Here is a 57,671-nt window from a genome sequence, read left to right as displayed (position 1 = left end):
TGGGTGGCCGCTCCGCGGGCTGCGGAGTTCTCACTGGTCAGCGTCGTGAAGTAGTTGTAGACGTTGAATGAGGCAGCCGTGATGGTGCCGCCAACCTCCGGCGGAGCCTCAGTGCGCGGGTTCGATGCCTCAAAGGTGGGCTTGTAGTCCGCCGGGCTCGTGTTGTCGATCGGCACGGTCGGCTGGAGCCGCCAGTCATCGAAACCATAGGAGAGCACGTATGGCTGAGCAGGCCAGGTGACCTTGTCACCCAGGCGCACCACTGAATCCGTGGTGAAGTACGGCTGCTCACCGAGGTGATCCTTGTTGCTGACCTGGATACTGTAACCGTCGTCGAGGAACAGGCGGTTGGCCCTGTTTTCAGCGGCGATGGCGTTGGCCGCCTCTCCCGGCCGAACCTGCTCGGTGCTCTTGACGAGCGGGGCGTCCCCGGCCGAGAGCCAGAGCGTGCCGAAGTTGTACAGCTGGTGGCTTGAACCGAGGCGGTAGGTGCCCGTCGGCTCGACCAGCATGCTCTCGAGTCGCTCGCGGTCTGCCCCGACAGCAGTATCAGCCAGCGGCGTCACGGCGGGAACACCGACGCCCGCTGTCACGAGCTCGACGGCGCCGGCAGCGGATGCCGTGATCTGGGTGAGGCCGAAGTATTCGCTGACTGAACCGGTGACCCGCACCAGGTCACCAATGGCGACGCCCGGATTCGAGTTGTTCAGGAAGACGAAGACGGCGTTCGATGCATCGCCGGCGGGGGCGTCTCCGCCTGAACCGGCCGACTGGATGTAGATGCCCTTGTAGCCACCGACCCGGTGGTCTGCTGTGACGATTCCCTCAACAGTGACGACTGAGCCGACCAGTGGACTGGCTGCGCCCGGCCCCTGCACCTCTTCGATCGTGTGGTTGACCTCGGCAGCCCATGCTGGGGCTGCAATGAGAGATGACAGACCGACTGCCGCAGCGGTGACGAGGGCGAAGACGGTACGTTGTCTCCCCCACAGATTGTGGATTGCAGGTCGGTCGGCCTGGTGGGCCGATCCGAGGGGGACGTGATTCACGTAAAGACTCCTCGCCTCAATAAACAGGAATGCGGTGCTGCCGACCGATCTGTCCACCCTCATCGAGGGCGCACCTATTCGGGGGTAGCGCCGAGTCTAGGGATTTCCTGAGAGCCCGACCAGATATACGAGCGAAATGTCACATGCTCTTAAGTTGCGCGACACATAATGCTGCGCAAATGCAGGTGAGCAGGCAGATTCCAGACGCCATGTTCCGCCGATGAGACCACTCGCTAAACTGACAGCCTCATGCTCACCGCTGTCCTTGGCCTCACCGGCGCACTCATCTTCGGCTCAGCCGATTTCTTCGGCGGACTCGCCGCCAAGCGGATCAGCGCGCTGCTGGCGACTGCCGTGGCCGCGTTCGCTGGCCTGGTCGTACTTCTCCTTGCGCTTCCAGTGATCGGCGGCACTTGGTCGGAGAGCGCAATCTTCTGGGGCGGACTCTCCGGCGTGACCGGCGCACTGGCCATCTCGCTTCTCTACGCGTGTCTGGCTGTCGGACCGATGAGCATCCTCTCGCCCCTGACCGCTGTGGTTTCTGCGGTAGTCCCGATGACGTTCGGCCTACTGCAGGGCGACCGCTTCGCGCCCGTCGGCTACTGGGCGCTTGGGCTCGCACTCGTCGCCGTCGTACTGGTGGGATTCGTGCCGGAGAAGGGCGCAGTCCGACCGAGCATCACCGCACTGTCAATGGCCGTCGGCTCTGGCGCCATGATCGGCGCTTTCATGATCCTGATCGCGCAGACCCCGGATGACAGCGGACTGGTCCCCCTGGTCATGAACCGGGCGGTCAATGGCACGATCATGTTTGTCGTCGTAGCCCTGCTCGCGCTGGTTGCACGCGCACGACGCACCCAGAAAAGCGTCTCCCCTGCCCTGACACACGGCTCACATCGGTCGGCGACGGTGCGCACCGGCATCCTCCTCGCCCTGCTCTGCGGCGCAGTTGACGTGGTCGCCAACTTCTTGCTGCTGCTCGGCATCCGGGCAGGTGACCTCAGCGTCATGAGCGTGCTGACCGCGATGTATCCGGCGGGCACAATCCTGCTGGCAGCGGTTGTGCTGAAGGAACGCATCGCTCCGGTGCAGTGGGCCGGCCTGATACTCGCACTTGCGGCAGCGGGGATGCTGGCGATCGCGTAAACCGCATCGCGCACGCACCAGATGGCGGTGCGCCACCTGCGGGGCGCCAACAGGGGTGCCCCGCAGGTGCTTATCGCACAATCTGGCGGCTTCGAACCCGAATCGAAGCCACAGGACATACGTGTGCCACCGAGGTAAGACACGCGCGATATCTCTGAGCGTAGAGGTGGACGTGAAGTCTACTCAACAACAACACGCGGACGAATGTGATCGTGTCGCACCCATTTTTCTTCGAATAAACGATGCCGCGGCCGTCGATACCGCCGAAATCCGAAGTAGCCGCGCTGCCTTGAACGCCGAAGGGGCACCCACCTTTCGGTGGATGCCCCTTCGGGTATTGCGAGTGTTAAAGGTTCGCGAGTTCCTTGACGGATGAGTCGCCCGGGGTAGCGGAGACGAAGCTGGCTTCGATCTCTGCGCGGCCGAGGAGCTCGTCCATACGGTGACGGCGCTGCTTCGGGATGAGCGTGACGACGGTGCCCGCCTTGCCTGCGCGACCGGTGCGGCCGGCGCGGTGCAGGTACGTCTTGTACTCATCGGGAGCATCGGCCTGGATGACCAGGTCGATGTCATCGACGTGGATACCACGCGCAGCGACGTCGGTCGCGACCAGTACGTTGACCCGACCGCTGGTGAGCAGTGCGAGGTTGCGCGTACGGCGTGACTGGTTGAGGTCACCGTGCAGGCTGGTGGCGCGGATGCCCGCATCCTCCAGCTGGTCTGCCAGCTGCTCGGCGAACGCACGGGTACGGCTGAAGATCAGCGTCTTGCCGTTGCGGTCTGCGAGCTGCTCGATGATGGCGCTCTTGTCGCGGTGCTCGATAACGAGAACGCGGTGGTCGATCGTCGAAGACGCCTGGTCTTCACCGGCGACCTCGTGTACCGACGGGTTGGTCAGGAACTGCTTGACCAGGGTGGCGACACCCTTGTCGAGAGTTGCCGAGAACAGCAGCTTCTGGCCGCCCTTCTTGGTCTGGTTCAGAATGCGCTGTACCGGCTCAAGGAAGCCCAGGTCGCACATGTGGTCGGCCTCGTCGAGAACGGTGATCTTGACCTCGCTGAGGTCAAGCTTGCCCTGGTCGATGAGGTCTTCGATGCGGCCCGGCGTACCGATGATGATGTCAACGCCGCGCTGCAAAGCGCTGACCTGACGGTACTGCGGGACTCCGCCGTAAATCTGAGTGGTGAAGAGGCCGACGCTGCGTGCGATGGGCTGTACGGTGCGGTCGATCTGCAGTGCGAGCTCACGGGTCGGAGCCAGGATCAGCGCACGGGGCTTGCGGCCCTGCTGACGGTTCTTGCCACCGTCGTTCTCCATGAGCTTCTCAACGAGAGGAGCGCCGAAAGCGATGGTCTTGCCTGAACCGGTGCGGCCACGGCCGAGGACGTCGCGACCAGCGAGAACGTCTGGGATGGTTGCTGCCTGGATCGGGAACGGGCTCGGTGCACCGAGGATGCCGAGTTCGCGCACGATGTTGCCACCGAGGCCGAGCTCAGCGAAGGTCACGCCGACGACATCGGATGCCGTGGTTGCCTGCGCTTCGAGACGCTCGAGTACGACATCTTCTTCCTGAGTGAAGCGCGGCTTGTCGTCGCGGCTCGGGTAGAACTTGCTGTCGCTGCTGCTGCTCATGGAGCGGTCGCCGGTGAAGTCACGACGCGGTGCGCGCTCCGGACGGTCGCCGTATGAGGGACGCTCTGAACGCTCGGGACGCTCTGAACGCTGCGGGCGGTCGCCGTACGACGGACGCTCGGCGCGGGCCGGACGGTCACCGTATGAGGGACGCTCGCCACGAGCCGGGCGGTCGCCGTATGACGGACGCTCGGTGCGAGGCGCACGGTCGCCACGGTCTCCACGGTCGTTGTTGTATGCCGGACGGTCGGTGCGAGGCGCACGGTCGCCGTATGACGGACGCTCAGTGCGTGCCGGGCGGTCGTTGTTGTATGCCGGACGGTCAGTGCGGGGAGCACGGTCGCCGTAGGCGGGACGCTCTGAACGCTGTGCGCGGTCACCGTATGCCGGGCGCTCGCCACGGGCGGGACGGTCGCCGTATGTCGGGCGGTCGTTGCCGTGCGAGGGACGGTCGGTGCGCGGAGCACGGTCGCCGTATGACGGACGCTCTGAACGCTGGGGGCGGTCACCGTATGAGGGACGCTCGCCGCGCTGCGGACGGTCGTTGTTGTATGCGGGACGCTCTGAACGCTGCGCACGGTCACCGTATGAGGGACGCTCGTCGCGCTGCGGGCGGTCATTGTTGTATGCGGGACGCTCGGTGCGCTGCGCACGGTCACCGTATGCCGGGCGCTCTGAACGCTGCGGGCGGTCACCGTATGCGGGACGCTCGGTGCGCTGCGGACGGTCACCATATGAGGGACGTTCGCTGCGTTCGCCGGGACGCGAGGAGGTCGAACGAGCTGCACGCTCGTCGGCGTTCCAACGCTGCTTCTTGGGTGCGCCTTCGTCAGCGCGGAATCCGCGGTGTCCGGGGCTCTTGCTGCCGGACTTCGGGGCGCCCTTGCGGGGGCCGCCGGTCGCGTAGCTAGGGTCGAAATTAGGCTTTTTACTGCTCTTGGGCATAGATATATTCCTGGGTTGTATTGAGTACATGGCAGAACAACGCCGTAGAGCGACGCAACCTGAGAACCCGGGCAGTCTATGGCCGGGGCCGTTCACATACAGTGATTTTTCACCAGAAGGATTACTGGGAAACCGGCCCACCAGACTTACAAACCCATCCGCATTACGCATGCGGTGTCTAGAGCCGACTTGTCTACGTTACACGATTCAGCCTGTGAAGTCACTCTGAACGCGTAAGCGATTTGGGGTTTTTGCCTCGACAGTGGCGATCCGAAATACGTCTGAAATCTGGGCAACCTAGCCTGATCACATGCCCATACAGATCGCCATCGAGCCTCCACGACAGGCCGAGATTGAGTCGTTGCTCCGCCAAAGCACTGAGTACGCCACGTCCCTGCCATACCCTCCCGAGAGCAATTTTCTGCTCAGCATCGACGAACTCGAAGCCAGGGACGTCACCTTCTACGTCGCCAGGAACGAGCACGGTCGCGCATACGGGACGGCAGCGCTCGTCGACCTCTCTCCCGGTAAAGCAGAGCTGAAGCGGATGTTTGTGCACGAGGACGCCCGCGGCCACGGGGTGGCCTCAGCCCTCATCGAGCGAATCGAGACCGATGCGATGATCCGCGGCATCCGTGAAATTGTGCTCGAGACCGGGCCGCTTCACGCAGGCGCCCTCTCGCTGTACCGCCGCTGCGGCTACACCGAGATCCCTAATTTCGGGCAATACATCGGCGAAGAATTCAGTGTGTGTTTTGGAAAATCCCTGACCACCGTCTACTCGGCGAGCGCCTGACCGCACACCGTGACACCCGCGGCGCGCCCGGAAGGACTGCCGCGTTACCAGCCGGAAACGCGAATGAGTCAGGCTATGCAGATGGACAACAAAGCCATCACAGTCTCGATCATGCGCGAGGTCGATCCCGCGCGCATTTCAGAGGCAACAGCCTGGGTTCAGGCCGGCATCAATCTCGCAAACAAATACCCGGGTTTCCTCGGCTCCGGCTGGGTGAGAACAGGAGAGCATTCAAACTCCTGGCACATGCTCTACCGGTTCAGCAGTGAAGAGACACTCATCGCGTGGGAGAACTCCCCGGAACGCGACTGGTGGCTCTCCATCGGCAAACCATTTATGCAGCAATCACGAGTGGAAAAGCGCACAGGCATCGAAGGCTGGTTCGACGAACCGACAGATGTTGCCGTCGAAGTGAGCGGCAACCCCGCCGGACCTCCCCCGCGCTGGAAGCAGGCGACGAGCATCTGGCTGGGCTTCTTCCCCCTCAATTTGGTGTTCACACTGTTGGTCACGTGGCTCGTTCCGTTCTGGACCGAGATTGGCATCCTGCCGAGAGTGCTCATCACCACACTGATTCTCGCGCCGACCATGACGTACTGGGTGCTGCCGCTGGTCACACGGATCCTTCGTAACTGGCTGACCCCCGCCGTGCGCTGAACCGACGGGTGCTGATGTGGTGCTGACGTGGTGCTGACGTCAATCCGGGCCGTCTGGGATACCGGACGGATGCGCACCTAATCGCACACCTGCCCCCTTCCGAGTGGTGTCCAATCGATATATGACCACCGCAGTTGCTTCCGTAACCACCATCGATGAAACAGTGACAGTCGGCATCGGAGCGGTGAGCTTCAGCGACGTGATCGCCGTCGCGCGCCGTGGCGCCGGTATCGTCCTTGACGAATCCGCGCTGGACGCCGTGGCTGCCACGCGCACGATCATTGACGACCTTGCCAGCGACGTCGAACCGCACTACGGGATTTCGACCGGCTTCGGAGCCCTGGCCACCACCTTCATCACCGAAGACCGTCGAGCCCAGCTGCAGGCGAGCCTGGTGCGCTCGCACGCCGCGGGCAGCGGGCCGGAGGTCGAGCGCGAGGTAGTGCGCGCGCTCATGCTGCTGCGTCTGTCGACGCTGATGACGGGGCGCACCGGCATCCGCCCCACCACGGCGAGCGCATACGCCGCCGTACTGAACGCGGGGATCACCCCCGTTGTGCGTGAATATGGCTCGCTGGGTTGCTCGGGTGATCTCGCACCACTGGCGCACTGCGCGCTCACGATCATGGGTGAGGGCGAAGTGCGCGACGCCAACGGAACGCTGATGAGCTCAGCGGATGCACTCGCCGCCGCGGGCATCGAGCCCGTTGTTCTTGCAGAAAAAGAGGGACTCGCCCTCATTAACGGCACCGACGGCATGCTCGGGATGCTCACCCTCGCTCTCGAAGACTTGTCCCGCCTGCTCACAACCGCCGATGTCGCCGCGGCGATGAGCGTCGAGGCACTGCTCGGCTCAACCGCCGTTTTCGCCGACGACCTGCAGGCCCTGCGGCCCCAGCTCGGCCAGGCAGACAGTGCGGCCAACCTGCGCGCGCTGCTTGATGGATCTCCGCTCGTCGCCAGCCACGCAGGGCCCGAATGCACCAGCGTCCAGGATGCCTATTCTCTGCGTTGCTCTCCGCAGGTTCACGGCGCAGCCAGGGATACCGCCAACCATGCAGCGCTCATCGCCGCACGCGAGTTGGCGAGCGCGGTCGACAATCCGGTGGTCACCCCAGACGGTCGAGTCGAGTCGAACGGCAATTTCCACGGCGCTCCGATCGCCTACGTTCTCGACTTCCTGGCCATCGCTGCAGCGGATGTGGCAAGCATGAGCGAGCGGCGCACCGACCGTCACCTCGACGTATCTCGCAACAAGGGTCTCCCGCCGTTCCTCGCCCACGAGGTCGGCGTGGATTCCGGACTCATGATCGCGCAGTACACCGCCGCCGGGATCGTCTCAGAGATGAAGCGCCTCGCGATGCCGGCATCCGTCGACTCGATTCCGTCGTCCGCCATGCAGGAGGACCACGTGTCGATGGGCTGGGCTGCCGCTCGCAAACTGCGCAAGTCGATCGACGGACTCGGCCGTGTGCTTGCCATTGAGATCATGACAGCAGCGCGCTCGCTCGATCTGCGTGCCCCTCTGCAGCCTGGCGCCGCCACCGGCGCGGTTCGACACCTGGTGCGAACTCAGGTTGAGGGCCCCGGTCACGATCGATTCCTCTCGCCGGAGATCGAAAGTGTTGTGGAGCTCGTGGCCTCTGGTGAGATCCTCGACGCGGCTGCCGCACACACCGGCGCCTTGAACTAAGAGCGCAGACCGCGCACCCGCGCTGCGAGCGACTGTGCTCCCCTTGCCGCTCCAACAGCGGCGTGGCAGACTGACCAAACGCTGACTAGCTCAAGCCAGGCATCCTCACGTCGATGGATTGTAGAGCGTATGGAACCCAGTCCACGCACACGCAGACGCATGATTGTTCGAGTCGTTTCCCGCCTGGCGGTGTTCCCGTTGGCGGTTGCTTCGGTGCTTGGCGTTGCGGTTCCATTCTCGGCTTCGGCATCCTCTGTCGACGCGCTTCCCCCGACGTCGGCGGCAACTTCGCCTGCTGCAACACCGAGCCCCGAAAATCCGAAGACGGATGCCCCCGCCGAGCCGACAACGCCCCCGTCGCCCGAGCCCACACCGGCACCGACGCCAACACCTCCCGCAGGGACGCCCATCCCCACTCCGGCGCCGACGGCAACTCCTACAGACACACCGACCCCAACACCAACTGCCACACCGACACCGACGCCAACGCCAACGGCCACGCCGACACCGACACCGACCGCCACGCCTACTCCGGTTCCGACTCCGACTCCTACTCCGAACCCGACTGCCATTCCGACGCCGACTGCCACCCCGACCCCGTCACCCACCGCAGCTCCCACCGCAGCCCCTGCCCCGGTACCCACCAGCGACGGCGGGATCCCCGTAAGGGCGAGGCCCTCGTCGCCACGCGTGCCAGTCACCAGCCGCTCATCAGGTTCGCAGATCGCACGGTCAGCCACGCAGGCGAAGAGGCTCCTCGCGGTGCGAGCCGCACAGGCCGCCGTCGCCAAAGCATCCGCGGCCTACAACGCGGCAAAGGTCAATTACGCTTCGGCGAAAGCCGAGTACGACGCCGCAGGCGCCCAGTCCGGCGCGATTCACACGATGCTGGCCGCAGCTGAACTGAGGGCAGACACGTCGAAGCGACTCTTGGCTGGCGTGGTGCGGGCGTTGATGCAGCAGGACCCCGCCGCAGGAGCAGCGGCGATTCTGCTTGGTGGCGAAACCGGCGCTGACCTCTTATCGCAGCTCGGCACGCTCGATTCGCTCTCGCGCTTGGCGGCCAACCTCGACACGATCAAAGACAAGGTGGCTGCGGATGAAGCTGCCGCCGAGAGCCTGCGATCGCGCGAGACCAATACCGACGGACCCTTGAATGGAGTCGCACTCGAGAAGAGCAAGAACCAGCTCGACGCGGCCAAGGCGTCTTTTGAACTGTCGACAACCAGGCTGGCCAGCGTGCAGACAGCGATGAGCGCCGCGCTCGACGACGGGCCTCTCCCGCTCCTTCCAGCGGATGCCCCCTGGTTGAACGCGGATGCCGGCCAGCTCAGCGGACAAGGCTGGGCGAACCCGGCGGTCGGCAACGTCTCTGACGGTTTCGGGCCGCGCCCCGACCTCCCGCTGCCTGACGTCGGTGTGTTTCACTACGGCACCGACATCGGTGCAGCCTGCGGTGCCGGCATCTACGCCGCAACATCCGGTGTCGTCGTCGAAGTGAGCCCGCTCGGAACCTACGGCAATTGGATCCTGATCGACCACGGCAATGGGGTTGAAACCGGCTACGCGCACATCATGACCGGCTCGCAGCTGGTAACCGTCGGCGATTCGGTGATTGCCGGTCAGGTGATCGCCGGGGTTGGGAGCACTGGGGCTTCCACCGGCTGCCACCTGCATTTCGAGGTGCGGATCGATGGAACCCGGATTGATTCCGTCCCGTTCATGACATCGCGCGGGATCACGGTCGGCGGCTAGGAGCCACCCACACGGTCACCAGCCGAGCAGCAGCTTCAGCCCGAGCACGAACATGGTGAGTGCAATCGCGCCATCGAGGATCCGCCACGCGATCGGCCGGGCGAACAACGGGCCGAGCATCCTCGCTCCGTAGCCCAACACGGTAAACCAGACGATGCTGGCGATCACGGCCCCAACGCCGAAGTACCAGCGGCCGGGGTCACCGTGAGTGTTCGCCACTGAGCCGAGTAGCAGGATTGTGTCGAGATAGACGTGTGGGTTGAGCCAGGTCAGGGCGAGCACCGTCAGCACGGCGCTCCGTAGCGAGACCCTGGTCGCGCCCTCGTCGACGGTCAGCGCAGTGTTCGGTCGAATCGCGCGCCGTGCGGCGAGCACTCCATAACCGAGCAGGAACGCTGCACCGGCATACCGGATGACATCGAGCAGGACGGGAATACGTTCAATCACGAATCCGATGCCAGAGATACCGAGCAGGATCAGCACGGCGTCGGACAGGGCACAGATCGCGACGACCACGAAGACGTGCTCTCTGCGGATGCCCTGACGCAGCACAAACGCGTTCTGCGCCCCGATCGCAATGATCAGGGAGAAGCCGAGGCCGAGGCCGGCCAGGGCTGCGGAGAAGTCGTTTTCGGATACCAGCACAGGCATACGCTACGACGCGCGCACGAGGTAATCCAGCTCATCGATCAATCTGGCTCTTGTTCGGCGCGTGTTCGCGGCGCCGACGAAGCGCGACCAACACGATGAGACCGGCGACAACGAGCGCGAAGCCCACAGCCAGATACGGCGCCAACGTGAAGCCGGTGGCTACGAGGGTTGAATGCCCGCCGTTGCCGCTTCCTGCCTGTGGAGGATGTGGCGCAGCCGAAGGTGCCTGCGTGGGCGAGGCTGACTGCGTGGGAGTAGGCGTAGGCGTCGGCGTAGGCGTCGGCGCGATGACCCTGATCGTCGCTTGTGCCGGCGGCGACAGTACAGATCCGCCATTGCCGGATGCCTGTGCGATGTTCGTGACGGAGCCCGCGGAGGCGTCTTCGGTGGTCACAACATAGCTGCCTCGACAAACCGTGCTGCTCCCCGGGGTTTCGTATGGTTGCAGCGACGTGCTCTCGCAGACGATGCCACTGAGATGGTCGTCGTGAACGAGAACGTCGGTGACGACTGTTGTTCCGGCATTGGTGACCACGTACTCGTAGTCCACTGTCTGCCCGACTGCGTATTCGACACTGTCATCGACCGACTTTCCGAGGTCGATAGAGACCGGGCCGCCCAGGGGCGTCGTCACCTCGGATGGCGGAGAATCGATCGGGCCCCGTGGGCCTGTGCCGGTGGCGAAAGCCGAGTTGACAACGTAGCCGCGTGCAACGTCGGCTGCGGTGACGAGATAACTGCCCAGACACGTCGTTGATTCACCGACGCCAAGGGACTGCACAGGGCACGTAATGGGGCTAACCAGCGGGTCGATCACGGTGATTGCGCTGATGGTCGCTTCGCCGGTGTTGGTCACGACAAATTCGTAAGGGATGGTGTCGCCAGTCGTGTAGCTCGGCGCCGGGCCGCTCACTATCGCCACTTGTTTGACAAGGTCAAGTGCCGGCAGCGGGTCGATGGCCTGGACTTTGACGGTGCGGAGCAGGTGAACATCCGTGAATCCACCTGTGGACGCGGCGAATCCGAACTTGTAGGTGTCGGGCACCGGTTGTGGCGCATCGAACGACAGCACCTGTTGTGCACCGCTACCGAAGTCCACCCACACGGTGACCCTGGGGTCCGGGGCAGCCGTGATCTCAACGGTGACGACCCGCTTCGATGGTTCGAGCAAGAGTGCAGCATCGGATGCAGACGTTCCCGATGGGATAACACGCAATGGACCGTGCAATTGCCCTTGCAGGGTAGATGGCCACGGCCCGGTCGTGGTCAGGTTACTGGTCGTTGCGGTCACAAAGCAGTAGCCATCGGTGTTGTTGCCAGGGCCACGAACCGTGACCATATTGGTGCCAGGAGCTGGCACTCTGAACGCAGTGCCTGACGGCGATGCCGACGCAGGTGGGCAACCCTGGCCACGCTTCTCCCAGTCGCCGAAATAGTTGCCAAGCACGTCGAGGCCAATGCCCAGATAACCATTGTTGACGCCAGGGATGATGGCGTTCGCCGGGTTGTCATCGGGGAGCTTTTGCGCGTAACCCAGGCTGCCGCCGAACGCGCCAGGCGCGTCCAGACTGCTGGCGCCGTCGACGAGGAAAAACGAAATTCCGTCGGCTGGTGCTGGTGTCTGGGTTCCCCCGTACTGCCATTGCTCGAATGAGATCTCTACTCCGGCCGTTGAGGGCAGCGGCTCGGTGTACAGCACTGCACCGGTCTGGTCGTTGGACGCGTCTGTCAGTCGTAGGTATCCATCGGGAGCACCGCCTTGCGGGGGCACGGGGCCGACGGCACCGGCGGGACATCCGCCGAGTACATGACTGCCTGGCCCTGCGGCAGGCTCAGTGGGCGCGCCGGTGAGGCATGCAGAGCCGTAGCCTTGAAACTGCGCAATAGCTGAGGCACCACGGAAGTCCTCGTTCACCAGAGTCGGGCCGGTGGCCAAAGCGGTGGCCGATCGTGGCACAACGATTGCGGCGAGCACGACGATTGCGGCCAGTGCGGTTAGTCTCAGCGATCGGCGAAACCCAGATTTGCCCTTCCAGGTTGTCATGCGGTCAGAGTACCCGCCGGTTCCCCACACGGCGAGGGCTCGTGCCGACACCGCCCCGCCCCTGATGCAGTCGGCGCGTGCCATGCCCTAGCATCGGGCTATGAGCGCCGAAACCGTCTTCGCAGATCTCAGTTCAGAGTTGGCCGAAGCCGGCGCATCCGTTGGCGAGCTGTTCGGGGCCAGCGCCCTGGTGCTGGACGGTAAGGCCTTTGCCTGCCTGCACAATGACTCGATTGCCCTGAAACTCGGCGAGGGCAGCGACGCGCACCAGCTGGCGCTCGGTCTGCCGGGCGCCATATTGTGGGATCCGTCTGGACAGCAGCATCCGTTCAAGGACTGGGTGGCGGTACCGGTCGCCCTGAATGCCGAGTTCGAAGAGACCCAGATCGGCGATCTCGCCCCCGCTGCCATGGCGTTCCTGACAGCTTCGCCCGCCTAAAGTTTTAGGCCGGGTGGCCGCCTTCGAACACGGCATCCGTGCCAACGTTGGCTGCTACGGCCAGCGCGATGCGCTGGGCATGGCTACCTCCCAGCTCCGGCAGGGAATCAAGCCCGTACCAGGCAGCTTCGGTGTTCTCGCCGTCGGCCGGGAACGGAGTTCCGCTCACCCACTGGCAGCGGAACACCAAGTCGAGATACTGCGCCTGGTCGCCGTTCGAGTAGGTCAGCGGGTCGAGCACGTGCACCCAGACCAGACGCTCGACGGATGCAACGACATCGGCTTCCTCGAGGATCTCGCGCACCGCGGCATCCGCCGGTTCTTCACCCGGATCGATGATTCCGGTGACCGGCGTCCACGCGCCGTTGTCAGCCCGACGAACGAGCAACACCTCGGTCGCGCCGGTCGTCTCGTCGTCGCGGAGCACGACGGCGGTGACACCGGTGAGCCAGAGCGGTGCCGTGCCAATTGCCTGCCGGAGGTCGAGTACGAAGTCAGGAGTTGCCATCCGCCGAGCCTAGTTGGTTGTCGCCACGGGCCGCACCTGGCTGGACGCGGCTGTGCCCGGGAATTCACAGGGATGTACGGGGGTGAGGAGTGTCAGAGGTCGTCGATAAATTCTGACTATGGATATCAGTCTCGCAGCAGTCTTCATCGAGGGCTCCGTTCGCTTCGGAACGACCCTGCTGCACGCGGTCATTGATAACCCGGCATATCTACTGATTCCCGTCGGACTCGTCGTGTTGGCGATTCTCGAGAAGAGGGCCCCGCGCAAGCGCCGCTCGCGCCGAGGGCGCACTGGCACGTCGTGCTAGCCGGCTTCGGGAATGTGCGGCGCAGTCGAGCGCGTGGGTTTTCGCGTCATACCTTGAACGCACTCTTCACGAGGGCGGGGCAGTCTTCTAGGAGCTGGGCGGCGTCGAGGCAGCGGCCCCAGCCGCGACCGTGGCATCCTCAGCCTTGGCATCCGCACGTTCAATTCGGGCCTCTCGGCGACGCTCCCTGGTGCCTTCCACTGCCGAGTAGAGCACCGGCAGCACGATCAGTGTCAGCACTGTCGACGAAATCAATCCGCCGATCACCACGAGCGCGAGGGGCTGTGAGATGAATCCGCCGTGGCCGGTCAGCCCGACGGCCATCGGCAGCAGCGCGAAGATCGTCGCGAGAGCCGTCATCAGAATCGGACGGAGCCTGCGTGACGCACCGTAGATAAGGGCATCGTGCACACTCATCCCCCTGCGTCTGGACTGGTTCACCAGGTCGACGAGCACGATGGCGTTCGTGACAACGATGCCGATGAGCATCAGCACACCGATCAGCGACGCGACCCCGAGTGGGATGCCGGAGATCACCTGCAGTGCGATGGCGCCGGTGGCTGCAAACGGCACAGACACCAGCAGGAGTAGCGGCTGCAGCAACGAGCGGAACGTGGCGACCATGACGATGTAGACGATCAGGATGGCCACCAGAAGGGCGATGCCGAGCTGCTGGAACGCGTCACGCTGGTCGGCGCTGACGCCACCGATCGTCGCAGTCGCCCCGGCGGGCAGCGTGGTGCTGTCGAGCACACTCGCGATCTGGCTGTTCGCCGTTCCGAGATCATCGCTCGACGGCGTCGCCGAGATCGTGGCTGTGCGCAGCCCCTTCGTCGTGGTGATCGTCGACGGCCCATCAACCTGTGTAACCGTCGCCAGCGAGCTGAGCGGCACGACACCGGCAACTGTCGGGATCGGCAGGTTGGCGAGTTCATCGGTTGTCATCGGCGGGGTGGCCGATTGCAGGTAGACCGACAGCGTTGTGTTGTCGATCACGATAGTGCCGATGTTCGTCGGTTGCATGGCCTGCGAAACGAGCGCGCCCAGCGTCAGTTCACTGAGGCCCGCCTGCGCGGCAGCGTCCCTGTTCACCGTGACGGCGATGTACGGCCGGGAGGCAGCCAGGTTGCTGCTGCTCTCCTTGATGGCGCTGAGCGTCTTGACCTTGGCCAGGATGTCGTCGGTAGCCTTCTGCAGGTCCGCGTCTGTCGTTGCGGTGACGTTGATCTCGATGTCGGACGATCCGCCAAATCCGCCGGACGATGCGACGGACACGTCACCGACATCCGTAATCTTGGCCAGCTCGGTGCGAACGACGTCCTGCACGTCGTCGGGATTCGCGTCGCTCGCTGTGGTCACCGAGTAGGTGATGGTGCTTGAGCTCGTCGACCCGCCGGTGAACGCAGCCGCGAAGCTACTGCCACCGATGGTCAGCTGCACGATCTCGACTCCCTTGGTATCGCGGATCGCTTGCTCGACCGTCGCGGATGCCGCATCCAGAGCGGTCAAACTGGTGCCTACCGGCAGGGTCTGAGTGACCCGGAAGGTGTCTTGACCCGACGAACCGAGGAAGTTCACCTTCATCAGTGGCAGCAGCGCGACGGTGCCACCCAGCACCAGCACGGCCATCAGCAGCGTGGCCACCGAATGCTTCAGCGTCCAGCGGATGATCGGCAAATAGCCCTGTTGAAGTCGGCTCGGGTGTTCGAGTTCGTCGGCTACGACAACGGGTGACGCTGCGTGACGGCTGTGGTGGGAGGGGGCAGCCTCAATCGCATCAGTCGGCACAGTCGCATCCGTCGAGACAGTCTCTTCGACGACGGGCTTCGGTACTGGCACTTTCAGGAACCAGTATGCGAGCACCGGAACGATGGTCAGGGCCACCAACAGCGACGCGAGCAACGCAATTGTCACGGTGAGTGCGAATGGCCGGAACAGTTCGCCGGTCGAGCCGCCGACGAACGAGATCGGCAGGAACACCGTCACCGTCGTGATCGTTGAGGCGGTGATGGCACCGGCTACCTCACGCACGGCTTCTACGATGGTCCCCGATTTGTCGACACCGGCAACCAGATGCCGTTTGATGTTCTCAATCACCACGATCGAGTCATCGACGACACGACCGATAGCGATGGTGAGGGCACCGAGCGTGAGGATATTGAGCGAATAGCCGACAGCTTGCAGCCCGATGAAGGTGATGAGTACAGACGTCGGAATCGAGATCGCGGTCACCAAGGTGGCCCGGATCGAGAGCAGGAAGACCAGAATCACGAGCACGGCGAAGACGAGGCCGAGCAGACCTTCCTGAGTGAGCGAGTCGATCGACTGCTGGATGAAGGGGGCCTGGTCGAAGACCACGGTGAAAGTCGCACCGGGGATGTCTTTCTCGAAGTTCGGCAGGAGCGCCCGCACACCCTTGGATACGTCGACGGTGTTGGCCGCGGGCACCTTGGTGACCGAGATGGTCAGTGCCGGTTCGCCGTTCACGCGCGAGATGCTGGTGACCGGGTTCTCAACCAGGGCGACCGTCGAGACGTCCCCGATCGTCACGACTTGAGCGGCTGCCTGTGTCGGGGACCCGGAGCTGGATCCGGTAGCCGAGCCGGAGCTTGAACCGGCGCCCGAGCCCGCGGTGAGCGGCAAGGCAGCGATGTCATCCACCGAGGTGAGCTTGTCGCCGACCTGCACCGACAGAGTCTTGTCGCCCTCGGTAATGGAGCCGGCCGGGATGAGTGAGCCGTTCTGCTGCAGCGCATCTTTGATCGACTGTGTGCTGTAGCCGCTGGCCGCGAGGGCCTGCACATCCGGTGTGATGGTGACCCTCTGGCCGACATCGCCGACGAGAGCAGCGTCGCGCACACCGGCAACGTCACGGATGTCGCCGAGTACCGTACGCTTCAGCTCGTCGGCCAGGGTGGTCTCGTCGCCCCCAGAAACGGCGATCGACAGTACCGGGAAATCGTCGATAGAACCGCTGATCACCTGGGGATCAACATCGGCTGGCAGCGTCGACTTGATCCGGTTGATCGCCTGGTCGATCTTGGACTCGGCCTTGACCAGATCGGTGCCGTAGGTGAAGGTCGCCGTGATGAGTGACGCATTGGTGCTGCTCGTCGTCGAGGTGGTTTCCAGCCCCTCGATGCCCTGGATCGCCGTCTCGATGGGCGTCGACAGGTCATCATTGACGACCTCGGGCGAGGCACCGGGGTAACTCGTCGAGATCACGAGCTGGGGCAGCTGCAGCGAGGGAATCAATTCCTGCTTCAGGCTGGTCAATGCCAGTGTCCCGAAGATCGCCGCAACGATGGTGATCAGGGCGATCAGCGCCCTATTCTTCATACTCACAACCGCGAGAAGATGCACTCGCTCAGTATGTCAGTGCACCATCTGCACTTTTCGGGACTCTAAGCGTTTACCCTGCTTGGCCCGATCAGGTCAGGCCAGGGCCCGCTAGACGACATCCGCCAGATAATCGGTCTCGGGCACCGGATGCCGCAGCAGCGACTCCCACGCCCGGCCGAGAGCCGCGACGCCTCGGTCGATTTCGTCGAAGCCGTAACAGAACGGTATACGGAGGAATCGCTCGAAGGCTCCGTCGATGCCGAACCGGGGCCCGGCCGGGATCACGAGGCCCTGGCTGCGTGCGGCGAGCGAAAGCTGCGAGGAGACCGGGCTGCCCAGATTGACCCAGGTGGTGATACCGCCATGCACCTCTGGAACATGCCAATCGGGAAACTGGGTGGCCAGCGCCTGAGTCAGGTGATCACGCCCCGCCCGAAGCACCTCGGTGCGCTCAGCGAGGATCGCGGGCATGTCGCCGAGTAGCCGGGCGACGATGAGCTGGTCGATGATCGGGGTGCCGAGATCCCTGGCCGATCGGGCGGCGACAAGCTTGCGGATGAGTGGTCGCTCCGCCCGGATCCAGCCGACCCGCAGTCCGCCCCAGACCGTTTTGCCAACCGACCCGACCGATACCACCGAACCCGTCGATCCCGCTGGCGCGTATGCGGCAAAGGGTAGGAACGACTCAGGCCTGTCGATGTTGAGCTCGGCAATCGTCTCGTCGGCGATGAGCACGGTGCCCTGCCTGGTCGCAGCAGCCAGAACCCGCTCTCGCTGAGCGGCCGGCATCGAGAGCCCCGTCGGATTATGGAAGTCCGGCATCAGGTATCCCAGTGCCGGATTGCTGCGCTGGATGGCCTGAATCAGGCCATCCTCGTCCCAGCCGGCGACCGACTCATCCTCCCCGAGCATGGCCGGGGTCACGCTCACGGGCACGAGTCGGGCTCCGGCTTCACGAAGCGCTTCGTACGCATGCGGATACGTGGGCGACTCGATGAGCGCACGGTCCCCCCTGCCGACGAGCACATGAGCCAGCAGCGAGATGGCGTGCTGCGCACCGATCGTCACCATGATCTGCTGGGGGTCGGTCGGGAGCCCCCGCGCCGTGTAGCGGTCGGCGATGGCCAGCCGAAGTTCGGGGATCCCCACGGGATCGAAGCCTGAGCTCTCGAGGTGCCGAGGGAGGTCGGAGACGGCGAGCGCCGCGACATCCGCCAGCCCGGGCAGCGCCGACATGGTGGCCTTGCCGAAATCGAGGATGCCGGCCGATGCCACGGACACCAGCCCCGTCGGAGTGACAGGAAGCGTGATGAGACTGCCTGAGCCCCGCTGGCTGACCAGGAAGCCAGCCTCCCTGAGTTGCCGGTACGCGGCGCTCACGGTGGTGCGGCTGAGTCCGAGCCTGGCGCTCAATTCCCGTTCGGCTGGCAGCCGGCTGTCGGTCGGGATGCGGCCGTCGAGCGCAAGCACGCGGATGCGATCGAACAGGGCCACGTAGGCATTGCCGCCTCCTCGCCAGTCGCCGAGCAGGGATTCCAGAGCACGAGCACTCAATTGGCTATCAACCATGAGGCCACTATAAGCAGATTGGCATCTTGATAACAGGCCTCGCATGCAATTGGATTGGTTTTTATGACACGCCGCACGATTCAGATTCTCATTGGCCTCTTCCTCTACGGAATGGGTATCGCGCTGATCGTGCGCGGCGCGATCGGCGTGGCCCCATGGGACGTGCTCACCCAGGGAATCGACAATCACACCCACCTCGGCTTCGGCCTGATCACCGTGCTGATGAGTGGCGTGGTGTTGCTGCTGTGGATCCCGCTCAGGCAGAAGCCAGGAGTCGGCACCGTGATGAACGCGTTCCTGGTCGGGCCGTCGGCCGACGTCGGACTGTGGCTGATCCCGGCAGATCTCGACCTCTGGGTGCGCATCATCATGTTCGCCGTCGGACTGCTCGTGCTCGCAGTGGCGACCGGCCTGTACATCGGCGCTCACTTCGGGCCCGGCCCGCGCGACGGTTTGATGACCGGCCTGCACAACCGCACGGGCTGGCCGATCTGGGTCGTGCGCACCGGCATTGAGGTAATCGTGCTTGGGGTCGGCTGGGCGCTCGGCGGCAACGTCGGCATCGGTACAGTGCTGTTCGCCGTGCTGGTCGGGCCGCTCTGCAACTGGACCATCCCGTTCTTTGCGATCAAGCGGCCAGCTGTCGCGGCTTCTGCTGCGTCTATCGCTACCGCGGCTCCAGTGGCAGCGGACGCCCGGCACGAGGCCGAACTCGAAGGAACCGTCGTTCCCGGGGCCGCGACAATCGATTCACCTGCCAACTGACCTCGCCGACTAGCCGTACGGTGAAGGGATGAGTGACAAGCCCTCCATCGTCTGGCTGCGCGACGACCTGCGCCTGGCCGACAACCCGGCATTGACCGCCGCCGTGACCCGGGGCGCCCCCGTGATCGTCGTCTACGTGCTCGACGACGTGAGTGCCGGCATCCGCCCGATGGGCTCGGCAAGTCGCTGGTGGTTGCATCACAGCCTGACTGCCCTTGCCCACCGGCTGCAGGAACTCGGTGGGCGCCTGGTGCTGCGGCGCGGACCTGCACATGTCGAAATCGACCGACTGGTTGACGAAACGGATGCCGGCGCCGTGTTCTGGAACCGCCGGTACGGCGCAGCGCGTGCCGTGGATGCCGAGCTAAAGAGTTCGCTACGAAGCCGCGGAATCGAGGCGGCGAGTTTTCAGGCGAACCTATTGTTCGAACCGTGGAGCGTGACGACCGCCACCGGCACGCCGTTTCGCGTCTTCACGCCGTTCTGGAAGGCGGCCCTAGCCCTCCAGGCTCCGCGCGCGCCACTGCCCGCTCCGGATGTGCTGCCCATTGCCGGCGCCATTCTGGCCGATCTGCCCAGCGACGACCTGGATGCCTGGGCGCTGCTCCCCCACCACCCCGACTGGGCGGGCGGACTCCGCGAACGCTGGACGCCAGGCGAGGCCGCTGCTCTGGCATCCGTGTCACGCTTTGCCGTCGGCGCACTCGCCGAGTACCACCGCAGGGACGAGCCGGCTGTCGTCGCAACCTCGTTCCTCAGCCCGCACCTGCGGTTCGGTGAGATCAGCCCGTTTCAGGTCTGGCACGCCGTGCATGGCGAAGCGGCAGCGCTCGAACCTGAGGCGCGGGCGAACGTTGCCAAGTTTCTCAGTGAGATCGGCTGGCGTGAATTCAACTGGAACATCCTGTTTCACGCGCCAAATCTGGCCGAGCAGAACATACGAGGCGAGTTCGACGCTTTTCCCTGGGACGAGCCCAATCCGGCCGAGCTGGCAGCCTGGCAACAGGGCCAGACCGGCATCCCCCTCGTCGACGCCGGCATGCGAGAACTGTGGCAGACCGGCTACATGCACAACCGGGTGCGCATGGTGGCGGCGAGCTTTCTCATCAAGAATCTGCTCGTCGACTGGCGCATCGGCGAGCGCTGGTTCTGGGACACCCTCGTCGATGCTGACGAGGCGAGCAACCCGGGCAATTGGCAGTGGGTGGCCGGCAGCGGAGCGGATGCCGCCCCCTACTTTCGCGTCTTCAATCCCGTATTGCAGGCAGCTAAGTTCGACCCGCATGGCGTGTACATCGACACCTGGATCCCGGTCGACGAGCTCCGCCCTGCCCCGATCGTCGACCTCGGCGAATCCCGTCGCCATGCCCTGGCCGCCTACGACCAGATGCGGCATGGCGGGCACAGCGAGAACGTCGAAGACTAGGGAACGTCAACCCGAGAGATTACGGTCGGCGTACACCTTCATCGCGTCACGGACGAACTCGGCCCCGGTCTGGCCCCCATATTTCGCCGCGAAGCGATCATCGGCGACGTACAGGTCACCCAGCGCCACGAAATACTCCTTCGGCGGTCCGGTCGAGTCGGCACCTGGCACACCCGGGATGCCACGCAACCACTCAAACTGGCGTGCGGCCAGCGCCTGCGCCTCGTCGCTTGCCGGTTCGATGCCGGCTTCTGCGGCGTGCGCCCAATCGGAAGTGAGCGCACGCTGGCGCTGCCGCCAGGCTGTCTGTTCATCCGCCGTCATGCTGCTCCACCAGAAGTCGCCCCTGGAGTATGTGTCCTGCCCCCACCGCTCCTCGACCTCGTTGCGGTACTGCGTGTGGTCAAATCCTTCGAACGTGTACTCAGCCATCAGCCGCCCTCCCTCATCCAGTTTCTCTATGGTGCTCTCAACTGGCCTGAAGTGTTCGACCCGCGCGACGCCATCCGCGGCACATCCTGGCCAACCCTTGCGCAATCCCCAAACGCGATATATCTTGAAGTCAAAGAACGCGATATATCTCGATTTACGCAGTGCAAGCACGCAAGGAGAACAGCGCATGTCATTGGAAAAGTGGCTCGTCAGCCCCGGCCAAAGCAAGGTCATCGATGTCGACATCGTCCGCAGCATGAAGGTCAGCCTCATTGGCGGAAAAGTGGATGTGATCGGCCACGATGAACCCGGCGCTCGCATCGAAGTGCACAGCGTCAGTGGCAAAGACCTCAAGATCTCGATGGATGGCGACGTGCTCGAAATCGACCACCCCCAGCTCCGCTGGGACAACTTCATCGAGGTATTCGCCTCGTTCCGCGGCAGCGCCAAGGCCGACGTCAGCATCATGGTTCCGCGCGATGTCGCGATGAAGTTCGGCGTTGTCTCGGCGGAGGCCCTCGTCTCCGGTATCAGGAACGATGCGAAACTCAGCACGGTCTCGGGTGACATCGTCGTTGACGACGTCTCGGGCAACCTGGACCTCAATGGCGTCAACGGTGAATTCTCGGTGCGCAATCACACCGGATCGATCTCGGCGCACACCGTCTCCGGCGACGTGACAGCGAGCGGTTACATCCACCGGTTCAGCGTCGACGCCGTAGCAGGAAACATATTCCTCGATATCGTCGGCATTCCAGACACCATCAACACCAACACCGTCAGCGGCGACCTCACGGTGCGTCTCGGTGCTGATGTCGCGACCCGCTATCGCCTCAACACTGTGTCTGGCACCCTGCAGCTCGATAACACCACCATCAAGGGCACGCTCGGCAAGGGTTACGACTCCAGTACCGGCGACCTCAGTGGCTCATGGCTCGAACTGCACGCCAACTCGGTATCCGGCAACATCTCGGTGGTACGCAGGGCAGCGGATGCCGACGCGGCCACATTCACCGAGGTCGTCGACGAAACGGGGGCCCCGGAATGACTCCCCCGGTCTTCTCCCATGGCAGCCTGCGGCTCTACCTGCTCAGCCTGCTCGCCGAGCAGCCCCGGCACGGTTACGAGCTCATCCAGGCCCTGAGCGATCGCTTTGGCGGCACATACAGCCCAAGCGCTGGCACAATCTATCCCCGCCTCAGCAAGCTGGAGGAGGAGGGTCTCGTCACGAAATCGACCGACGGCCGCAAGACCGTCTACGAGATCACGGATGCCGGACGCGCCGAGCTGGCAGCACGGCAGGACGAACTGAACGCGATCGAGAACGACATGACTGACTCAGTGCGCCGCTTGGCCGACGAGGTTCGATCCGGCGTGAACGCAGCGATGAAGAGCCTGCGGGCCGACCTGGCTTCGTCCGCCAGACAGGCGAAAGCCGACTCTGCACCGTCCGAGGGAGCGCAGAACCTGCACACCGAGTCAAATATGGCACTCCGCGAGGCCGACATGGTTCTGAACGAATTTCGGCAGCAGCTTCGCACCGACCTGCGCACGCAGGCATCCAGGTCGCGAATCCCGGCGGAACTCGTACCAAAGCTGCGGGCCGATCTCGCCGGCGTGCGCGCTGACATCCTGCAGGCGCTCGGCCGCTAGTCCAGCGCGAACGCACGCTCGCTCGCACGCACAACACCGCGCCCGTTCTGGCGCAGCGCTACCGCTCTAGCGGGCGCGACAAGCCAGAGCGGGCGCGGTCACGCGTTGCGGGACGACGCGTTGCAACTAGACGCGTCGCAACTATTCGGCAGCGGATGCCGCTTCGATGGCAGCCAGACGTTCCCGCGCCTGTTCCGGCGTGGGGTGGTAGAGCTGGGTGCGCTCGCCTGAGCGGTCGATCTCATGCACGCTCATCAGCTCGCCACAGATCGGACAGACGGATGCCGCCTTGGCTGCACGCACGTCTTCCTCAGGCACGACGTTGTACGGCCCGAGGGGCGGCGGCCCGATCCACGGGAAGAGGGTGCGATTAACCCACGCGGTGAAACCGCCTGCCCCGCGGCGTCCGTTTTCCTGTTTATTAGATCGTGCCATAATCATTAGCGTACTAAACAAATGTGAGTGGCGAACCGGGTTCACCGGAAGCGGACAGGTGTGCAGATGACGACCGACGAGAAGAATCTCCTCGAGCTGCAAGAGCAGGTCTGCTTTGCGCTGGCCATCGCCTCCCGCAGCGTCAACGCGGTCTACCGGCCTATCCTCGAGCCACATGGTCTGACGCATCCCCAGTATCTGGTGATGCTTGCCCTGTGGGAGCAGAGCCCCCGGTCTGTTAAGAACCTGGGCACCGAGTTGCAACTCGAGCCAGCCACCCTCTCTCCCCTGCTGAAACGGCTTGAGCTTGCTGGTTTCATCCGCCGTGAGCGCAACGTCGCCGATGAGCGGATGCTCGATATCTCACTGACGGATGCCGGCGCAGCCCTGCGCGCCGAGGCCGAAAGTATCCCGCCACGCATCATCGACAAGCTCGGCATGAGCCCAGACGAACTCGAAGCGCTCCGCACGTCGCTGTGGCGCGTGATCGGTGCCGCGCAGACCGCTGGAAGCCCGGCGAAGAACTAGCACGAGCACCTGCACTGAGTTGCGGCAGCGCGCCGCCCTCTTGCTGATTTGACAGGCTCCAACAAGGGAGTAGTGTCGTCCCTCGTGATAAATGAGGGGATTACCCCCGTACCAGAATCTCGCAATCCGAAGCGGTGGATCATCGGTGACCCGCTTCCGAGCGAGCATCTGGAGGGTCAACTCCTGCCGAAGCGGCTTGCGCTCCCTATTTTTGCCAGCGATGCGCTGTCGAGTGTCGCGTACGCGCCCCAGGAACTCCTGATGATCCTGACCCTCGGCGGGCTCGCATTTCTGAGCTTCGCGCCCTGGGTCGCTGCTGCCGTCGTCGTGCTCATGCTCGTCGTCGTCGCGTCCTATCGCCAGCTGATCAAGGCGTACCCGTCTGGCGGTGGCGACTACGAGGTCGCCTCAAAAAACCTCGGCGAGAAGGCCGGCCTGGTGGTCGCATCCGCCCTGCTTGTCGACTACGTGATGACGGTCGTCGTGTCCGTCGCCAGCGGCGTCGACAACATCATCTCTGCCTTCCCCGCCCTCGCCTCGTTCCGCGTCGAAATTGCTGTGATGTTCGTCATCCTGCTCGCCGCGGTCAACCTGCGCGGAGTGCGGGAGTCGAGCACCGCATTCGCGATTCCTACCTACCTCTTCATTGCCAGCGCGTTCCTGCTGGTGGTCGTCGGGCTGTTCAGGGTGGCCATCGGCGATCCGCCCGTCGCTGAATCGGCGAGCTACACCGTCGAGGCGCAGAACCTCGCCCAGACCGCGTTCATCCTGCTGCTGTTCCGCTCGTTCGCCAGCGGATGCAGCGCGCTCACCGGCGTTGAGGCCATCGCGAATGGCGTGCCCGCCTTCAAGCGTCCGAAGATCAAGAATGCCCAGGCCACCCTGGTACTGATGGGCGGAATTGCCGTCGTCCTGTTCATCGGCCTCACCGCGCTCGCACTCATCTCTCAGGTGCATTACGCCGAGGATCCCTGCGACCTGATCGGTTGGGCCGAGTGCGCCACGTCACCGCAGCGCAGTCTGATCGCCCAGCTGGCCGCCGCAACCTTCGGCAACAATACGATTCTGTTCTTCGTGCTGCAGGCGGCGACAGCTGCCGTGCTGCTTTTGGCGGCGAACACTGCCTTCAACGGATTCCCGCTGCTCGGCTCTGTACTCGCTCGCGATTCTTACGCCCCGAAGTCGCTGAACACCCGCGGCGACCGCCTAATCTACTCCAACGGTGTGCTGATCCTGGCGCTGGCCGCATCCATCATCCTGATCGTCTATCAGGCAAATCTGACGGTGCTGATCCAGCTCTACATCATTGGCGTTTTCGTGTCATTCACCCTGGGCCAGACCGGCATGGTGAAGCACTGGATCGGACTACTGAAGACGGATCCACCCAACCGAGGATCGATCATCCGCAGCCTGTCGATCAATGGCTTCGGCGCTGCACTGACCGGCGTCGTGCTCATCGTCGTCACGATCACGAAGTTCACGCACGGTGCTTGGTTGGTCTTCATCCTGATGCCCGTCCTGTTCGTGCTGATGCTCGGCGTCAATCGTTACTACCGTGATGTCTCCAAGGAGATCGAGGTAGACCCGATCACGACGTTCGGCTCGCAGGGCGACCACGCCATCGTGCTCGTCGGCAAGATGCAGAAGCCGGTGCTCAAAGCACTCGACTACGCCATCGCCGCCCGTCACGAGAGCCTCGAAGCCGTCCACGTCTCCATCGACGACGACGAGACGAAGCAGCTCGAGAGGGATTGGGCGAAGCAGAACATCCAGGTGCCGTTGCGCATCGTGCAGTCGCCGTACCGCGACATCAGCTGGCCGCTCATCAGCTACATCAAGGGCCGCACGCTTGAGCACGGCTCAGAGGTCATCACCGTCTACACGCCGATCTTCATCGTGGGGCACTGGTGGGAAGGCATCCTGCACAACCACAAGGCCAGACGGATCCGCCAGAAGCTGATGCTCGTACATGGCGTCACGATTGCACTTGTTCCGTGGCTGCTCGACTCCTCCGAGCTCATCTACGGTCGCCGATCACGGCCCATCCCCGGCCAGGACCGCAGAGGCGAGCCTGTGCGCCCGCCGCGTCCTGTGCCGCGCAAGCCGCTCACGCCCGCCGCTCAGGCAGCAGAGACCGCCGCGGCCGAGCAAGCAGCGGCATCGCGGACAGCTGCGGCCACAACCGCAACCGCCCACAAGCCCGCGACGTCCGGAAACCCTCCGCCCCAATCGCGTCAGTCAGCATCCCGTCGCAAGAAGCGCAAGTAGAAAGCAGAACGGGGGTGCTGTCCGTCAGACGGCGGTACCCGTCCCCAGGGTGCCGCCGATCAGACGTTCAAGCACAGAGCCGGGAAGCACTGACTCCGGGTCGTACTTGTAGCTCAGCTTCTGCACGAACGCGGCCCGCAGCACGACAGCAAGCTCCTCCTCGTCGTACGGGCGAAACATCGTCAACTGCATGAAGTGGCTCGGGATGGTACTGATCTTCGGCATTGCCTTCCACTCTTCTTTGACGATGGCTTCTGAGGCATGCAGGGCCTCGAAGAAGCGGTGGTAGAGGAAGTAGTCGGGCAGAGTGCCGTTGTCTTCCCACCAGGCCTCGAGTGCGGCGCGCTGCAATGAGATCACTGCGTTGCCCCGTCTTGCCGCGATGAACCAGTTCGAGATTTGGGTGCCACCCCAGCGCAGATAGAGCAGCCCGGCCTCCAGGAGCTGTGGCACCGACTCCGTGAGGGGACGAGGCACGAAGCAGGTGGCATCCACCCATATTCCCCGTAGCTCTCCAGAAGCGATACCCGCAGATAGTCAGAGAAGTGGGCAGGCAGCTTCGCCAGGCGTTCGGCCACAATCGGCGGGATGTCAACCAATTCAGCCACCGACTCCCTATTGAGGATCCGAGACTCCGGGTGCACTGCCTGCAGCTGCGCCAGGCACGCTCGAACCAACGGCGGCGCTTCATCCAATGGTGAATCCCAGTAGCTGAAGATCGGAAGCTGATCCGTCAGCGCAGGGACCACGTCGAGCTGCGCTCTGCGATGCTCTGACTTCGCCCTGATTTCGTCACCGTGCTTCTCGACGAACTCGGTGACCTGGCGGTGGGCAGCCAGGGACGCCGCCGGGTCGATCGACGAGCGATACATGTCGTGAGCACGACGCGCCTGAACCAGGAGACGCTCGAGCAGGTCATCACTGCGAAGTTCCTCAGACACGATGGCTCCCTCACTTATGAAACTTAATGGCCTAGAGCAGCGCCATGACCTGTCTGGCGATCATCCGCCCAGCACGACTCGCCCCGACGGTACTGGCTTGAGGCCCATAGCCCGCCAGGAATATACGGGGGTCAGACCAGGATGCCCCGGCGCCCACCGTGATTCCACCAGCCTTCTCGCGCAGCTTCAACGCGGCCAGGTGGCGAAGCTCTGGCCGAAAACCGGATGCCCAGATGATGGCATCCGCTTCGGTGAAGCTGCCATCATCCCAGCGCACCCCACCCGGCTCAATGGCGGCGAACATTGGCCTGGCAACGAGCAGCCCTCGCTCGATTCCTGCCGAGATACGCCGACTCACCGGCACGCCTGTGCCGCTCACGATACTGGGCAGCGCACGGCCCGAACGGGCAGCTTCGTCCTGCATGGCTACGGCCGCAGAGGCGCCCTCGAGATCGAGTTCTTCGGTATGCACCCAGTCGATAGGACGCCGAGATGCCCACGTGAGCTCGGCGGCCACGTTCTCCAGTTCAAGCATGAATCCAATCGCCGAGGTGCCACCGCCGACGACAACAACTCGCTGGCCGGCGAATTCGTCAGCCGAAACGTAGTTCGCCGTGTGTAGATGACGCCCGGCGAATGTCTGAGCACCGGGGTAATACGGAATGAAGGGAGAGCCCCAGCTGCCTGTCGCATTCACCAGCAGCTTCGCCATGGTCTCCCGCTCACCGTGGGCAGGAGAGTGGGTGGCCACCACAAGATCGGTGCGCCGGTCGAACACCGACGTCACTGTCACCGGTCGAATGACGTTCAGCTCAAAGTGCTCTTCGTAGCGGCGGTAGTAGTCGGCGACGACATCCCTGGCTGCGAGGGTGCGGTCAGCGGTGTCAAAGCTCAGGCCCAGCTCACTCATACCGGGCAGGTCGTGCACCCTGTGCGCCGTACCGAGGCGCAATGCCTCCCAGCGATGCTGCCATGCCCCGCCGGCATCCGGCCCGCGATCGAAGATGACAAAGTCGCGCCCGGCAACGAGTTCAAACCTGCGCAGATAGTAGGCGACAGCAAGGCCGGCCTGCCCGGCGCCGATGAGAACGACAGGCACAGTCGAGTCGTTCGCCATCACACCTCGTTTCACAAATTGCGCCCGTTGAGCACGTCAGCATTTCACCAGTTGTGCCTGTGAGGCACGTCAGCGGGGTATCAGGCCCACCATGCTAAACTAGCGGCTAGTTTTCACTCTGTCTGTTCGGTAAATCCCGGGTGACTCATCGCTCACTCGGCCTGGCATCGTAAGGGGGTCTCGCATGGGGCGCGGCCGTCAAAAAGCAAAGCACACCAAGGTCGCTCGGGAGCTCAAGTATTTCAGTCCCGACACCAACTACAACGCGCTCGAGCGCGAACTCACGGGTCACTCGCATGATGACCCGCGCCTGGACGAAGATCTGGCCAAGTGGCCGGAGTACGACGGCGAACCCACGGACCAGTCCGATGAGTACGTCGATCACTATGCGACTGAAGACGAACAAAAGCGCGCGTAGGACTTTGTTCATGCTCCAACCGCGTGGCGTTCTCGTCGCGAGGTAGTTCAGCTACGGATGCTCCTGTGAGCCCGCGGCAGCCTTGAGCGACGCTGAAACACGCGGCTCCAACTGGAGCAACCGCAGGTTCAACGTTCATGAAAGAAGCCCCCGATTGCTCGGGGGCTTCTTTCGTGCTGCGCACAATCAGTTCGGGGTGACGGCTGTCGACTCAGTCGCAATTAGTTCGCGTACGAGCCAACGAGACGAACAGCGCCGCCGTTAACGCCCTTGGCACCCTGCTCAAAACCCGTCGCGTCGTGAGCGGATGTCGAGACGCGGCCGACGACCCAGGACGGGATGCCGTCTGAGCTGAGACGGGCGATGACCGATGACGCGGCATCCGGTGCGACGACGGCGAACATGCCAACGCCGAGGTTCCAGGTGCCTTCTGAGCTCTCCAAAGTAGACCCGGCCATGTCGCTGAGCACACGGAAGACGGGTGCGGGCGACCACGTCGACCGTTCGACCTCGACCCAGGAGCCGAGCGGAAGTACGCGAGCGAGGTTCGCCGCGATGCCGCCACCTGTGACGTGGCTGAGAGAATGTACAGCTCCGGCCAGTTCGGGGTCGGTGAGCACGCCGAGCAGCGGCGCGGTGTAGAGGCGGGTGGGCGTGAGCAGAACCTCGCCGACGACACCGCCGAGTTCGGCTGAGGTATCGGTGTACCCGATGCCGCGGCCGGCCAGGATGTGACGAACCAACGAGTATCCGTTGGAATGCAGACCGGACGATTCCATGGCGATAACGACGTCGCCGTGCCTGACACGTTCTGCACCGAGCACCTGATCGGCTTCGACAACACCCGTGGCCGCGCCGGCAACGTCATAGTCGTCAGGGCCCAGCAGACCGGGGTGTTCGGCCGTCTCGCCGCCGACAAGCGCGGTTCCGGTTGCCGCACACGCCTTGGCGATGCCTTCGACGATCGAGGCGATGCGCTCAGGCACAACCTTGCCGCAGGCGATGTAGTCGGTCATGAACAGTGGGCGCGCGCCGACAACGATGATGTCGTCGACCACCATGCCGACGAGATCCTGACCGATGGTGTCGTGCTTGTCGATGGCCTGCGCGATGGCGACCTTCGTGCCGACGCCGTCAGTGGATGTCGCCAGCAGCGGCTTCTTGAAGCTGGTGAGAAAAGACACGTCGTAGAGTCCGGCAAATCCACCGACGCCACCCTGCACCTCAGGGCCGTGGGTGCGTGAGACTGCAGCCTTCATCAATTCGACGGCCAGGTCACCTGCTGCGGTGTCGACTCCTGCTGCTGCGTAAGAAGCGTTGCTCATTCCTGTCTTCCCGGGTCTCCGAATGAAGGCTTACCCTGCTGGTTCACTGCGGGTTCGAGGGGCATATCCACCTCGAGGACACTTTCAAATTCTGCGTCGGGGCCTGGGTCGCATCCGTTGGACGCTGTCTCACGCTCGAGCAGGTTCTTGCCGAGGTGCTGGGCCTCTGGCAGTGGGATCGGGTACTTGCCCGTGAAACAGGCGGTGCACAGACGCTCACGCGGCTGTTCGGTCGACTCGATCATGCCGTCTTCTGACAGGTAGCCGAGCGAATCGGCGCCGATCGCCTGTCGCACTTCGTCGACGCCGAGGCCGGTTGCGATGAGTTCGGCGCGCGAGGCGAAGTCGATGCCGTAGAAGCAGGGCCAGGTAATGGGTGGGCTTGAGATACGCACGTGCACCTCGGCGGCTCCGGCCTCGCGCAACATGCTGACCAGCGCGCGCTGGGTGTTACCGCGCACGATCGAGTCGTCGACGACAATCAGGCGCTTGCCCTTGATGACCTCTTTGAGCGGGTTCAGCTTGAGCTTGATGCCCCGCTGACGGATGGTTTCAGACGGCTGGATGAAGGTACGTCCGACGTAGGAGTTCTTGACCAGTCCCTGACCGAACGGGATACCGGATGCCTGGGCGTAGCCGATGGCTGCCGGGGTACCAGATTCCGGCGTCGGGATCACGAGATCCGCTTCGACCGGATGTTCGGCCGCGAGCTTGCGACCCATCTCGACGCGAGCTTCGTGCACTCCACGACCGGCGATACTGGTGTCTGGACGTGCGAGGTAGACGTACTCGAAAACGCATCCGGCTGGCTTCGACTCGGCAAAACGCTGAGTGCGCAGGCCGTCTTCGTCGATGGTGATGAGTTCGCCAGGCTCGACCTCACGCACGAAGCTGGCACCGACGATGTCGAGTGCTGCGGTCTCGGATGCGACGACCCAACCACGTTCGAGACGACCGAGCACCAGCGGACGAACGCCCTGGGGGTCGCGTGCTGCGTACAACGTCGTCTCGTCCATGAACACGAGGCAGTACGCACCGCGCAGGCGCGGCAGTACCTCAAGTGCTGTGGCTTCGAGGGTGTGGTCAAGATCACCCGTGAGCAGGGCGGTGATGACGGCGGTGTCCGTGGTGTTGCCACGGGCAAGTTCGCCATCAGTTTCGGGATAGCGTTCGTGCACCAGCTGCATCAGCTCTGCGGTGTTGGTGAGGTTTCCGTTGTGGCCGAGGGCAACGGTGCCGCTGCTCGTGCGACCGAGTGTGGGTTGCGCGTTCTGCCAGCTCGATGAGCCTGTCGTCGAGTAGCGCGTGTGCCCGACAGCGATGTGTCCGACGAGAGTATTGAGTGCGCTCTCATTGAAGACCTGTGACACGAGGCCCATGTCTTTGTAAATGAGAATTTTGTTGCCATCGCTCGTAGCGATACCAGCCGACTCCTGACCGCGGTGCTGCAGCGCGTACAGCCCGAAGTAGCTGAGCTTGGCTACTTCCTCGCCGGGGGCCCAGACACCGAAGACGCCACATGCATCCTGTGGCCCCTTCTCACCTGGGAGTAGATCGTGGTTTAACAGTCCGTCGCCACTGGCCAAGGAGCTGCTCCTTTACTCTGATTTCTCGTTGAAAACGGGGGAATCTGAAGCAGCATCGTGGGTCGGGACGACTGGCGGCTGGGTGCCAACCCTGTCGATGACGACTGTTGCTGCTTTTTTGCTGAGGATGCGATCGAGTACGAGCGCAAAAACACAACCGAGGGCAACGCCGATGGCGATGCAGGCGAGAACAAGGAAGCCGAAGACCTGTCCGCGGTCGTAAACCGGGTTCTCCGGGAACGCGAAGGTGAGCACGAGAGCGCAGATGACACCGACGATTGCACCGAGCAGCATGAAGTTCGTGTACCGCGGCGCGCGGTGCACCTTCGTCGTTGCTTCCTCGAGAAGAATCTCGTCTGGTGCTTCGACGGGAATGACCGGCCGATCGCTCGGGTCGGGCAGTGCTGGCTGTTCTGTGGAACTCACGTCTCTATTGTCGCATGGGCCAACTCGCAAGCGACGCCGTCTCATCCGCTTCCCAGCGGATACAACACTGCCCCGGCCTCTCCCTCTGTTGAGGGAAAGATCGGGGCGGCGTGTTGGACCAGCAGCGGGCTAGCGCGAAGCGACAACCCGACGGCGAAGCATGACAAGCAGCACGATGACGGCGGCAAGCAGGATCGCGATGATCACCCAGAGAACCCAACTGATCGGGTTGGTCGACGACGTCTGGTCGACGGCAGTCGCGCCCGCCTGTGTTGCACTCTCTTCGACGGTCAGTACGGCGTCGGCGTCGGCGCAGGCCGCATCCAGCACGAAGCTGGCCGAGACGGCATCGAAGGTCTCGCCGGCCGGGTATGTACCGAATGCCGCCGACCCCGCGTCGGTGAGTGTTGCCGGAACAGCAGTTAGGGTGACCGTCTGCGCCGAGTCCGAGCCCTCGATGACCGGCGCGGATGCTGCCAGATCGAGCTGCACGAAGCGCACATCTTGTGCATTCACCGGTTCGCCCATTTGGGTGTTTCCGGCGACGTCGACGACCAGGTAGCCGGTCGACGCGTCAACGAACTCGATGCGCGGATTGGTGATCGTTGTGTCGAGGATTCCCTCGTGTCCCGTGAAGCGCACGCCGCCCGCGAACTCGATCAGACCGGTCTGCGCTGCGGAATCGAACCCGCCTGTTCCTCCTGTCCAGGAGAACTGACCGTTGGCGTATGTCGTTCCAGCGCCGAGTTCCCAGTCACCGTTCGCCGTCGCACTGGTCAGGTAGCTGCGGAAGCCTTCCTTGAAGCCCCAGTCGAGCGATGCGGCAGAAACGGTGCAGCCTGCGGCCGCCGTGACGGTGGCCTGTGTCTGGACGGGCACTGTTGTCACGAAGGATGCCGTCGAAACTGTACCCGTCGCGCCCGCAGGGGCTGCGCCGACAGCGCCGATCGTGAAGCTCACTGGAGCCAGAGTCTCTCCGGCCCCGTAGAAATTGTTGAACGCATTCGCGCCCGCCGAGGTCAGGGCGACAGGCGCATTGGTGACGGTGAACGCTCCGTCACGCATGGTGCCGCCGACACTCTGGAGGTTTACCGTCCCAAGGTCAACTCGACTGCCGTTGACCGTCACGACGAGCGTGCCCCGACCCGCGGACTCGATGCGCACCGACGGCGACGAGAAGGTGAGGTCGAGCACACCGGAGTGACCGATGAATCGCACAGCTCCGGCATAGTTTCCTTCGCCGGTTTGCGAGTCGGCGTCGTAGCTGCCACCTGACTGACCGAATCGGTACGTGCCGTCATTTGCCGTTGCCCCGCCGGAGACCGAGATACTGCCGTCAGGAAGCTTGCTGATGTAACTCCGGAATGACGGGCTCACGCCCCAGCTGAGCGATCCGGTCGCGACCTGGCTGCCCGTGCCTGCCGGTGCAGGAGCCGGTGTTGGCGCCGGAGTCGGCTTCGGCGTCGGGGTCGGGGTCGGGTCGACCGGGGTCGGCGTTGGGGTCGGGTCGGGCGTCACACTCGGGGTTCCCACAGCGAGGTCGATCGCATCCAGTGTTGTGCCAGCAGGGTAGAAGCCCTGGAATGCCACGGCTCCGGCAGCCGTGAGCACGACCTGTGCACCAGCAAGCGAGAATGCAACGGGTGCGGCAGCGCGGCCCACTGCGGCCAGGGTGAATGCGCTGGCGGTGCCGACGCGGCTCTGGCTGGTCGTGGTGAGCGAGATGGTGGCGAAATCAACCGTCTTGCCATTGATGAAGACCACAAGAGTTGCCGTGGTCGGCGAGTCGAAGCGAATCGACGGGTTGGCGAATGACAGGTCAAGTGCGCCGTCGTGACCGACAAAGCGCACAGTCCCCGAGTACTTCACCGTGCCCGTCATCGCGGAGGCATCGAAGTCGCCACCTGATTGGACGAAGCTGAATGTGCCGTCGACTCGCTGGGTCGCGCTGCCGGAAACCGTGATGGATCCGTGTGCGATCGGTCCGGTGATGTAGTCGCGGAACGCCTTGCTCACACCCCAGCCGAGTGACCCGACTGCTGCAGGAGGCTCAGGCGTTGTGGTCGGGGTCGGCTCCGGGGTCGGCTCCGGCGTTGGCTCCGGGGTGACAGATGCGAACGTGATCGGTGTCACCGTTTCGAACGGCGCATACTTCGCGCCACCACCCGGATACGTGTAAATGCCGTAGTTGCCCGTCGCCGGCTCCTTATCGAAACCAGTCTTCACGGTCAACGTCACCTCGAAGGTGCCATCAGCATTCAACAACGCAGCACCAGCAGAAGCACCACCGATTGTCGCCATGCTCTCGGCCGGAACAGCCCACTTCGTATCGCCCGTCACGCGCGTCGAAGACGCAGCGCCGGCTGAGGGCTGCCAGGAATCAGCGAACTTACCGAACACGACATACGTGCCCGTGAACGCACCAGCAAGCGGCGGACGCGCACCAGACGTCGCCGGAGCAGACGCCACAAAACCAGTGCCACGCACAGTCACCGTCTCACCCGCAGCATCCAAACCAGACGTCTTCGACACGGTCACCGTCGGAACAGCAGGCACCGGCTCCGTGGTGGGTTCCGGAGTCGGCTCCGTGGTGGGCTCCGGTGTGGGTTCCGGCGTCGGCTCCGGCGTCGGCTCGGGGGCAGCAGCAAACGTCACAGCAGTGATCGTGTCCATGCTGGGGTCGGTCAACCCGGCCCCGTGCGCCTTCGAGGTGTAGAACGCGAAACCGCTCTCGGTGGCCGCTGGAACGCTCATCGTCCGGGTGAATGTACCGTCCGTCTCCGGCGTGATCACGGCGGTTTCGCCGATCAGGCTCTGGGATCCAGCGTAGAAGCCAGCCAGGCCGGCAGCGCCAAGTGACAGGTAGATGCCGGGTGCCGCTACGAAGAAGCCAGATCCGGTGACAGTGACGTCACCGCCGCCAGCCGGCGCCTCTGACACGGTCACGGTCGGGGCCGTCGTGGTATCGGCGGCGAGCGCAGGAGTTGCGGTGACAGCCGAAGCTCCACCAACGAGAAGTCCGACAACAAGTGTCGCGACGAAGATGCGGAACCGGCCAGCCGGCGGGGAGGCATGACTCATTGAACGAGAACTCCAGACATGGTGAAGTTCGCGCACGCTGCATGGCGCACCACATGGAGTTTTTCCAGTCGGAGAGCAATAGCACGCTGCGAGAACCTGAACGAGGGCGGCCTGGCCAACTTAGGCGAGGCAAACCTAACCGTAGAGGCATCCCGAGATCACTGTCAAGCTCAGGATAGGCTAACCTAATTTCTTGTGTCCCTCACTCCCATTTTTCGCCGTCTGACCGGCGCCATGCTCAGTGTCATTGTTGTCGCATCCGTCGCCGGTTGCGCACCGTCGACCGTGTCAGCCGACGCCGCAGACGCTGTTGTTGCACCGTGCCCCGGTGCCGAAATCCCGTTGACGAAGCTCACCGTGACGGATACCCCCAAGGCGATAACCGGCGAATCAACGGCCTGCCTGACGACGCACACGATCAGGCCGGTATCGAACACCCCCATCCCGGCGCTTCCCGTCACGGTTACCGACAACGACGGCCTGAGCGTCACGGTGACCAGTGCCGACCGCATCATCGCTGTCGATCGATCAGGCACGCTGGCGGCCACGGTCTTTGCGCTCGGACTCGGCGACCGCGTCGTTGCGCGCGACGCAACGACCGATTTTCCCGAGGCAGCTGATTTGCCGCTCATTACTCAGAATGGCCACGAGCTAGCGGCAGAAGCAGTGATCGCGCTCGCCCCCACCGTCATCGTGACCGACCGCACCGTCGGATCCCGCGACGTACTCGCCCAGCTACGCGAGGCCGGGATTCCGATCGTCGTCGTCACCGACGACCGCAGCGTCGAAGACAACGGGGCGCTCATTGCCCAGGTAGCCACTGCGCTCGGGGTGCCAGAAGCCGGGCAGGAATTGACCGAGCAGCTCAGTGCCGAAACGGATGTCGTAATCGCCGACATCGCCGAGCTCGCGCCGTCCGATCCTGCAGCCCGTCCCCGCATCCTGTTTCTCTACCTGCGCGGGGCATCAAGCATCTATTACATTTTCGGTGCGGAATCCGGCGCGGACTCACTCATCAACAGCCTGGGCGGCGTCGACGTCGCCACCGAAATCGGGTGGCAGGGCATGAAGCCACTCACCGCCGAGGCACTCGTGGCTGCCTCGCCCGACGTGCTGCTTGTCATGACGAGCGGACTCGAATCCGTCGGTGGTGTCGACGGTCTCCTCGAGGCAGTTCCGGCGATCGCTGCAACCCCTGCCGGTGTCAACCGCCGCATCGTCGACATGGCCGCCGACGCCGTACTCGCGTTCGGACCGCGCACTCCCGAGGTGCTGGACTCCCTGGCTCGCGCCCTCTACGCGCCCAGCGCGCCATGACAGCCACCCAGACCGGGCGCTCTCACACTCCACTGCGGAGCGCATCCGCCAATCGGGATCCGTCTACTCGGGGTCGACTCACCCGCCGTCGCACTCTGCTGTTTGCCGGCCTCAGCATCGGTCTCGGCGCCGTCGTGGTGCTCGCCGCCGGCAGCGGACAGGTCGGCGTCTCTCCCAGCGGCGTGATCGCATCGATCGGTCGCGCACTCGGATTCGATACCGAACCAGGCGTCGACACAACGCTGACGGATGCCGCGCTGTGGACCATCCGCTTTCCCCGGATCGTCATGGCCCTGCTGATCGGTGCAGCGCTGGCCGCAGCAGGCACGCTCATGCAGGCGATCTTCGGCAACCCTCTCGCCGAACCAAGTGTTGTCGGAGTCTCGTCAGGGGCGGCGTTGGGCGCAGCCCTGACCATCGTGCTCGGCTGGTCGTTCCTCGGCGAGTGGACCATCGCTGTCACGGCTTTCGTCACCGGACTGGCCACCACGCTGGTGATCTATCTGACGAGTCGCTCGAACGGGCGTACCGAGATCGTCACGCTCGTGCTCACCGGAATCGCTGTCAACGCCGTCGCGGGTGCAGGCCTTGCCCTCCTCACCTTTCTTGGTGACACGGCAGCACGTGAACAGATCGTGTTCTGGCAGTTGGGCAGCCTGAACGGTGCACGCTGGCAGCAGGTCGGAGTGATTCTGCCGCTGGTCGTCATCGGACTCGTCGTCGCGTTCATGCTGGCTCGCACGCTCGACCTCTTTGCCCTCGGGGAGCGCAGCGCCCGCCACCTCGGCGTGAACGTCGAACTGGTGCGCATCATCGTGATCGTCGTCGTGGCCATACTCGTCTGTGCGGCGGTATCGTTCGCGGGAATCATCGGTTTTGTGGGCCTGGTGATTCCCCACCTCATGCGGATGATCATCGGGCCTGCCCATCTGCCGCTTCTGATCGCCAGCGTGCTCGGTGGCGCTTTGCTGCTTGTCACGGCCGACCTCGTTGCGCGTACTGCGGTTCCGATGGCTGATCTGCCGATCGGCATGCTGACGTCTCTGGTCGGGGGTCCCTTCTTCTTCTGGCTGCTTCGACGTACCCGGCGCCGCGAGGGAGGGTGGGCATGATGCGTATCGAGTCCCTGACCGAACCCAGCGCCACGAATGCAGCAGGACGCACACCCGCCATCGAGACGGATGCCGTGACCGTCGACATCGAGGGCCATCGCATCCTCTCCGACGTGGCATTCGCCGCGCACCCCGGTCAGCTCCATGCCCTGATCGGCCCCAATGGAGCAGGCAAGTCGACCCTGCTCGGTGTCATCGCCGGCGACCAGAACGTCACATCCGGCACCGTACGGATCTCCGGCAAGGAGCTCTCCGAGTGGTCCGTGCGCCAGCTTGCCCGTGAACGCGCAGTCCTCCTGCAGGACCACTCGGTCTTCTTCCCCTTCAGCGTGCGTCAGGTTGTAGAAATGGGGCGCACCCCGTGGGCACGCTCACCCAGGGAAGACGACGACGAGGACGTCGTGGCCGCGTCCCTCGCCGCGACCGATATCGAACACCTGGCCGACAGGCGCATCCCGTCGCTCTCTGGCGGAGAGAGCGCGCGAACCGCGTTCGCCCGAGTGCTTGCGCAGCAGACCGGCATTCTCCTGCTCGACGAACCGACAGCAGCGCTCGATCTCGGGCATCAGGAAGCCGTGCTCCAGCTGGCCCGTGAACGAGCCCAAGCCGGCGATGCGGTCGTCGTCGTCTTACACGACCTCACCCTCGCCGCCGCGTGGTCTGATCGAATCACCCTGCTTGAACGGGGTCAGGTCGTGGCGACGGGCACGCCGGTTGATGTGCTCACGGCTGAACGGATCAGCGCGGTGTACCGACACCCCGTCGAGGTACTCATGCATCCGACAACGGGAACGCCGATCATCCTGCCGGTGCGTACCGGCGAGTAGGTGCGAGCGGATGCCAGACTATGGGCGTGAATAAAATTGCGGTGCTCGGAAGCGCCAACATGGACCTCGTCGTGCGTCAGCCTCGACTCCCCAAGCCGGGCGAGACGATGTTCGGCACCGACTTCACCACAGTTCCCGGCGGCAAGGGCCTGAACCAGGCCGTCGCCGCTGCGCGGATCGGGGGCAACGTCGAGTTCCTTGGAGCTGTCGGCCACGATGGCTACGGTACCCAGTTGCGCGAGCTGCTCACCAGCGAAGGACTCGGCGTCGCAGGGCTGGCTACCGTGAGCGCTCCCACCGGAACAGCGCACATCTCAGTCGTCGACTCCGGTGAGAACTCGATCGTTGTCGTCTCGGGAGCGAACATGACGGTGACGGCGCTCACCGACGAGCAGCGGTCAACGATCGAGGCATCAGCGTTCCTGGTGATGCAGTGCGAGCTCCCGCTTTCTGTGCTTGTCGAGGCGATCGCCGTGGCCAAGGATGCCGGAGTCTTCACCGTGCTGACCCCCGCGCCGGTGATGCCACTCCCCGATGGATTCCTGGCATCCGTCGACCTGGTCGTGCCCAATCAGATCGAGGCGATCGAGCTCACCGGCGAAGCCGACCCGGTTCGCGCAGCAGAAGTACTGAGCGCCAGGCAGACCTGGGCCATCGTCACCCTGGGCTCCGAAGGCTCAGTCGTCGCACACGACGGCACCGTACTCGGACTCGCGCCGGCACGCCCCGTGAAGGCCGTCGACACGACAGCGGCAGGTGACACCTTTGTCGGCGCACTCGTCGCCCGCCTCGCGACGCTCGACACCGGCACACAGATCAGTGAGGCCGACATGATCGAGGCTGTGCGTTGGGCAACTGTTGCGTCATCCATCGCCGTCACTCGTGCGGGAGCGACGACGTCGATGCCGACGCTGGACGAGGTTCAGGCAATCATCGGCTGATCCGCACGGCGGTCAGACGATCGGAACCGGTCAGACGATCGGAACGTACCCCGTCAGGTCGGCGCGCTGGCCAGATGCATGGATGGCACCGGCGGCCAGGCCGTCAGCCCAACTCAACGTGCCCGTCGCGACGGCGAGCCAGGTGGCGGCATCCATTTCGACGACGTTCGGCGGGGTTCCGCGGGTGTGCCGGGGGCCTTCGATGCACTGCACGGCGCCAAACGGCGGCACCCGCACCTCAAGAGTGTTGCCCTCGGCCTGCTCGGCCAATAACTGCAGGGTGTATCGCACAGCCATCGCTCGGATGTCCCTGCTCGCTGCTGCGGGATCCGTCGCCCAGCTGCGCACCGCGGCCATGCCGGCTGCATCGTCGATTCGTGCCCTACCCATATCCCCTATCCTCCCACCCGCTTGCTCCCCTCGTTCTGCGCGCCTTGTGCGGGTTGGATGCAATCAGGTACTGCGCGGATCCTGCTGCAGGGCCCGTCCGCTAACCTGAAGCTGTGAAAATTCTGGTCCTCGGCTCCGGTGCTCGCGAGCACGCCATCATCACTGCTTTGCTCCGCGAGGAGCCCCGCCACGACATCGTCGCAGCACCCGGCAACGCCGGCATTGCCGCTGATGTGCCCGTGGTTGCGCTCGACGCCAACGATCCCGACGTCGTCACCAACTACGCCATCGCACACGGCATCGACCTCGTCGTCGTCGGCCCGGAGGCACCCCTCGTCGCGGGCGTCGCCGATGCGCTCCGCACCCGCGGTATCCCCGTCTTCGGGCCGGGCAAGGCCGCCGCTGCACTTGAAGGCAGCAAGACATTCGCCAAGCGCATCATGGACGATGCCGGCGTTCCCACCGGTCGCGCAGTCCGCGCGGGCACGCTCGCCGAAGCGGATGCCGCCCTCACCCAATTCGGCGCCCCATACGTGGTGAAGGCCGACGGTCTGGCCGCGGGCAAGGGTGTCCTCGTCACCGAGGACCACGCCGCAGCCCACGCGCACGCCGAGTTCTGGCTGCAGCACGGCAGTGTGCTGGTCGAAGAGTTCCTCGACGGCCAGGAAGTGTCACTGTTCTTCCTCGCCGACGGCCACAACGTGTTGCCGCTCTCCCCCGCCCAGGACTACAAGCGCCTCGGCGATGGCGACGCCGGTCCCAACACCGGCGGAATGGGTGCGTACTCCCCGCTGCCGTGGCTCGATGAGCAGTTTGGCAGCGAAGCAGACTTCGTCGACGAGGTCAGCGAGACCATTGCCCTGCCGACAGTGCGCCAGCTCGAGCGCGAAGGCACCCCGTTCATCGGGCTGCTCTACTGCGGACTCATCCTGACCAAGGCCGGCATACGCGTCATCGAGTTCAACGCCCGCTTCGGCGATCCAGAGACCCAGGTCGTGCTGCCCCGCCTGGTCACCCCGCTCTCGCAGCTGCTACTTGCGGCATCGCTCGGCGAGCTCGTCTCCGAGCCGCGCCCGGTCTTCTCAGCGGATGTCGCCGTCACCATCGTGCTCGCCAGCGAGAAGTATCCGGAGACCCCCGTCACCGGCCGCCCGATCTTCGGCCTCGATGCGGCAACCGCCGTTGATGGTGTCACCGTGGCGCACGCCGCGACGGCGCTTTCCGGCGACGAGCTGATCGCGACCGGCGGTCGCGTACTCAACGTCGTCGCCGTAGGCGAGGACTTCGGTCAGGCCAGGGCCCGTGCCTATGAGGCGCTGGCAAAGGTCACGCTTGAGGGTGCGCAGTTCCGCACCGACATCGCCGCACGGGTCGACGCATCCGCTGCCGACGCTGCCGACACCTTCGACCTCACCACCCTGCCCAGCTGGACGCGCGCCTACTCCGGCAAGGTCCGCGACCTCTATATACCCGAGGATGCCGCCGACCTGGCGACCACCGAGCGACTGCTCGTTGTGGCCAGCGACCGCGTGAGCGCATTCGACTTCGCACTCGAGCCTGGCATCCCCGGCAAGGGCGAGCTGCTCACCACCCTCAGCCTGTGGTGGTTCGACCAGCTGGACACCGTGCCCAACCACCTGCTGCCCGACCACACGCTTGAGCACGCAGAGACCAGCCTCATTCCAGCAGCCGTCGCCGGGCGCGCCATGCTCTGCAAGAACCTCGACATGTACCCGGTCGAGTGCGTGGTGCGCGGTTACCTCACCGGCTCCGGCTGGAAGGAATACCAGCAGAGCCAGACAGTGTGCGGCATCGCGCTGCCCGCCGGCCTGCAGAACGGCGACCGCTTGCCTGAGCCCATCTACACGCCGGCCTGGAAGGCACCGCAGGGCGAGCACGACGAAAACATCTCGTTCGAGCGCACCATTGAGCTGGTCGGGGCGGATGTCGCCACAGCCCTCCGTGATGCCTCCCTGTCAATCTTCCGTACGGCATCCGCTATCGCTGAGCGTTCTGGCGTGATCCTGGCCGACACCAAGTTCGAATTCGGTGCCGACCGTGAAAACGGCCAGCTCACCCTCGGCGACGAGGTGCTCACCAGCGATTCCAGCCGCTACTGGGATGCAGAAGCCTGGGCGGCAGGCACGACCCCAGAGCAGCGGATGGCCAGCTTCGACAAGCAGATCGTGCGCGACTGGCTGGCCGCGAACTGGGACCAGACCGGCACTCCGCCGCTGCTGCCCGCGGACATCGTCGAGCGCACCGCTGCCCGCTATCGCGAACTGCTCGAGCGTCTGACCTCCGCCTGACGCGCAGCCGAACCCTCCTCCCGCCTCAACTGGACGGCGCGTCTCGTGATCATGGGTCGCCCATTTTCGCTAGTCCGGACGCCCGGGCACTCGCAAAATCGGGCGACCCCAGATGAAATATCGCACCGCCGGAATAGTTGAGGCTTCAACTATGTTTCCCCCGATGTGACTCTTTCATCCTCAGACCTTCTTGCAGCCGACACCGGCATGGGAGCCGTGACCCTGCGTGTCGGAAATCTCGACGCCATGATCGCGTATTACCGCGACGCCGTAACTCTCACCGTGCTCAGCCACGATGGCCCCGTCGCCATTCTCGGCCGGGGCGCCACTCCCATCGTCATCCTGCAGCACGCCCCAGAGCTCGCAGCCGCAGAGCCGCGCGCCGCTGGCCTCTTCCACACGGCGATCCTCTTCGACACCCAGGCGCAGCTGGCCGCTGCCACATACTCGGTTGCGACGAAGTTCCCCGGCACCTTCACCGGCAGCGCCGACCACCTCGTCAGTCAGGCCTTCTACTTCACCGATCCAGAGGGCAACGGCATCGAGCTGTACTGGGACCGCGACCGCAGTAGCTGGAGCTGGACACACGGCGAAGTCGAGATGGCAACGCTCTACCTCGACCCGAACGGGTTCATCCAGGAGCACCTCACCGACCAGGGCCTCACCGATCCGAGCAACGGAAACGCGGTCGTCGGCCACGTGCACCTGTCGGTCGGTGACGTAGACAGCGCTCGCGAGTTCTATGTAAACCGACTGGGGTTCGAGGCCACCGCCAATTTCGGCAGCCAGGCCCTGTTCGTCTCAGCCGGCGGTTACCACCACCACATGGCGATGAACACCTGGAATAGTGCCGGCGCCGGCAAACGTCGCCTGGCACTCGGCCTGGGCAACGTCGACATCGTCGTTCCGACAGCAGACGACCTGGGGGCTCTCGACGAGCGGATGTCGCACTTCGGCGTGCAAACCCGCAACGATGGTGTCAACATCAGCTTCGACGACCCGTGGGCGAACCGCGTGTCCGTCCGCAGCGCCTAAGCGGCAGAAACAGGCATTCGCCGGCTACTTCTTGGAGTCGCCGGCCTTGCTTGAATCACCAGACTTCGCAGAGTCACCGGGCTTCCGCGACTCGCCTGGCTTGCCCGTATCGGCCGACTTGCCTGTGTCGGCCCGTTTGCCTGTGTCGGCCGGCTTGTCCGTAGCGGCCGACTTTGCGGAGTCGGCCGTCTTGGCCGCGGTTCCTGAGTCGTTTTCTGACCCGCGGCGCGCACGACGGGACAACCCGTGCGCCGAGGAGTCGTCGACCTTCCTCGGCCGCCCGGGAAGCTTCGGTCGCTTCGAATCGACAGCACGAAGCCCGTCGATGGCGATCGCCAACTGGCGGCGCCATTGCCCGGCAAAGTCCGAGCCGGCGCGACCGAGCGAGCCCACCATCGTCGTGAGGACAGCCAGGTCGACCCCGTCGATACCCGGGCGCAGATCGCCATCACTGATGGCCTGCTTGACCAGTGAGGCGATGGTGCCCTCTAAAGCGGCAGATGGGCGATAGGACGGATCGATGGCCGCCATCCGCTGCAGGATAGAGGGAAGTGACGGGTCGGCCACCAGCCACTCCGAGGTTCGCTCCATGAAAATCACGATGCCGTCCCACGCCGTAGGCGCAGCCAGGATCTCGTCTTTGGCCGTCAGGAGTTCGGCGAGCGCCAGGTCGTAGAGGGCGCGGATGAGGTCATCCCGTGTCGGAAAATTGCGGTACAGCGTCGCAACTCCAACACCTGATCGGCGGGCGACCTCTTCCAGCGACGCATCGACGCCATTCGTCGCGAAGAGCTCGCGGGCTTCGGCAAGCAGCCGCTCACGGTTCTGCCTGGCATCGCGTCGTCGGGGGTGCGAGGCCTCATTCTGAGGCTTATCTGACGAAGTCATGGACTCGATTGTACGTGTTCCACCTCCCAGACTTCGGAGGAATCCCTCCACTTACCTGAGAAGGTGTGAGTCACCTTGCACCGTTCGGTCCGACAGTCGACAATTCAGTGAGCGGATCAGGGCACCGCCTCACCTATTTGCCCTGATCAGAAGACGGAGCCCGATGTCAGTCGAGAACAACACCCGTGATTTCGAGCCTGAGATCGTCACTGATTTTCAGCAAAAGATGAGTTACGGCTCCTATCTCGACCTCGATACCCTGTTGTCAGCGCAACGTCCGGTGAGCACGCCAGAGCACCACGACGAGTTGCTGTTCATCGTGCAACACCAGACAACCGAACTGTGGCTCAAACTGGTGATCCACGAACTCCGGGCCGCCACCGCGTTCCTGCGCAATGACCAGCTGCCGCCCGCACTCAAGGCAATCGCCAGGGTCAAGCACATCCAGCGCACGCTCACCGAGCAGTGGTCGGTGCTCGCCACGCTTACGCCCACCGAGTATGCGCAGTTCCGCGGGTTCCTGGGTAACTCATCCGGATTCCAGTCCTACCAATATCGCGCGGTCGAATTTGCGCTCGGCAACAAGAACCGTCGAATGCTGAGCGTGTTCGAGAGCGACCCGGATGCCACGGCCCTGCTCACCGAAATGCTTGAGGCCCCCAGCCTCTACGATGAGTTCCTGCGATATCTGCACCGCGCTGGCCTCCCGATCCCCGCCGAGGTGCTCGACCGCGACGTCACCCTGGCCTGGACGATGCACCCCAATCTCGTTGCGGTATTCACCTCTATCTACGAGAACGCCGATCAGAACTGGGCAGTGTACGAAGCCTGCGAAGAGCTCGTCGACCTCGAGGACAACTTCCAGCTCTGGCGTTTTCGACACCTGAAGACGGTGCAGCGCATCATCGGCATGAAGCACGGCACCGGCGGCTCCAGCGGCGCCGCTTTTCTGCAGAAAGCGCTGGAACTCACCTTCTTCCCCGAGCTCTTTGCCGTTCGCACAGAGATAGGCAACGCGTAGCGTTGCCGGGGCAGCTGCCGAACCCATGACTCTCGTCGACCTCCCCGCCTTCCAGGACGCCCACGTGCACCTGGCCCTGATCGACCCCGCGACTCTGGTGGCCGGTGGCATCTCCCTGGTCATCGACCTCGGTGGCTGGCTACCGGCCACGGGAGCTGAGACGGGACCGGAGACATCGGGCAAACCAGCATCCGGCGAGCCGGCCGCCAACCATCCGCTCCCCCACATCAGCTACGCCGGGCAATTCCTCATTGCTCCCGGTGGCTATCCGAGCCAGCAGTCGTGGGCGCCAGCGGGCAGTAGCCGCGAGGTCGATTCGAGAGCGGATGCCGTCACCGCCGTCGACCTGCAGGCCGACGCAGGGGCCTCAGTCATCAAGGTCACGCTCAACTCGGTCGCCGGGCCGGTGTTGCAGCCTGACGTGCTCGCCGCCATCGTGACCCGCGCCCACGACCGCGGGCTGCCCGTTGTCGCCCACACCGAGGGAACCGGGCAGGCCATGGCCGCACACCTGGCCGGGGTTGATGCACTGGCACACACCCCGTTCACCGAGCGACTGTCCGACGACCTCATCGCAGTCATGGCACAGCGGATGACCTGGATCAGCACCCTCGACATCCACGGGTGGGGTGAATACGGTGACGACTTTGAGCGCGCAACCGACAACCTCCGCCGCTTCAACGCCCGAGGGGGCCGAGTGTTGTACGGCACTGACCTCGGCAATGGGCCCCTCCCCGTCGGCCTCAATCGACGCGAAATCGCGGCTTTGCAGGGTGCCGGCCTCTCGCCGGAGCAGATCATCGCCGCCCTCTGCGCAGAGGGCATCAGCCCCAGCATCAGAATCAGCGGAGCGACATCCGGCCCGCGTCCTGCCCTGAGTGCCGAGCCGCCGCGCACTACCGTGTTAGCAAGCGAGCAACCGGCCGATCCGGCCGCGTTCGCCACCTGGCTCTGCACTGCCCGCGCACTGACCGCGACCGAACGTGAGGAACTGAGATGACCACCACCGGGCACACCACACCCACATCCACCCCGGCATCCGGCAACCAGCAGCCTGCAACCGACGCCGGGCGGTCGCGTCTCGACGGCCACCTCGCCTTTGCCAGGCGGATGGACCGCATCGACCCGCTCGCCCATTTTCGCAGCCGCTTCATCGGCGTCGACCCTGCCCAGACAGATGCCAGCCAGACAAATGCCAGCCTGACGGATGCCGACCCGCGCGATGCAGCAACGCCCGCCGCCAGGGCAGGGTCGTCCGTCGTCTATCTCGACGGCAACTCGCTTGGCCGACCCACGAAAGCCAGCGCAGAGCGCATCGCCGAGTTCATCACCCATGAGTGGGGCGGCCGACTCATCCGCGGCTGGGACGAGAAGTGGATGGACCTGCCGCTGCAGATCGGCGACGCCCTCGGCACCGCTGCGCTCGGCGCAGTTCCGGGTCAGGTCGTCATCGGCGACTCCACCACCGTGATGCTCTACAAGCTGGCCAGGGCAGCCGTCGACGCCCGGCCCGGCCGTACCGAAATCGTGCTCGACACAGACAATTTCCCCACGGACCGCTACATCCTCGAGGGCATTGCAGCCGAACGCGGCCTCACCCTGCGCTGGATCGAGGTCGATCTCACGGCCGGGGTGACGCCGGAACAAGTACACGACGTCGTCGGCGAGAACACGGCACTCGTCGTGCTCAGCCATGTCGCATACCGCTCAGGGTTCCTGGCCGACATGTCAGCCATCACTCAAATCGCTCACGATGCCGGCGCGCTTGTCTTGTGGGACCTCTGCCACTCCGTCGGCTCAGTCCCGATCGATCTCGATGCGGCCGGCATCGACCTGGCCGTCGGCTGCACGTACAAGTATCTGAACGGCGGACCGGGGTCGCCGGCCTTCGGGTACGTGCGTGCCGACCTGCAGGACTCTCTCGCCCAGCCGATCCAGGGCTGGATGGGCACCCGCGACATCTTCCTGATGGGGCCGGGGTACTCGCCGGCCACCGGCATCCGTCGCTTCATGAGCGGCACCCCCGCCATCGTCGGGATGCTGGCCATGCAGGACACCATCGGCATGATCGGCGAGGCCGGCATCGACAAGTTGCGTGCCAAGTCCGTAGCGCTGACCGAGTTCACCATCACCCTCGTCGACGCGTGGCTTGCCCCGCTCGGCGTGACTGTCGCCTCCCCGCGTGATGCCGATAGGCGCGGCGGTCACGTGACGATCGACCACCCGGCGATGCGCGAGGTCACCGCCCGGCTCTGGCGGCAGGATGTCATCCCCGACTTCCGCGCGCCAGAGGGCCTGCGCATCGGCCTGTCGCCCCTCAGCACCAGTTTCGTCGAGACCTACGAGGGAGTCGCGGCGATTCGAGACGTGATGCAGGGACTGTAGAATCGAGGCATCCACCGTCGACGCCCTCTGGAGTGAACTGTGCCTACCATCGTCGTAGAAGTAATGCCCAAAGCCGAGCTGCTTGACCCCCAGGGCAAGGCCGTAGCCGGCGCCCTCGGACGTCTCGGCCAGACCACGTTCTCCGGCGTCCGCGTCGGAAAGCGCTTCGAGCTCACCGTTGACGGACACGTCGATGACGCAGTTCTCAACGAGGTTCAGAAGCTCGCGGACACCGTGCTCTCCAACTCCGTCATCGAAGATGTCGTCGGCATCCACGTTCTGGAGGCACCCGCCGGAGAGACGCACTAATGCGCATCGGCGTCGTCACCTTCCCCGGTTCGCTTGACGATCGCGACGCCCAGCGCGCGATTCGCCTGGCCGGTGCCGAGCCCGTTGCCCTCTGGCACGGCGACCACGACCTGCACGGCGTCGACGCACTCGTGTTGCCAGGCGGATTCAGCTATGGCGACTACCTGCGCTGCGGCGCAATCGCCAGCCTGTCCCCGATCATGACCGAGGTCATCGATGCGGCGAACAAGGGCATGCCCGTCCTCGGTATTTGCAACGGTTTCCAGATGCTCGCCGAGGCACACCTGGTCGATGGCGGATTGATCCGCAACGACCACGGCAAGTTCATCCGTCGTGACCAGAAGCTGCGCGTCGAGAACACCTCAACAGACTGGACGGGTGGATTCACCCAGGGCCAGGAGATCACCATCCCGTTGAAGAACGGTGAGGGCGGTTTCATCGCATCCGCCGAGACGCTGGCGCGCCTCGAAGGCGAAGGCCAGGTCGTCTTCCGCTACCTCGAGGTCAACCCCAACGGATCGCTCAATGACATCGCCGGCGTCTCGAACGCCCGCGGCAATGTCGTCGGCCTGATGCCGCATCCCGAGCACGCAGTCGAGGCCGGCTTCGGACCAGACACCGCAACGGCCATGCGCTCCGGTGTCGACGGCCTCGCGTTCTTCACCTCGGTGATCCAGCGCACGCTCGTCGGCGCCTAGCCCTCCGCCTCACGAATCCACTCGATTCGCCAAAACCGCTCTGAACCCTCGGGTTCAGGGCGGTTTTTCGCGCGTACAGAAGTTACTCAGGCGCGTTCCAACTTTCGGACGATGTCCCCAGAGAGCGCGTACGAGACCATGGAAGCATCCACCTTTTCGTTGATGTATCCCCTCTGGAGTGTTGCCCGTGTCTCCCCGCTTGTTCTATCGCACAGTCGCTATCGCCGAGGCTGTCACCTGGACCCTCCTCATCACCGGAATGATTCTGAAGTACGGCGCAGACCTCGGCGGTCTCCCCGTCGTGATCGCCGGTTCAATTCACGGTTTCGTCTTCATCACGTACGCGCTGACCGCAATCCTCGTCGGCGTCAACCAGCGTTGGAGCACCAAGCTGACCGTGCTCGCCGTGATCACCGCGATCGTGCCGTACGCCACGATCCCGTTCGACATCTGGCTGGACCGCAACCGCAGGCTCGTCGGAGGTTGGCACACCGAGCCGACGGATGACCCGCGCGACGCTACCTGGGTGCGCCGGCTTCTCCGCTGGATGCTCACCCACCCGGCAATCCTCGCGACGATCTTCGTCGTCGGCATCGTGGTGATCATGACCGCACTGCTGATCGCCGGCCCTCCCGGCAGCTGGGGCCAGGCCAACTAGGCCAGGCGCAGGCCACACGCAGGCCAAACCAGGACGGGCGCATCTGCTTATCGCACAATCTCGATAGGCGGATGCGCCCGTTCTCTTGCGCTCACGGCTACCCCGCGATCAAATTGGGGTGAACTGGTACACCTGCATGCGCTTCGGCGTCCCGTGCCCACCAGAAACACTCAATCAAAGGAGATCACAGTGTTTACAAGCCCCATCCCGGATGTCGAGATTCCCGACGTCAGCGTCTTTGATTACCTTTTCGGTGACATCAAAGACGACGAGTTGGCCCGCATCGCCCTCATCGACGGAACATCCGGCGCCGAAGTCAGCTACGCCCAGCTGATCGGCCAGATCAACTCATTCGCCGGAGCGCTGGCAGCTCGTGGAACCGCGGTCGGCGATGTCGTCGGCTTGCTCTGCCCGAACGTTCCGGCGTTCGCGACGGTGTTCCACGGCATCCTGCGCGCTGGAGCAACAGCGACGACGATCAACTCCCTCTATACGCCGACCGAGATTGCCGCGCAGCTCACCGGTTCAGGTGCCAGCTGGCTCTTCACTGTCTCTCCTCTGTTGCCGGGGGCCGAGGCTGCAGCGACGTTGGCCGGAATCGACGCCGACCACGTCGTTGTGCTTGATGGCGCAGACGGCCACCCGTCGCTGCGTGATTTCCTCATCCAGGGCGCACCGGCACCGCAGGTTTCGTTCGACCCCACCACCCATTTGGCTGTGCTTCCCTATTCCTCTGGCACCACAGGACGGCCCAAGGGAGTGATGCTCAGCCACCGCAATCTGGTCGCCAACATCGCCCAGGCCGACGCGAACATCGGCATGGTTCCCGACGACCGGGTGCTGGCCGTGCTGCCTTTCTTTCACATCTACGGGATGACTGCCCTGCTGAACTTCGCTCTGAAGAAGCGGGCAACCCTCGTCACGATGCCTCGCTTCGACCTCGCTGAATTCCTGCGGGTCATCAGCACACACCGGGCAACGTTCGTATTCATCGCGCCCCCAATCGCCGTCGCACTGGCTAAGAGCCCGCTCGTCGACGAGTTTGACCTGTCAAGCGTTCGGGTTGTCTTTTCGGGCGCTGCACCGCTTGACGGAGCTCTGGCGCTGGCCGTCGCCGCCCGGCTCGGCACGACTGTTGCACAGGGATACGGGTTGACCGAGAGCAGTCCGGTGAGCCACACGATTCCCCTCGACCGGCCGGATGTCGACCGCTCGACGATCGGCTTCCTGGTGCCGAACATGCAGGCCCGACTGATCCATCCAGACACTGGGGCCGATATCGAGCCGGTGACAGAGGGCGTGAGTGAGCCGGGCGAAATCCTGATGCGAGGCCCCAACATTATGCTCGGCTACCTCGGCAACGAGGAAGCGACCAGCGCGACCCTCGATTCCGATGGTTGGCTGCACACCGGCGACGTTGCGACAGTAGACGCAGATGGCACGTTCCGCATCGTCGATCGGCTCAAGGAGCTGATCAAGTACAAGGGCTATCAGGTGGCGCCAGCCGTGCTCGAGGCGGTGTTGTTGACGCATCCGCTGATCGCCGACGCCGCGGTCATTGGGGTGCAGGATGCTGACGCTCAGGAGGTTCCCAAGGCGTTCGTCGTGCTGATGGCTGGCGCAGACCTTGCCGAAGACGACGTGATCGCGTTCGTCTCGGAGCACGTCGCTCCCCATGAAAAAGTGCGGGTGGTCTCGTTCATCGCGCAGATTCCGAAATCGTCGTCAGGCAAGATCCTGCGGAAGGATCTGAGAGCGGGAGAGCTCGCCGCCCAGTAGATCTGGCCAGGCGAGGCCAGATCTCGAGAGGCTACACCTCGGCCAGGAACTGTCGCTCGACCTCGACCGGTGCAGGAACGTCATCCTGCACCGGGACGGTCTCGGCATCCGTCTGCAGATCGGGCCAGAAGAGACGAATCAGACTGTCAGGCAGTTCGAGCTTGGCGGTCGCGCCTGGGTCGATGTCTGAGGCCTCGCGTCCGACGTCAAGCGCCTTCACATCGTCATGCAGGTGCTCCATGGTGACGTCGAGCCGGCTGGCGGTCTCGGCCGCATCCCGAAGCTTGTCGAGCATCTCCTGCGGAACATCGCCGTCGAACTTGTAGTAGATCTTGTGCTCAAGGCTCGCCCAGAAGTCCATCGCGATCGTGCGGATCTGCACCTCCACCTTCACCTGGTGGGTCGTCGCAGACAGGAACACCGGCACCTCGACGATCATGTGCAGGCTCTGGTATCCGTTGGCCTTGGGCGTCCTGATGTAGTCGCGTACCTCAAGCACTGTCACGTCGTGCTGAGCCGCGAGCATCTCAAAGATGCGATAGGTGTCAGAGACAAAACTGCAGGTGATACGGATGCCCGCAATGTCGTGAAGCTGTTCGGCCAGGCCTTCGATCGAGACAGTCGCGCCCTTACGCACCGCTTTCTTCAGGATGCTCTCCGGGCTCTTCAGCCTGGATTCGACGTGCTCGATCGGGGTGTAATCGTGCAGGTGCGCGAATTCTTCCTTGAGGATATTGATTTTGGTCATCATTTCGTCGATGCCGAATTTATATCGAAGCATCAGTACTTCGAATTCCTGTCGCACCCGGGCGAGTTCTTCCAGGTCCGGGGACAACGTTCGAGCTTCGCCGTGTTCATTCATCGTTTCTCGATCCTGCCATCCTCACCTGTTCATTAGCCCTCAGCGAGTGAAGAGTATCGGGGCGACCCCGCGGTCTCGGGAGCGAACAGCACCCGGTCGAGGGGCATCCGGCTGTCGGTAGAATGGCAAGTGCATTCCCGCCACTTTCAAGGAGCCATGCCGCGTGACCGTAGCCGTCCGACCCGCAGCCGACACCGTATCCAACGCGATCGCCACGCCTGAGAAAGAGCAGCCGTACGACGCGCTCGGCCTCAAGCCCGACGAGTACGCGAAGATCCGCGAGATCCTGGGCCGCCGCCCCACGAGCGGTGAGCTCGCCATGTATTCAGTGATGTGGAGCGAGCACTGCTCGTACAAGAGCTCCAAGAATTACCTGAAGCAGTTCGGCCAGAAGGTCACCCCTGGCATGAAGAAGAATCTCATGGTCGGCATGGGCGAGAACGCCGGCGTCATCGATGTCGGCGAAGGCTGGGCTGTCACCTTCAAGATCGAGAGTCACAACCACCCCTCATACATTGAGCCGTTCCAGGGCGCAGCAACCGGCGTCGGCGGCATTGTGCGTGACATCATCTCGATGGGCGCCCGCCCGGTCGCCGTGATGGATGCGCTTCGCTTCGGTGCGATCGATGACCCGGACACCGCACGTGTCGTGCACGGCGTCGTGTCCGGTATCTCGTTCTACGGCAACTGCCTTGGACTGCCCAACATCGGCGGCGAGACCGTCTTCGACTCGGTCTACCAGGCCAACCCTCTCGTCAATGCGCTCTCGGTCGGCGTGCTTCGCCACGAAGACCTGCACCTCGCCAACGCCACGGGTGCGGGCAACAAGGTCGTCCTGTTCGGTGCACGCACCGGTGGCGACGGCATCGGTGGAGCATCGATCCTCGCCTCAGACACCTTCAGTGAGGGCGGCCCGACCAAGCGTCCCGCAGTCCAGGTCGGCGACCCGTTCGCCGAGAAGGTGCTCATCGAGTGCTGCCTTGAGCTTTATAAAGAGAAGCTCGTCGAAGGCATCCAGGACCTCGGCGCAGCAGGCATCTCCTGCGCGACGAGCGAACTGGCCTCCAACGGAGACGGTGGCATGTTCATCGAGCTCGAGAAGGTACTGCTGCGCGACCCGAACCTCACTGCAGAAGAGATTCTGATGTCGGAGAGCCAGGAGCGCATGATGGCTGTCGTCGCACCAGACAAGCTTGAGGGCTTCCTCGCTGTGACGAGCAAGTGGGATGTCGAGACCAGCGTTCTGGGTGAAGTCACCGACTCAGGTCGGCTCATCATCAACTGGCACGGCGAAGAGATCGTAAACGTTGACCCGCGCACCGTCGCCGTCGATGGCCCGGTCTACGACCGTCCCGTCGCATACCCGACCTGGATCGACGCGCTGCAGGCCGACACGGCATCCGCGCTGCCCCGGGCCACCGATCCCGAGACGCTGCGCGAGCAGTTCCTCGCACTGCTCGGCTCACCCAACCTGGCCGATCCAAGCTGGATCACCGACCAGTACGACAACTACGTTCTCGGCAACACCGCACTGTCCTTCCCTGACGACGGCGGCATGATCCGCGTCGATGAGGAGTCCGGCCTCGGATTCGCCATCGCCACAGACGCCAACGGCCGCTACTGCCAGCTCGACCCGTACCGTGGCGCGCAGCTCGCTCTCGCAGAGGCATACCGCAACGTGTCGGCCACGGGCGCGGTCCCGGTCGGCATCAGCGACTGCCTCAACTTCGGCTCCCCCGAGAACCCCGAGGTCATGTGGCAGTTCAGCCAGACGGTTGAAGGCCTGTCAGACGGATGCCTCGAGCTCGAGATCCCCGTCACCGGCGGCAACGTCTCCTTCTACAACCAGACTGGCGACGTGCCGATCCACCCGACGCCGGTCATCGCCGTGCTTGGCGTGATCGACGATGTCGCCCGCCGCGTTCCGAGCGGCTGGCAGGACGACGGACACAACATCTACCTGCTCGGCATCACCCGCGAAGAGCTTGACGGCTCCGCGTGGGCCGGCGTCGTGCACGACCACCTCGGTGGCCGCCCGCCCGTCGTCGATCTCGCTCAGGAAGCCGCTCTCGGTGGCCTGCTGCACGCCGCATCGCAGGGTTCGCTCGTCGACAGCGCACACGACCTCAGCGAGGGTGGCCTGGCACAGGCACTCGCAGAAGCCGTACTGCGGTTCGGTGTCGGCGCCCGCGTCTGGCTCGGCGACATCTGCGAGCGCGATGGCATCGACGCCTCAGTGGCCCTGTTCTCTGAGTCGGCAGGTCGCGTGATCGTGTCGGTTCCGCGCGAAGACGACGTGAAGTTCCTTGGCCTCTGCGAAGGACGCGACTACCCGGTGCTGCGTATCGGCGTCACGGATGTCACGGCTCCCGGCATCGAGATCCAGGACCAGTTCACCATTACGCTCGACGAGCTGCAGGCCCGCCACCGCGGCACCCTGCCGGCAGCATTCGGCGCCTAAGCACGACAACAAAAGCCGGGGCGGACAGGGGTTCCCTGCCGTCCCGGCTTTTCTGCACGGCCCAGGCCACCGCTTGCCCAGCGTCAGAACGGGAAGGTGATCCCTGCAGCGCCTTCGGCATACGTCCAGAGCCTCGCTGCCACCTCGCGATCGAGTGACGTGCTGGTGGGAGTCTGCAGCGTCGGCCGCCCCTTTGTCGTGAAGCGTGGCCCGTAGTACTGGCCACCCACTGCCAGCGGATCGGTCGCCGCGCGCACTATCGGCCAGGCACCACGATCCTTGCCCTGGGTGAGCGGCGCCTGCAGATTATCGACGAAGCGTTTGGCGCGGCCAGGCTGGTTGACGCCGCGGATGCCAGGGGTGCGGCCCGATATGGAGTACCCGGGATGGGCGACCAGCGCCTGCATACCGCCAGGACCACCCACACCCGCCTCACGCAGACGACGGTCGAGTTCGAAGCCGAAGACCTGCATTTCGATTTTGGACTGCGCGTACGCCGTCCACGGGTTGTACTGAGAAACGAGTTCGATGTCGTCGAGCCGGGAATCAAGCAGACGCGAAATCACCGAGCCCAGGGCCACCACCCGGCTGCCGGGCGTCGTCAGTAGCGCAGGCATCAGCCGTGCGGTGAGCGCGAAATGGCCGAGAAGATTCGTGGCGAAGACAAGTTCATGCCCGTCGACGCTCAACTCCCTGTGGCGTGGCGGATGAACGATCCCCGCGTTCAGGATCAACCCGTCGATCCGTGGCAGCTGCTGCAGCGTCGCTGCAGCAGTCTCGACTGAAGCTAGTGAGGCAACATCCAGCTCTACTGTCGACACCGATGCGCCCGGTACCCGTCGGCGGATCGACGCCAGGGCGGCATCCGCTTTGAGTGGGTTGCGGCAGGCAAGCACGATGTCTGCGCCCGCGCGCGCGAGCGATTCGCTGGTGAAGTAGCCGACGCCGGCGTTGGCGCCGGTCACGACGAAGGTTTTGCCCGACTGGGACGGTGGCGCTGCCGGGTCCCAGCTCACTTGGCGGGGTGCGCGGGAGACGGCGATGGCTTCGGCCGTGCGGTAGCTGGGGTGGGCTTCGGTGTCTGCGCAGAAGCCGATGTCGGTGCCGCAGTTGGCGTCGATGGCGTCGATGCGGGAGTCGGTCGTGCCGGTGCTGCTGTACTCGGCTCGCCCTCAGCCAGCTTCACGTGGTGGTGGATCACTTCGGCGACAACGAAGTTGAACCACTTCTCAGCGAATGCCGGGTCAAGGTGGGCGCCCTCGGCCAAAATACGCAGGCGTTGGATCTGGCGACGCTCGCGCTCAGGATCAGCCGCGGGAAGCCCATGCACAGCTTTCAACCGCCCCACCTGCTGGGTGAACTTGAATCGCTCAGCAAGCAGATGCACGAGCGCCGCGTCGATGTTGTCGATGCTTTGACGGATACCGGTCAGCTCTTCGAGGGCAGCTCTGGTTTCGCTGGTGGTGGTGTCGTCCTGTGCAGTCATAATCCGACGATAATGCAGCGATGATGCGGTATCGAATCCGACGCAGTGTTGCCGCCGATTCTCACCAGGCAATCAGCTTGTTTCGCCCACCGCTCGATTATCGGTGGCGTCGAGCCAGGCCAGCCTGACGCGCTTCTGAGTGAGCAGGATCCCGATAAGAACGAGAGCTGCCCCTGCAGGTTCGTGCCACGAGAAGGTCTCTGACAACACCACCACGCCAAGAATGACACCTACTACGGGAGTTACATAGGTCACGGTCGACGCGTTCGTCGGCCCCCAGGCCCGCAGTACATTGATGTTCCAGATGTAGGCGACCCCCGTTCCGAGGGCGCCCAGGGCCAGCAGGCTGAGCACGATCGGCCAGCTGAGCGACACAGGATGCCACGCGATCACCGGCGTCATCAGAAGCATCAGGGCGCCGGCCAGCCCAATGTTCAGGAACGCAAACGTCGAACCCGCGATCGGCCGGCGGCTGAGGAACTTGCGGGTATAACCGAACGTGAAGCCGTAACAGATCGCCGCGCCGAGGCAGGCGAGCTGCCCCCACAGGTCACCGGTGAGTGCTGCATAGCGCCACGGGCCGATGATCACCACCACACCGATAATGCCGATGGCCACGCCCAGAATCTGGCTACGGCCGAGACGCTCGACCTTGAAAGCGAGGGTCACCATCAACGCCGTCGTGATGGGGGTGACCGCGTTATAGATGCTGGCCAGGCTCGACGACACATATTGCTCGGCCCAGGCGAACAACAGGTGCGGGATGACGCAGCCGGTGATGGCGATCACGAGGAAGTGCAGCCACACGACCGGCTCTCTCGGCAGTACGGGACCGCCGTTGACCCGCGGCCTGGTGGCCAACACAATCAGCCCGAGCGTCAGGCCTCCGAGTACGAGTCTGGTCCAGGCGACCTGGCCGAATGTCACTCCGTCGAGAGCAATCTTCATGAAGAGAAAGCTGGATCCCCACAGCACGCCCATGCCCAGGAATTGCAGGGTGACCACAGCTTTGCGCGGGGCGGGGTTCTCATTCACGTACTGACACTATCGCCGAGCGCCGACATCGATTGACGCAGTCGGCGACGCTGGCGCGATGCCGTCGAAAAATGGCCGAATATAGCGAGAGCCAGCTACGACGCAGCGGGCAGCTGAGCGACCGGGCGTTCTTCCCGATAGACCACCGGTGCGCCGCCCGCGCGCTCGAGGCGTGCCTCCAGATGCGTGCGAACGCGAGGCCACTCGTCCTTCAGGATCGAGTAGATGGCGGTGTCGCGCCAGGAACCGTCTGCGCGCGGGCGATCCCGGCGAACGATGCCTTCGAATGTTGCTCCGATGCCGCCGATCGCCGCCCGCGAGCGTGCGTTGATGGCGTCGGCCTGGATCTTGACCCGGCCGAACCCATGATCGAATGCTGTGCCAAGCAACAGGAGCTTGGCCTCGGCGTTGACGGCCGTTCCCCACACGCGTGGGTTGTATGCGGTCCAGCCGAGGTGTGCGGATTCAGCCGCCACATCGATGTCGCCCAGCGTGCTGGTACCGACGAGGGTGCCATCATGCTCACCACCGATCAGGCGGACAGCGAACGGCATCCCCGTCCACTGGTAATAAGTCTCTGCCCACGCCATAAACTCATCCTGCTCTGTACGGAGCCCTGCAGGTCCACCGCCATATCCGGATGCGAAGACCTCAGGAAGGGCGATGGCAGTGAACAGCTCGGGCACAAGCTGTGCGGTGAGGGGCTCGAGCTGGATGTAGCGACCCACGATGGTGGTCGGTTCAGGGCGTACGGCGTTCATGCTCAAATTCTCCCAGTTCAACGCGACATTCCGATGAACAGAACGCTACCGATTCCATCTCTCAGCTCCAGGGACCTCAGCGCCTCAGCGCCTCAGCACCTCAGCACCTCAGGCTGCACTGACTCCCTCGTGCATAACTCCTGCATTCTGCCTTCCAACCCTCGAACCGGCGCCTCTCTGGTCCCATTCGGTTCGATCAACAGGAGTCATGCACTACCCACAGCCGGCAGGTTAAACGCAAAAACCCACCTCGGTCACCCGAGATGGGTTCATGCAGTTCATGCGCAACTGGTTCATGCGCGACGCCAAGCGGCGTTAACGCAGGAAAGCCACCGGTGAAGGTGGCTTTCCTGGTGTTTCAAGTTAAGTCCGGCGGTGTCCTACTCTCCCACAGGGTCTCCCCTGCAGTACCATCGGCGCTGAGAGTCTTAGCTTCCGGGTTCGGAATGTAACCGGGCGTTT

General features: G+C 64.1%; 50 protein-coding genes, 1 rRNA gene and 2 pseudogenes (1 of these 53 running past the window's edge). 29 read left to right on the top strand and 24 right to left on the bottom strand.

Going from position 1 to position 57,671, the window contains the following annotated elements:
- Window positions 1–1,049, bottom strand: partial view of an ExeM/NucH family extracellular endonuclease gene (locus ACMT3I_RS16005; RefSeq protein ID WP_414805515.1) — the 5' portion only. It extends 2,989 nt beyond the left edge of the window; the window shows 1,049 of its 4,038 coding nt (coding positions 1–1,049); its start codon is at window positions 1,047–1,049; its stop codon lies off the left edge, out of view.
- Between the two features lie 249 nt (window positions 1,050–1,298).
- Between ACMT3I_RS16005 and ACMT3I_RS16000 the strand changes: the two genes are divergently transcribed.
- Window positions 1,299–2,195 carry an EamA family transporter gene (locus tag ACMT3I_RS16000; protein ID WP_414805514.1) on the top strand — a complete coding sequence of 299 codons (897 nt, stop codon included), beginning with the start codon at window positions 1,299–1,301 and terminating at the stop codon, window positions 2,193–2,195.
- 346 nt (window positions 2,196–2,541) lie between these two features.
- Here ACMT3I_RS16000 and ACMT3I_RS15995 read toward each other — a convergent pair whose 3' ends face one another.
- Window positions 2,542–4,773 carry a DEAD/DEAH box helicase gene (locus tag ACMT3I_RS15995; RefSeq protein WP_414805513.1) on the bottom strand — a complete coding sequence of 744 codons (2,232 nt, stop codon included), beginning with the start codon at window positions 4,771–4,773 and terminating at the stop codon, window positions 2,542–2,544.
- A gap of 310 nt (window positions 4,774–5,083) precedes the next feature.
- Between ACMT3I_RS15995 and ACMT3I_RS15990 the strand changes: the two genes are divergently transcribed.
- The 3 genes from ACMT3I_RS15990 (at window position 5,084) to hutH (ending at window position 7,919) form a co-directional block, all read left to right on the top strand.
- Window positions 5,084–5,569, top strand: a complete 486-nt coding sequence (locus ACMT3I_RS15990) for a GNAT family N-acetyltransferase (RefSeq protein WP_414805512.1) — start codon at window positions 5,084–5,086, stop codon at window positions 5,567–5,569.
- Window positions 5,570–5,650: 81 nt separating this feature from the next.
- Window positions 5,651–6,226, top strand: coding sequence for an antibiotic biosynthesis monooxygenase (locus tag ACMT3I_RS15985; protein WP_414805511.1), 576 nt, complete (start codon window positions 5,651–5,653; stop codon window positions 6,224–6,226).
- A gap of 121 nt (window positions 6,227–6,347) precedes the next feature.
- Entirely contained in the window at window positions 6,348–7,919 is a 1,572-nt protein-coding gene (gene hutH, locus ACMT3I_RS15980) for a histidine ammonia-lyase (RefSeq protein WP_414805510.1), read from the top strand.
- Here hutH and ACMT3I_RS15975 read toward each other — a convergent pair.
- Window positions 7,916–8,620 (bottom strand): hypothetical protein, encoded by a 705-nt coding sequence (locus ACMT3I_RS15975; protein WP_414805509.1) that lies wholly within the window; start codon window positions 8,618–8,620, stop codon window positions 7,916–7,918. The two genes, hutH and ACMT3I_RS15975, sit on opposite strands and share 4 nt — an antisense overlap.
- Before the next feature lie 61 nt (window positions 8,621–8,681).
- Here ACMT3I_RS15975 and ACMT3I_RS15970 point away from each other — a divergent pair, with 61 nt between their 5' ends.
- Window positions 8,682–9,674, top strand: a complete 993-nt coding sequence (locus ACMT3I_RS15970; protein ID WP_414805508.1) for a M23 family metallopeptidase — start codon at window positions 8,682–8,684, stop codon at window positions 9,672–9,674.
- A 15-nt stretch (window positions 9,675–9,689) separates the two neighbouring features.
- On the opposite strand, the gene ACMT3I_RS15965 is transcribed toward ACMT3I_RS15970, so the two are convergent.
- Both ACMT3I_RS15965 and ACMT3I_RS15960 read right to left on the bottom strand, forming a co-directional pair.
- Entirely contained in the window at window positions 9,690–10,316 is a 627-nt protein-coding gene (locus ACMT3I_RS15965; protein ID WP_414805532.1) for a LysE/ArgO family amino acid transporter, read from the bottom strand.
- Between the two features lie 40 nt (window positions 10,317–10,356).
- Complete coding sequence (locus tag ACMT3I_RS15960; RefSeq protein WP_414805507.1) at window positions 10,357–12,369, bottom strand: lectin-like domain-containing protein; 2,013 nt, start codon at window positions 12,367–12,369, stop codon at window positions 10,357–10,359.
- A 100-nt stretch (window positions 12,370–12,469) separates the two neighbouring features.
- Between ACMT3I_RS15960 and ACMT3I_RS15955 the strand changes: the two genes are divergently transcribed.
- A complete protein-coding gene (locus tag ACMT3I_RS15955; protein WP_414805506.1) occupies window positions 12,470–12,808 on the top strand; it encodes a hypothetical protein in 339 nt (112 codons plus the stop codon).
- A 4-nt stretch (window positions 12,809–12,812) separates the two neighbouring features.
- On the opposite strand, the gene ACMT3I_RS15950 is transcribed toward ACMT3I_RS15955, so the two are convergent.
- Window positions 12,813–13,316 carry an NUDIX hydrolase gene (locus ACMT3I_RS15950; protein ID WP_414805505.1) on the bottom strand — a complete coding sequence of 168 codons (504 nt, stop codon included), beginning with the start codon at window positions 13,314–13,316 and terminating at the stop codon, window positions 12,813–12,815.
- Window positions 13,317–13,434: 118 nt separating this feature from the next.
- Between ACMT3I_RS15950 and ACMT3I_RS15945 the strand changes: the two genes are divergently transcribed.
- Window positions 13,435–13,623: a hypothetical protein gene (locus ACMT3I_RS15945; RefSeq protein WP_414805504.1), complete on the top strand. Its 189-nt coding sequence runs from the start codon at window positions 13,435–13,437 to the stop codon at window positions 13,621–13,623.
- 87 nt (window positions 13,624–13,710) lie between these two features.
- Here ACMT3I_RS15945 and ACMT3I_RS15940 read toward each other — a convergent pair whose 3' ends face one another.
- Complete coding sequence (locus ACMT3I_RS15940; protein ID WP_414805503.1) at window positions 13,711–16,986, bottom strand: efflux RND transporter permease subunit; 3,276 nt, start codon at window positions 16,984–16,986, stop codon at window positions 13,711–13,713.
- 87 nt (window positions 16,987–17,073) lie between these two features.
- Window positions 17,074–18,534 carry a PLP-dependent aminotransferase family protein gene (locus ACMT3I_RS15935; protein WP_414805502.1) on the bottom strand — a complete coding sequence of 487 codons (1,461 nt, stop codon included), beginning with the start codon at window positions 18,532–18,534 and terminating at the stop codon, window positions 17,074–17,076.
- 63 nt (window positions 18,535–18,597) lie between these two features.
- On the opposite strand from ACMT3I_RS15935, the gene ACMT3I_RS15930 reads away from it, so the two are divergent.
- Together ACMT3I_RS15930 and ACMT3I_RS15925 are read left to right on the top strand one after the other, a co-directional pair.
- Complete coding sequence (locus ACMT3I_RS15930) at window positions 18,598–19,299, top strand: YczE/YyaS/YitT family protein (protein ID WP_414805501.1); 702 nt, start codon at window positions 18,598–18,600, stop codon at window positions 19,297–19,299.
- Between the two features lie 28 nt (window positions 19,300–19,327).
- Window positions 19,328–20,725, top strand: coding sequence for a cryptochrome/photolyase family protein (locus tag ACMT3I_RS15925; RefSeq protein WP_414805500.1), 1,398 nt, complete (start codon window positions 19,328–19,330; stop codon window positions 20,723–20,725).
- A 6-nt stretch (window positions 20,726–20,731) separates the two neighbouring features.
- On the opposite strand, the gene ACMT3I_RS15920 is transcribed toward ACMT3I_RS15925, so the two are convergent.
- Window positions 20,732–21,157 (bottom strand): TipAS antibiotic-recognition domain-containing protein, encoded by a 426-nt coding sequence (locus tag ACMT3I_RS15920; RefSeq protein ID WP_414805499.1) that lies wholly within the window; start codon window positions 21,155–21,157, stop codon window positions 20,732–20,734.
- Window positions 21,158–21,344: 187 nt separating this feature from the next.
- On the opposite strand from ACMT3I_RS15920, the gene ACMT3I_RS15915 reads away from it, so the two are divergent.
- On the top strand, window positions 21,345–22,205 hold the full coding sequence (locus ACMT3I_RS15915) for a DUF4097 family beta strand repeat-containing protein (RefSeq protein WP_414805498.1): 861 nt from the start codon (window positions 21,345–21,347) through the stop codon (window positions 22,203–22,205).
- A complete protein-coding gene (locus ACMT3I_RS15910; RefSeq protein WP_414805497.1) occupies window positions 22,202–22,810 on the top strand; it encodes a PadR family transcriptional regulator in 609 nt (202 codons plus the stop codon). The genes ACMT3I_RS15915 and ACMT3I_RS15910 overlap by 4 nt, the downstream gene beginning before the upstream one ends.
- Window positions 22,811–22,951: 141 nt before the next feature.
- Here ACMT3I_RS15910 and ACMT3I_RS15905 read toward each other — a convergent pair whose 3' ends face one another.
- A complete protein-coding gene (locus tag ACMT3I_RS15905) occupies window positions 22,952–23,245 on the bottom strand; it encodes a hypothetical protein (protein ID WP_414805496.1) in 294 nt (97 codons plus the stop codon).
- Window positions 23,246–23,311: 66 nt separating this feature from the next.
- On the opposite strand from ACMT3I_RS15905, the gene ACMT3I_RS15900 reads away from it, so the two are divergent.
- Both ACMT3I_RS15900 and ACMT3I_RS15895 read left to right on the top strand, forming a co-directional pair.
- A complete protein-coding gene (locus tag ACMT3I_RS15900) occupies window positions 23,312–23,773 on the top strand; it encodes a MarR family winged helix-turn-helix transcriptional regulator (RefSeq protein WP_414805495.1) in 462 nt (153 codons plus the stop codon).
- A 138-nt stretch (window positions 23,774–23,911) separates the two neighbouring features.
- Entirely contained in the window at window positions 23,912–26,041 is a 2,130-nt protein-coding gene (locus ACMT3I_RS15895) for an APC family permease (RefSeq protein WP_414805531.1), read from the top strand.
- 24 nt (window positions 26,042–26,065) lie between these two features.
- Here the strand turns inward: ACMT3I_RS15895 and ACMT3I_RS15890 are convergent.
- A pseudogene (locus ACMT3I_RS15890) lies at window positions 26,066–26,913 on the bottom strand (capsular polysaccharide synthesis protein).
- Between ACMT3I_RS15890 and ACMT3I_RS15885 the strand changes: the two are divergent.
- The gene (locus ACMT3I_RS15885) at window positions 26,839–27,009 is read left to right on the top strand and encodes a hypothetical protein (RefSeq protein ID WP_414805534.1); all 171 of its coding nucleotides are present in this window, start codon (window positions 26,839–26,841) and stop codon (window positions 27,007–27,009) included. The pseudogene ACMT3I_RS15890 and the gene ACMT3I_RS15885 overlap by 75 nt on opposite strands.
- Window positions 27,010–27,013: 4 nt before the next feature.
- Here the strand turns inward: ACMT3I_RS15885 and ACMT3I_RS15880 are convergent, their stop codons facing one another.
- Window positions 27,014–28,099: an NAD(P)-binding domain-containing protein gene (locus ACMT3I_RS15880; protein WP_414805494.1), complete on the bottom strand. Its 1,086-nt coding sequence runs from the start codon at window positions 28,097–28,099 to the stop codon at window positions 27,014–27,016.
- A gap of 184 nt (window positions 28,100–28,283) precedes the next feature.
- Here ACMT3I_RS15880 and ACMT3I_RS15875 point away from each other — a divergent pair, with 184 nt between their 5' ends.
- Window positions 28,284–28,517 carry a DUF3073 domain-containing protein gene (locus ACMT3I_RS15875; protein WP_414805493.1) on the top strand — a complete coding sequence of 78 codons (234 nt, stop codon included), beginning with the start codon at window positions 28,284–28,286 and terminating at the stop codon, window positions 28,515–28,517.
- A gap of 221 nt (window positions 28,518–28,738) precedes the next feature.
- On the opposite strand, the gene purM is transcribed toward ACMT3I_RS15875, so the two are convergent.
- From purM to ACMT3I_RS15855, 4 genes are all read right to left on the bottom strand, one after another.
- Window positions 28,739–29,842, bottom strand: a complete 1,104-nt coding sequence (gene purM, locus ACMT3I_RS15870) for a phosphoribosylformylglycinamidine cyclo-ligase (RefSeq protein WP_414805492.1) — start codon at window positions 29,840–29,842, stop codon at window positions 28,739–28,741.
- Window positions 29,839–31,428 (bottom strand): amidophosphoribosyltransferase, encoded by a 1,590-nt coding sequence (gene purF, locus ACMT3I_RS15865; RefSeq protein ID WP_414805491.1) that lies wholly within the window; start codon window positions 31,426–31,428, stop codon window positions 29,839–29,841. The genes purM and purF overlap by 4 nt, the downstream gene beginning before the upstream one ends.
- 12 nt (window positions 31,429–31,440) lie before the next feature.
- Entirely contained in the window at window positions 31,441–31,854 is a 414-nt protein-coding gene (locus ACMT3I_RS15860) for a hypothetical protein (RefSeq protein WP_414805490.1), read from the bottom strand.
- A 129-nt stretch (window positions 31,855–31,983) separates the two neighbouring features.
- Window positions 31,984–34,935, bottom strand: coding sequence for an HtaA domain-containing protein (locus ACMT3I_RS15855; RefSeq protein WP_414805489.1), 2,952 nt, complete (start codon window positions 34,933–34,935; stop codon window positions 31,984–31,986).
- A 195-nt stretch (window positions 34,936–35,130) separates the two neighbouring features.
- Here ACMT3I_RS15855 and ACMT3I_RS15850 point away from each other — a divergent pair, with 195 nt between their 5' ends.
- From ACMT3I_RS15850 to ACMT3I_RS15835, 4 genes are read left to right on the top strand one after another with little or no spacing between them, the layout of a single operon-like run.
- Complete coding sequence (locus tag ACMT3I_RS15850) at window positions 35,131–36,252, top strand: heme/hemin ABC transporter substrate-binding protein (protein ID WP_414805488.1); 1,122 nt, start codon at window positions 35,131–35,133, stop codon at window positions 36,250–36,252.
- On the top strand, window positions 36,249–37,364 hold the full coding sequence (locus tag ACMT3I_RS15845; RefSeq protein ID WP_414805487.1) for a FecCD family ABC transporter permease: 1,116 nt from the start codon (window positions 36,249–36,251) through the stop codon (window positions 37,362–37,364). The genes ACMT3I_RS15850 and ACMT3I_RS15845 overlap by 4 nt, the downstream gene beginning before the upstream one ends.
- Window positions 37,361–38,191 (top strand): heme ABC transporter ATP-binding protein, encoded by an 831-nt coding sequence (locus ACMT3I_RS15840; RefSeq protein ID WP_414805486.1) that lies wholly within the window; start codon window positions 37,361–37,363, stop codon window positions 38,189–38,191. The genes ACMT3I_RS15845 and ACMT3I_RS15840 overlap by 4 nt, the downstream gene beginning before the upstream one ends.
- Before the next feature lie 26 nt (window positions 38,192–38,217).
- Complete coding sequence (locus tag ACMT3I_RS15835; protein WP_414805485.1) at window positions 38,218–39,132, top strand: ribokinase; 915 nt, start codon at window positions 38,218–38,220, stop codon at window positions 39,130–39,132.
- A gap of 30 nt (window positions 39,133–39,162) precedes the next feature.
- Here ACMT3I_RS15835 and ACMT3I_RS15830 read toward each other — a convergent pair whose 3' ends face one another.
- Window positions 39,163–39,522: a sterol carrier family protein gene (locus ACMT3I_RS15830; protein ID WP_414805484.1), complete on the bottom strand. Its 360-nt coding sequence runs from the start codon at window positions 39,520–39,522 to the stop codon at window positions 39,163–39,165.
- Window positions 39,523–39,635: 113 nt separating this feature from the next.
- Between ACMT3I_RS15830 and purD the strand changes: the two genes are divergently transcribed.
- Together purD and ACMT3I_RS15820 are read left to right on the top strand one after the other, a co-directional pair.
- A complete protein-coding gene (purD, locus tag ACMT3I_RS15825; RefSeq protein WP_414805483.1) occupies window positions 39,636–41,831 on the top strand; it encodes a phosphoribosylamine--glycine ligase in 2,196 nt (731 codons plus the stop codon).
- Window positions 41,832–42,038: 207 nt separating this feature from the next.
- Complete coding sequence (locus ACMT3I_RS15820; RefSeq protein WP_414805530.1) at window positions 42,039–42,866, top strand: VOC family protein; 828 nt, start codon at window positions 42,039–42,041, stop codon at window positions 42,864–42,866.
- Between the two features lie 24 nt (window positions 42,867–42,890).
- Here ACMT3I_RS15820 and ACMT3I_RS15815 read toward each other — a convergent pair whose 3' ends face one another.
- Window positions 42,891–43,754 (bottom strand): TetR/AcrR family transcriptional regulator, encoded by an 864-nt coding sequence (locus tag ACMT3I_RS15815; protein WP_414805482.1) that lies wholly within the window; start codon window positions 43,752–43,754, stop codon window positions 42,891–42,893.
- A gap of 163 nt (window positions 43,755–43,917) precedes the next feature.
- Here ACMT3I_RS15815 and kynA point away from each other — a divergent pair, with 163 nt between their 5' ends.
- The 7 genes from kynA to ACMT3I_RS15780 all read left to right on the top strand — a co-directional run bounded on the left by kynA (window position 43,918) and on the right by ACMT3I_RS15780 (window position 50,604).
- Complete coding sequence (gene kynA / locus ACMT3I_RS15810) at window positions 43,918–44,775, top strand: tryptophan 2,3-dioxygenase (RefSeq protein WP_414805481.1); 858 nt, start codon at window positions 43,918–43,920, stop codon at window positions 44,773–44,775.
- 25 nt (window positions 44,776–44,800) lie between these two features.
- Window positions 44,801–45,775 carry an amidohydrolase family protein gene (locus ACMT3I_RS15805; protein ID WP_414805480.1) on the top strand — a complete coding sequence of 325 codons (975 nt, stop codon included), beginning with the start codon at window positions 44,801–44,803 and terminating at the stop codon, window positions 45,773–45,775.
- Window positions 45,772–47,160 (top strand): kynureninase, encoded by a 1,389-nt coding sequence (locus tag ACMT3I_RS15800; protein WP_414805479.1) that lies wholly within the window; start codon window positions 45,772–45,774, stop codon window positions 47,158–47,160. Before ACMT3I_RS15805 ends, ACMT3I_RS15800 begins: the two co-directional genes overlap by 4 nt.
- 39 nt (window positions 47,161–47,199) lie before the next feature.
- Window positions 47,200–47,469 (top strand): phosphoribosylformylglycinamidine synthase subunit PurS, encoded by a 270-nt coding sequence (gene purS, locus ACMT3I_RS15795; RefSeq protein WP_414805478.1) that lies wholly within the window; start codon window positions 47,200–47,202, stop codon window positions 47,467–47,469.
- Window positions 47,469–48,167: a phosphoribosylformylglycinamidine synthase subunit PurQ gene (gene purQ / locus ACMT3I_RS15790; RefSeq protein ID WP_414805477.1), complete on the top strand. Its 699-nt coding sequence runs from the start codon at window positions 47,469–47,471 to the stop codon at window positions 48,165–48,167. The genes purS and purQ overlap by 1 nt, the downstream gene beginning before the upstream one ends.
- A 187-nt stretch (window positions 48,168–48,354) precedes the next feature.
- Entirely contained in the window at window positions 48,355–48,825 is a 471-nt protein-coding gene (locus ACMT3I_RS15785; RefSeq protein WP_414805476.1) for a DUF3817 domain-containing protein, read from the top strand.
- A 189-nt stretch (window positions 48,826–49,014) separates the two neighbouring features.
- Entirely contained in the window at window positions 49,015–50,604 is a 1,590-nt protein-coding gene (locus ACMT3I_RS15780) for an AMP-binding protein (RefSeq protein WP_414805475.1), read from the top strand.
- Between the two features lie 31 nt (window positions 50,605–50,635).
- Here the strand turns inward: ACMT3I_RS15780 and ACMT3I_RS15775 are convergent, their stop codons facing one another.
- Window positions 50,636–51,466 carry a GTP pyrophosphokinase gene (locus ACMT3I_RS15775; RefSeq protein ID WP_414805474.1) on the bottom strand — a complete coding sequence of 277 codons (831 nt, stop codon included), beginning with the start codon at window positions 51,464–51,466 and terminating at the stop codon, window positions 50,636–50,638.
- Window positions 51,467–51,629: 163 nt separating this feature from the next.
- On the opposite strand from ACMT3I_RS15775, the gene purL reads away from it, so the two are divergent.
- Window positions 51,630–53,927, top strand: a complete 2,298-nt coding sequence (purL, locus tag ACMT3I_RS15770; protein WP_414805473.1) for a phosphoribosylformylglycinamidine synthase subunit PurL — start codon at window positions 51,630–51,632, stop codon at window positions 53,925–53,927.
- Between the two features lie 83 nt (window positions 53,928–54,010).
- Here the strand turns inward: purL and ACMT3I_RS15765 are convergent, their stop codons facing one another.
- The 5 genes and pseudogenes from ACMT3I_RS15765 to rrf all read right to left on the bottom strand — a co-directional run.
- On the bottom strand, window positions 54,011–54,892 hold the full coding sequence (locus ACMT3I_RS15765; RefSeq protein ID WP_414805472.1) for an SDR family NAD(P)-dependent oxidoreductase: 882 nt from the start codon (window positions 54,890–54,892) through the stop codon (window positions 54,011–54,013).
- 194 nt (window positions 54,893–55,086) lie between these two features.
- Window positions 55,087–55,413: pseudogene (locus ACMT3I_RS15760) on the bottom strand (chorismate mutase); the annotation flags it as partial.
- Window positions 55,414–55,485: 72 nt separating this feature from the next.
- Complete coding sequence (locus ACMT3I_RS15755) at window positions 55,486–56,448, bottom strand: DMT family transporter (protein WP_414805471.1); 963 nt, start codon at window positions 56,446–56,448, stop codon at window positions 55,486–55,488.
- A 95-nt stretch (window positions 56,449–56,543) separates the two neighbouring features.
- Window positions 56,544–57,209: a GNAT family N-acetyltransferase gene (locus ACMT3I_RS15750; protein ID WP_414805470.1), complete on the bottom strand. Its 666-nt coding sequence runs from the start codon at window positions 57,207–57,209 to the stop codon at window positions 56,544–56,546.
- Window positions 57,210–57,576: 367 nt separating this feature from the next.
- Window positions 57,577–57,671 (bottom strand): 5S ribosomal RNA (rrf, locus tag ACMT3I_RS15745); the annotation flags it as partial.

The organism is Leifsonia sp. A12D58 (genome assembly GCF_047530025.1).
Classification (GTDB): Bacteria; Actinomycetota; Actinomycetes; order Actinomycetales; family Microbacteriaceae; genus Cryobacterium.
This window is presented reverse-complemented; position numbering and strand designations above follow the sequence as displayed.

Excerpts from the sequence above, each read along its gene's own strand:
- ACMT3I_RS15935 (WP_414805502.1), bottom strand. The coding sequence starts at position 18,534 with ATGGTTGATAGCCAATTGAGTGCTCGTGCTCTGGAATCCCTGCTCGGC.
- ACMT3I_RS15840 (WP_414805486.1), top strand. The coding sequence starts at position 37,361 with ATGATGCGTATCGAGTCCCTGACCGAACCCAGCGCCACGAATGCAGCA.
- ACMT3I_RS15995 (WP_414805513.1), bottom strand. The coding sequence starts at position 4,773 with ATGCCCAAGAGCAGTAAAAAGCCTAATTTCGACCCTAGCTACGCGACC.
- ACMT3I_RS15915 (WP_414805498.1), top strand. The coding sequence starts at position 21,345 with ATGTCATTGGAAAAGTGGCTCGTCAGCCCCGGCCAAAGCAAGGTCATC.
- ACMT3I_RS15880 (WP_414805494.1), bottom strand. The coding sequence starts at position 28,099 with ATGGCGAACGACTCGACTGTGCCTGTCGTTCTCATCGGCGCCGGGCAG.
- ACMT3I_RS15900 (WP_414805495.1), top strand. The coding sequence starts at position 23,312 with ATGACGACCGACGAGAAGAATCTCCTCGAGCTGCAAGAGCAGGTCTGC.
- ACMT3I_RS15875 (WP_414805493.1), top strand. The coding sequence starts at position 28,284 with ATGGGGCGCGGCCGTCAAAAAGCAAAGCACACCAAGGTCGCTCGGGAG.
- purM (WP_414805492.1), bottom strand. The coding sequence starts at position 29,842 with ATGAGCAACGCTTCTTACGCAGCAGCAGGAGTCGACACCGCAGCAGGT.
- ACMT3I_RS15955 (WP_414805506.1), top strand. The coding sequence starts at position 12,470 with ATGAGCGCCGAAACCGTCTTCGCAGATCTCAGTTCAGAGTTGGCCGAA.
- ACMT3I_RS15960 (WP_414805507.1), bottom strand. The coding sequence starts at position 12,369 with ATGACAACCTGGAAGGGCAAATCTGGGTTTCGCCGATCGCTGAGACTA.
- ACMT3I_RS15820 (WP_414805530.1), top strand. The coding sequence starts at position 42,039 with ATGGGAGCCGTGACCCTGCGTGTCGGAAATCTCGACGCCATGATCGCG.
- ACMT3I_RS15925 (WP_414805500.1), top strand. The coding sequence starts at position 19,328 with ATGAGTGACAAGCCCTCCATCGTCTGGCTGCGCGACGACCTGCGCCTG.
- hutH (WP_414805510.1), top strand. The coding sequence starts at position 6,348 with ATGACCACCGCAGTTGCTTCCGTAACCACCATCGATGAAACAGTGACA.
- ACMT3I_RS15805 (WP_414805480.1), top strand. The coding sequence starts at position 44,801 with ATGACTCTCGTCGACCTCCCCGCCTTCCAGGACGCCCACGTGCACCTG.
- ACMT3I_RS15800 (WP_414805479.1), top strand. The coding sequence starts at position 45,772 with ATGACCACCACCGGGCACACCACACCCACATCCACCCCGGCATCCGGC.
- ACMT3I_RS16000 (WP_414805514.1), top strand. The coding sequence starts at position 1,299 with ATGCTCACCGCTGTCCTTGGCCTCACCGGCGCACTCATCTTCGGCTCA.
- ACMT3I_RS15845 (WP_414805487.1), top strand. The coding sequence starts at position 36,249 with ATGACAGCCACCCAGACCGGGCGCTCTCACACTCCACTGCGGAGCGCA.
- ACMT3I_RS15930 (WP_414805501.1), top strand. The coding sequence starts at position 18,598 with ATGACACGCCGCACGATTCAGATTCTCATTGGCCTCTTCCTCTACGGA.
- ACMT3I_RS15950 (WP_414805505.1), bottom strand. The coding sequence starts at position 13,316 with ATGGCAACTCCTGACTTCGTACTCGACCTCCGGCAGGCAATTGGCACG.
- ACMT3I_RS15985 (WP_414805511.1), top strand. The coding sequence starts at position 5,651 with ATGGACAACAAAGCCATCACAGTCTCGATCATGCGCGAGGTCGATCCC.
- ACMT3I_RS15920 (WP_414805499.1), bottom strand. The coding sequence starts at position 21,157 with ATGGCTGAGTACACGTTCGAAGGATTTGACCACACGCAGTACCGCAAC.
- ACMT3I_RS15815 (WP_414805482.1), bottom strand. The coding sequence starts at position 43,754 with ATGACTTCGTCAGATAAGCCTCAGAATGAGGCCTCGCACCCCCGACGA.
- ACMT3I_RS15990 (WP_414805512.1), top strand. The coding sequence starts at position 5,084 with ATGCCCATACAGATCGCCATCGAGCCTCCACGACAGGCCGAGATTGAG.
- purQ (WP_414805477.1), top strand. The coding sequence starts at position 47,469 with ATGCGCATCGGCGTCGTCACCTTCCCCGGTTCGCTTGACGATCGCGAC.
- ACMT3I_RS15750 (WP_414805470.1), bottom strand. The coding sequence starts at position 57,209 with ATGAACGCCGTACGCCCTGAACCGACCACCATCGTGGGTCGCTACATC.
- ACMT3I_RS15855 (WP_414805489.1), bottom strand. The coding sequence starts at position 34,935 with ATGAGTCATGCCTCCCCGCCGGCTGGCCGGTTCCGCATCTTCGTCGCG.
- kynA (WP_414805481.1), top strand. The coding sequence starts at position 43,918 with ATGTCAGTCGAGAACAACACCCGTGATTTCGAGCCTGAGATCGTCACT.
- ACMT3I_RS15910 (WP_414805497.1), top strand. The coding sequence starts at position 22,202 with ATGACTCCCCCGGTCTTCTCCCATGGCAGCCTGCGGCTCTACCTGCTC.
- ACMT3I_RS15905 (WP_414805496.1), bottom strand. The coding sequence starts at position 23,245 with ATGGCACGATCTAATAAACAGGAAAACGGACGCCGCGGGGCAGGCGGT.
- ACMT3I_RS15830 (WP_414805484.1), bottom strand. The coding sequence starts at position 39,522 with ATGGGTAGGGCACGAATCGACGATGCAGCCGGCATGGCCGCGGTGCGC.
- ACMT3I_RS15775 (WP_414805474.1), bottom strand. The coding sequence starts at position 51,466 with ATGAATGAACACGGCGAAGCTCGAACGTTGTCCCCGGACCTGGAAGAA.
- ACMT3I_RS15945 (WP_414805504.1), top strand. The coding sequence starts at position 13,435 with ATGGATATCAGTCTCGCAGCAGTCTTCATCGAGGGCTCCGTTCGCTTC.